Annotated in this window: 56 protein-coding genes, 1 tRNA gene, 1 pseudogene and 1 riboswitch (2 of these 59 only partly in view); of the genes and pseudogenes, 28 read left to right on the forward strand and 30 right to left on the reverse strand. The window is 64.8% G+C overall.

The annotated features are described in order from the left end of the window. Positions 1-797, reverse strand: partial view of an EAL domain-containing protein gene (locus tag QJT82_RS09825; RefSeq protein ID WP_035631052.1) — the 5' end (the start) only. The gene continues 1,906 nt to the left of window position 1, outside the view; only the first 797 of its 2,703 coding nucleotides appear in the window; it begins with the start codon at positions 795-797; the stop codon falls past the left edge of the window. 124 nt (positions 798-921) lie between these two features. Then, the gene (locus tag QJT82_RS09830; protein WP_028339217.1) at positions 922-1,416 is read right to left on the reverse strand and encodes an ArsI/CadI family heavy metal resistance metalloenzyme; all 495 of its coding nucleotides are present in this window, start codon (positions 1,414-1,416) and stop codon (positions 922-924) included. A 94-nt stretch (positions 1,417-1,510) separates the two neighbouring features. Between QJT82_RS09830 and QJT82_RS09835 the strand changes: the two genes are divergently transcribed. The 5 genes from QJT82_RS09835 to QJT82_RS09855 all read left to right on the forward strand — a co-directional run bounded on the left by QJT82_RS09835 (position 1,511) and on the right by QJT82_RS09855 (position 8,717). Further along, the gene (locus tag QJT82_RS09835; RefSeq protein ID WP_028339218.1) at positions 1,511-1,738 is read left to right on the forward strand and encodes a hypothetical protein; all 228 of its coding nucleotides are present in this window, start codon (positions 1,511-1,513) and stop codon (positions 1,736-1,738) included. 74 nt (positions 1,739-1,812) lie between these two features. Then, the gene (locus QJT82_RS09840; RefSeq protein WP_028339219.1) at positions 1,813-2,187 is read left to right on the forward strand and encodes a hypothetical protein; all 375 of its coding nucleotides are present in this window, start codon (positions 1,813-1,815) and stop codon (positions 2,185-2,187) included. 111 nt (positions 2,188-2,298) lie between these two features. Further along, a complete protein-coding gene (locus QJT82_RS09845) occupies positions 2,299-3,519 on the forward strand; it encodes an efflux RND transporter periplasmic adaptor subunit (protein WP_028339220.1) in 1,221 nt (406 codons plus the stop codon). Next, positions 3,512-6,736, forward strand: a complete 3,225-nt coding sequence (locus tag QJT82_RS09850) for a CusA/CzcA family heavy metal efflux RND transporter (protein ID WP_028339221.1) — start codon at positions 3,512-3,514, stop codon at positions 6,734-6,736. Before QJT82_RS09845 ends, QJT82_RS09850 begins: the two co-directional genes overlap by 8 nt. Before the next feature lie 139 nt (positions 6,737-6,875). After that, the gene (locus QJT82_RS09855) at positions 6,876-8,717 is read left to right on the forward strand and encodes an alkaline phosphatase family protein (protein ID WP_028339222.1); all 1,842 of its coding nucleotides are present in this window, start codon (positions 6,876-6,878) and stop codon (positions 8,715-8,717) included. Positions 8,718-8,760: 43 nt separating this feature from the next. On the opposite strand, the gene QJT82_RS09860 is transcribed toward QJT82_RS09855, so the two are convergent. Further along, positions 8,761-9,342 (reverse strand): hypothetical protein, encoded by a 582-nt coding sequence (locus tag QJT82_RS09860; protein ID WP_026192875.1) that lies wholly within the window; start codon positions 9,340-9,342, stop codon positions 8,761-8,763. A gap of 388 nt (positions 9,343-9,730) precedes the next feature. Between QJT82_RS09860 and QJT82_RS09865 the strand changes: the two genes are divergently transcribed. Together QJT82_RS09865 and QJT82_RS09870 are read left to right on the forward strand one after the other, a co-directional pair. After that, entirely contained in the window at positions 9,731-10,390 is a 660-nt protein-coding gene (locus tag QJT82_RS09865; protein ID WP_028339223.1) for a peroxiredoxin, read from the forward strand. 21 nt (positions 10,391-10,411) lie between these two features. Next, positions 10,412-11,875 (forward strand): deoxyribodipyrimidine photo-lyase, encoded by a 1,464-nt coding sequence (locus tag QJT82_RS09870; RefSeq protein WP_028339224.1) that lies wholly within the window; start codon positions 10,412-10,414, stop codon positions 11,873-11,875. Here QJT82_RS09870 and QJT82_RS09875 read toward each other — a convergent pair. Next, the gene (locus tag QJT82_RS09875) at positions 11,872-12,744 is read right to left on the reverse strand and encodes a DMT family transporter (RefSeq protein WP_028339225.1); all 873 of its coding nucleotides are present in this window, start codon (positions 12,742-12,744) and stop codon (positions 11,872-11,874) included. The two genes, QJT82_RS09870 and QJT82_RS09875, sit on opposite strands and share 4 nt — an antisense overlap. 541 nt (positions 12,745-13,285) lie before the next feature. Between QJT82_RS09875 and QJT82_RS09880 the strand changes: the two are divergent. Beyond that, positions 13,286-14,112, forward strand: a pseudogene (locus QJT82_RS09880) (YkgJ family cysteine cluster protein). Positions 14,113-14,142: 30 nt separating this feature from the next. Here QJT82_RS09880 and QJT82_RS09885 read toward each other — a convergent pair. Both QJT82_RS09885 and QJT82_RS09890 read right to left on the reverse strand, forming a co-directional pair. After that, positions 14,143-14,727 (reverse strand): hypothetical protein, encoded by a 585-nt coding sequence (locus QJT82_RS09885; protein ID WP_245288651.1) that lies wholly within the window; start codon positions 14,725-14,727, stop codon positions 14,143-14,145. Then, positions 14,658-15,842, reverse strand: a complete 1,185-nt coding sequence (locus tag QJT82_RS09890; RefSeq protein WP_051447744.1) for an MFS transporter — start codon at positions 15,840-15,842, stop codon at positions 14,658-14,660. The genes QJT82_RS09885 and QJT82_RS09890 overlap by 70 nt, the downstream gene beginning before the upstream one ends. 114 nt (positions 15,843-15,956) lie before the next feature. Between QJT82_RS09890 and QJT82_RS09895 the strand changes: the two genes are divergently transcribed. The 5 genes from QJT82_RS09895 (at position 15,957) to QJT82_RS09915 (ending at position 20,650) form a co-directional block, all read left to right on the forward strand. Beyond that, the gene (locus QJT82_RS09895) at positions 15,957-16,775 is read left to right on the forward strand and encodes a helix-turn-helix transcriptional regulator (RefSeq protein ID WP_028339228.1); all 819 of its coding nucleotides are present in this window, start codon (positions 15,957-15,959) and stop codon (positions 16,773-16,775) included. A 90-nt stretch (positions 16,776-16,865) separates the two neighbouring features. Then, positions 16,866-17,093, forward strand: coding sequence for a hypothetical protein (locus QJT82_RS09900; RefSeq protein WP_028339229.1), 228 nt, complete (start codon positions 16,866-16,868; stop codon positions 17,091-17,093). A gap of 74 nt (positions 17,094-17,167) precedes the next feature. Further along, positions 17,168-17,386 carry a hypothetical protein gene (locus tag QJT82_RS09905; protein ID WP_028339230.1) on the forward strand — a complete coding sequence of 73 codons (219 nt, stop codon included), beginning with the start codon at positions 17,168-17,170 and terminating at the stop codon, positions 17,384-17,386. Between the two features lie 13 nt (positions 17,387-17,399). Then, positions 17,400-17,702 carry a hypothetical protein gene (locus QJT82_RS09910; protein ID WP_028339231.1) on the forward strand — a complete coding sequence of 101 codons (303 nt, stop codon included), beginning with the start codon at positions 17,400-17,402 and terminating at the stop codon, positions 17,700-17,702. A gap of 665 nt (positions 17,703-18,367) precedes the next feature. Next, the gene (locus QJT82_RS09915) at positions 18,368-20,650 is read left to right on the forward strand and encodes a cation:proton antiporter (RefSeq protein WP_196238127.1); all 2,283 of its coding nucleotides are present in this window, start codon (positions 18,368-18,370) and stop codon (positions 20,648-20,650) included. Between the two features lie 46 nt (positions 20,651-20,696). Here the strand turns inward: QJT82_RS09915 and QJT82_RS09920 are convergent, their stop codons facing one another. Further along, positions 20,697-21,143 (reverse strand): hypothetical protein, encoded by a 447-nt coding sequence (locus tag QJT82_RS09920; protein ID WP_028339233.1) that lies wholly within the window; start codon positions 21,141-21,143, stop codon positions 20,697-20,699. A 212-nt stretch (positions 21,144-21,355) separates the two neighbouring features. On the opposite strand from QJT82_RS09920, the gene QJT82_RS09925 reads away from it, so the two are divergent. The 3 genes from QJT82_RS09925 (at position 21,356) to QJT82_RS09935 (ending at position 23,097) form a co-directional block, all read left to right on the forward strand. Beyond that, positions 21,356-21,628, forward strand: a complete 273-nt coding sequence (locus QJT82_RS09925; RefSeq protein ID WP_028339234.1) for a hypothetical protein — start codon at positions 21,356-21,358, stop codon at positions 21,626-21,628. A gap of 101 nt (positions 21,629-21,729) precedes the next feature. After that, positions 21,730-21,806 (forward strand) — tRNA-Arg (locus QJT82_RS09930). A gap of 1,108 nt (positions 21,807-22,914) precedes the next feature. Continuing rightward, the gene (locus QJT82_RS09935) at positions 22,915-23,097 is read left to right on the forward strand and encodes a hypothetical protein (RefSeq protein WP_155258362.1); all 183 of its coding nucleotides are present in this window, start codon (positions 22,915-22,917) and stop codon (positions 23,095-23,097) included. 19 nt (positions 23,098-23,116) lie between these two features. Here the strand turns inward: QJT82_RS09935 and QJT82_RS09940 are convergent, their stop codons facing one another. Beyond that, on the reverse strand, positions 23,117-23,497 hold the full coding sequence (locus QJT82_RS09940) for a hypothetical protein (RefSeq protein WP_155258363.1): 381 nt from the start codon (positions 23,495-23,497) through the stop codon (positions 23,117-23,119). Positions 23,498-23,500: 3 nt separating this feature from the next. After that, the gene (locus tag QJT82_RS09945; protein ID WP_028339237.1) at positions 23,501-23,701 is read right to left on the reverse strand and encodes a hypothetical protein; all 201 of its coding nucleotides are present in this window, start codon (positions 23,699-23,701) and stop codon (positions 23,501-23,503) included. A gap of 288 nt (positions 23,702-23,989) precedes the next feature. Between QJT82_RS09945 and QJT82_RS09950 the strand changes: the two genes are divergently transcribed. The 3 genes from QJT82_RS09950 to QJT82_RS09960 all read left to right on the forward strand — a co-directional run bounded on the left by QJT82_RS09950 (position 23,990) and on the right by QJT82_RS09960 (position 25,354). After that, positions 23,990-24,511, forward strand: coding sequence for a hypothetical protein (locus tag QJT82_RS09950; protein ID WP_028339238.1), 522 nt, complete (start codon positions 23,990-23,992; stop codon positions 24,509-24,511). A 90-nt stretch (positions 24,512-24,601) separates the two neighbouring features. Then, the gene (locus tag QJT82_RS09955; protein ID WP_155258364.1) at positions 24,602-24,760 is read left to right on the forward strand and encodes a hypothetical protein; all 159 of its coding nucleotides are present in this window, start codon (positions 24,602-24,604) and stop codon (positions 24,758-24,760) included. 465 nt (positions 24,761-25,225) lie between these two features. Continuing rightward, on the forward strand, positions 25,226-25,354 hold the full coding sequence (locus QJT82_RS09960) for a hypothetical protein (protein WP_259242698.1): 129 nt from the start codon (positions 25,226-25,228) through the stop codon (positions 25,352-25,354). Between the two features lie 72 nt (positions 25,355-25,426). Here the strand turns inward: QJT82_RS09960 and QJT82_RS09965 are convergent, their stop codons facing one another. Next, entirely contained in the window at positions 25,427-26,440 is a 1,014-nt protein-coding gene (locus QJT82_RS09965; RefSeq protein WP_155258365.1) for an AraC family transcriptional regulator, read from the reverse strand. Between the two features lie 161 nt (positions 26,441-26,601). Here QJT82_RS09965 and QJT82_RS09970 point away from each other — a divergent pair, with 161 nt between their 5' ends. Next, positions 26,602-27,747 (forward strand): alkane 1-monooxygenase, encoded by a 1,146-nt coding sequence (locus tag QJT82_RS09970; protein WP_028339241.1) that lies wholly within the window; start codon positions 26,602-26,604, stop codon positions 27,745-27,747. A 43-nt stretch (positions 27,748-27,790) separates the two neighbouring features. Here the strand turns inward: QJT82_RS09970 and QJT82_RS09975 are convergent, their stop codons facing one another. Then, positions 27,791-28,687: a LysR family transcriptional regulator gene (locus QJT82_RS09975; RefSeq protein WP_028339242.1), complete on the reverse strand. Its 897-nt coding sequence runs from the start codon at positions 28,685-28,687 to the stop codon at positions 27,791-27,793. A gap of 162 nt (positions 28,688-28,849) precedes the next feature. Between QJT82_RS09975 and QJT82_RS09980 the strand changes: the two genes are divergently transcribed. The 5 genes from QJT82_RS09980 to QJT82_RS10000 all read left to right on the forward strand — a co-directional run bounded on the left by QJT82_RS09980 (position 28,850) and on the right by QJT82_RS10000 (position 33,049). Continuing rightward, positions 28,850-30,040: an MFS transporter gene (locus QJT82_RS09980; protein ID WP_028339243.1), complete on the forward strand. Its 1,191-nt coding sequence runs from the start codon at positions 28,850-28,852 to the stop codon at positions 30,038-30,040. Then, positions 30,037-30,507: a cyclophilin-like fold protein gene (locus tag QJT82_RS09985; protein WP_063607055.1), complete on the forward strand. Its 471-nt coding sequence runs from the start codon at positions 30,037-30,039 to the stop codon at positions 30,505-30,507. The genes QJT82_RS09980 and QJT82_RS09985 overlap by 4 nt, the downstream gene beginning before the upstream one ends. Before the next feature lie 33 nt (positions 30,508-30,540). Continuing rightward, on the forward strand, positions 30,541-30,999 hold the full coding sequence (locus QJT82_RS09990) for a cupin domain-containing protein (RefSeq protein WP_028339245.1): 459 nt from the start codon (positions 30,541-30,543) through the stop codon (positions 30,997-30,999). 64 nt (positions 31,000-31,063) lie between these two features. Further along, a complete protein-coding gene (locus tag QJT82_RS09995) occupies positions 31,064-31,804 on the forward strand; it encodes a carboxymuconolactone decarboxylase family protein (protein ID WP_245288662.1) in 741 nt (246 codons plus the stop codon). A 48-nt stretch (positions 31,805-31,852) separates the two neighbouring features. Then, positions 31,853-33,049, forward strand: coding sequence for an arabinose transporter (locus tag QJT82_RS10000; RefSeq protein WP_028339247.1), 1,197 nt, complete (start codon positions 31,853-31,855; stop codon positions 33,047-33,049). Between the two features lie 88 nt (positions 33,050-33,137). Here the strand turns inward: QJT82_RS10000 and QJT82_RS10005 are convergent, their stop codons facing one another. The 6 genes from QJT82_RS10005 to QJT82_RS10030 form a co-directional block, all read right to left on the reverse strand. Next, complete coding sequence (locus QJT82_RS10005; protein ID WP_028339248.1) at positions 33,138-33,908, reverse strand: hypothetical protein; 771 nt, start codon at positions 33,906-33,908, stop codon at positions 33,138-33,140. Positions 33,909-34,090: 182 nt separating this feature from the next. After that, the gene (locus tag QJT82_RS10010) at positions 34,091-34,462 is read right to left on the reverse strand and encodes a hypothetical protein (protein WP_016846479.1); all 372 of its coding nucleotides are present in this window, start codon (positions 34,460-34,462) and stop codon (positions 34,091-34,093) included. A 243-nt stretch (positions 34,463-34,705) separates the two neighbouring features. Beyond that, positions 34,706-34,999, reverse strand: a complete 294-nt coding sequence (locus QJT82_RS10015) for a hypothetical protein (RefSeq protein WP_016846480.1) — start codon at positions 34,997-34,999, stop codon at positions 34,706-34,708. 223 nt (positions 35,000-35,222) lie between these two features. Further along, the gene (locus QJT82_RS10020; RefSeq protein ID WP_210199777.1) at positions 35,223-35,708 is read right to left on the reverse strand and encodes a zinc-ribbon domain containing protein; all 486 of its coding nucleotides are present in this window, start codon (positions 35,706-35,708) and stop codon (positions 35,223-35,225) included. 161 nt (positions 35,709-35,869) lie between these two features. Further along, a complete protein-coding gene (locus tag QJT82_RS10025) occupies positions 35,870-36,322 on the reverse strand; it encodes a MaoC/PaaZ C-terminal domain-containing protein (protein WP_028339249.1) in 453 nt (150 codons plus the stop codon). Between the two features lie 129 nt (positions 36,323-36,451). Beyond that, entirely contained in the window at positions 36,452-37,315 is an 864-nt protein-coding gene (locus QJT82_RS10030) for a tetrahydrofolate dehydrogenase/cyclohydrolase catalytic domain-containing protein (protein ID WP_028339250.1), read from the reverse strand. A gap of 15 nt (positions 37,316-37,330) precedes the next feature. Further along, a riboswitch (ZMP/ZTP riboswitch) is annotated at positions 37,331-37,410 on the reverse strand. Positions 37,411-37,627: 217 nt separating this feature from the next. Between QJT82_RS10030 and QJT82_RS10035 the strand changes: the two genes are divergently transcribed. Further along, the gene (locus tag QJT82_RS10035; protein ID WP_028339251.1) at positions 37,628-38,038 is read left to right on the forward strand and encodes a hypothetical protein; all 411 of its coding nucleotides are present in this window, start codon (positions 37,628-37,630) and stop codon (positions 38,036-38,038) included. A gap of 121 nt (positions 38,039-38,159) precedes the next feature. Here the strand turns inward: QJT82_RS10035 and QJT82_RS10040 are convergent, their stop codons facing one another. Together QJT82_RS10040 and QJT82_RS10045 are read right to left on the reverse strand one after the other, a co-directional pair. Then, entirely contained in the window at positions 38,160-38,684 is a 525-nt protein-coding gene (locus QJT82_RS10040; RefSeq protein WP_028339252.1) for a hypothetical protein, read from the reverse strand. Between the two features lie 214 nt (positions 38,685-38,898). Next, positions 38,899-39,597 carry a hypothetical protein gene (locus QJT82_RS10045; protein WP_281446633.1) on the reverse strand — a complete coding sequence of 233 codons (699 nt, stop codon included), beginning with the start codon at positions 39,595-39,597 and terminating at the stop codon, positions 38,899-38,901. A gap of 201 nt (positions 39,598-39,798) precedes the next feature. Here QJT82_RS10045 and QJT82_RS10050 point away from each other — a divergent pair, with 201 nt between their 5' ends. Continuing rightward, positions 39,799-40,182, forward strand: a complete 384-nt coding sequence (locus tag QJT82_RS10050; protein WP_028339253.1) for a VOC family protein — start codon at positions 39,799-39,801, stop codon at positions 40,180-40,182. Positions 40,183-40,197: 15 nt separating this feature from the next. Here QJT82_RS10050 and QJT82_RS10055 read toward each other — a convergent pair whose 3' ends face one another. Beyond that, positions 40,198-40,629 carry a hypothetical protein gene (locus QJT82_RS10055; protein ID WP_240537240.1) on the reverse strand — a complete coding sequence of 144 codons (432 nt, stop codon included), beginning with the start codon at positions 40,627-40,629 and terminating at the stop codon, positions 40,198-40,200. 237 nt (positions 40,630-40,866) lie between these two features. Here QJT82_RS10055 and QJT82_RS10060 point away from each other — a divergent pair, with 237 nt between their 5' ends. Next, positions 40,867-41,217, forward strand: coding sequence for a GrlR family regulatory protein (locus QJT82_RS10060; RefSeq protein ID WP_026192881.1), 351 nt, complete (start codon positions 40,867-40,869; stop codon positions 41,215-41,217). A gap of 103 nt (positions 41,218-41,320) precedes the next feature. Here the strand turns inward: QJT82_RS10060 and QJT82_RS10065 are convergent, their stop codons facing one another. From QJT82_RS10065 to QJT82_RS10110, 10 genes are all read right to left on the reverse strand, one after another. Continuing rightward, on the reverse strand, positions 41,321-44,002 hold the full coding sequence (locus QJT82_RS10065) for a PAS domain S-box protein (RefSeq protein WP_028339254.1): 2,682 nt from the start codon (positions 44,000-44,002) through the stop codon (positions 41,321-41,323). A gap of 148 nt (positions 44,003-44,150) precedes the next feature. Further along, positions 44,151-45,122: a tripartite tricarboxylate transporter substrate-binding protein gene (locus QJT82_RS10070; protein WP_028339255.1), complete on the reverse strand. Its 972-nt coding sequence runs from the start codon at positions 45,120-45,122 to the stop codon at positions 44,151-44,153. Between the two features lie 187 nt (positions 45,123-45,309). Next, on the reverse strand, positions 45,310-46,221 hold the full coding sequence (locus QJT82_RS10075) for an EamA family transporter (RefSeq protein ID WP_051447748.1): 912 nt from the start codon (positions 46,219-46,221) through the stop codon (positions 45,310-45,312). A gap of 301 nt (positions 46,222-46,522) precedes the next feature. Further along, positions 46,523-47,323, reverse strand: a complete 801-nt coding sequence (locus QJT82_RS10080; protein WP_028339257.1) for an NUDIX hydrolase — start codon at positions 47,321-47,323, stop codon at positions 46,523-46,525. A gap of 2 nt (positions 47,324-47,325) precedes the next feature. Then, a complete protein-coding gene (locus QJT82_RS10085) occupies positions 47,326-48,279 on the reverse strand; it encodes a dihydrodipicolinate synthase family protein (protein WP_028339258.1) in 954 nt (317 codons plus the stop codon). A 127-nt stretch (positions 48,280-48,406) separates the two neighbouring features. Further along, positions 48,407-49,285, reverse strand: a complete 879-nt coding sequence (locus tag QJT82_RS10090; protein WP_028339259.1) for an SDR family oxidoreductase — start codon at positions 49,283-49,285, stop codon at positions 48,407-48,409. A 190-nt stretch (positions 49,286-49,475) separates the two neighbouring features. After that, complete coding sequence (locus QJT82_RS10095) at positions 49,476-50,336, reverse strand: MaoC/PaaZ C-terminal domain-containing protein (protein ID WP_028339260.1); 861 nt, start codon at positions 50,334-50,336, stop codon at positions 49,476-49,478. Between the two features lie 207 nt (positions 50,337-50,543). Continuing rightward, the gene (locus QJT82_RS10100) at positions 50,544-50,933 is read right to left on the reverse strand and encodes a Zn-ribbon domain-containing OB-fold protein (RefSeq protein ID WP_028339261.1); all 390 of its coding nucleotides are present in this window, start codon (positions 50,931-50,933) and stop codon (positions 50,544-50,546) included. Further along, a complete protein-coding gene (locus tag QJT82_RS10105; protein WP_028339262.1) occupies positions 50,933-52,090 on the reverse strand; it encodes a thiolase domain-containing protein in 1,158 nt (385 codons plus the stop codon). Before QJT82_RS10105 ends, QJT82_RS10100 begins: the two co-directional genes overlap by 1 nt. A 243-nt stretch (positions 52,091-52,333) precedes the next feature. After that, positions 52,334-55,353, reverse strand: partial view of an indolepyruvate ferredoxin oxidoreductase family protein gene (locus tag QJT82_RS10110; protein ID WP_028339263.1) — the 3' portion only. Its footprint extends 475 nt past the window's final position; the window shows 3,020 of its 3,495 coding nt (coding positions 476-3,495); its start codon lies beyond the right edge, outside the window; its stop codon occupies positions 52,334-52,336.

Raw genomic sequence — 55,353 nt, forward strand, 5'->3', positions numbered from 1 at the left:
CCAAAGCTGATGACCTTTTGGAACACCGGCAGGTTGATGATGTTGCGGCCGATCACGCCGGCATCCTGCGGATAGCGCGCGATGATGGTGCCGTCGCGGTGGATCATCGAAATCACGGTGTCGCCGCTCAGCGCCAGCGAGGCCACGAAATCCTCGAAATGGCTCGGCTCGACGCCGCGGCTCGCGAAGCCGATGATCTCGCCGTTGCGCCCGGTGATCTTGCGCGCAAAGATCGTGGTCCAGTTGCCGCTCACCTTGCTCATTGCGGGCTCGACGATCACCGGCGAGGTCGGGCGTCCCGAGGTGAACTCCTGGAAATAGCGCCGATCCGCAACGCTGATGTCGGGCACCGGCCACATCTCGGATGAGTTGATCAGCCATCCCTTGGCGTTGAACAGATTGAGCCCGCCGACATGCGGCAGCGCCGCCAGCCGCGTGCGCAGCATCTCGTGCGCGCTCAAGAGCGACATGTTCTTTTCGAACTGATCGGCGGTCTCGACCTGCTCGGCCCGCAGATAATTCACGATGTCGTCGTGGACATGCTGGAGGTCGGTAAGCTGCTGGTCGAAATGCCGCGACAGCAGCAGCGCGGTGTTGTTCAGCTCGCGCTCGGACATCTCCAGCGCGCGCTCGCGAAACTGCAACGCGAGATAGCCGGTGCCAAGCGTGATGGCGAGCACCAGCAGCGCGGCACTCAGGACGAGCCACTGGATGGCGCCCATCCTGCTGGCGCGCAACACACCTTTGATCGACAGCCGCCGGTATTCCGGCACGCTGCTCGTTGAGACAACCGACATTTTCCTGCCCCTGTGGATGCCCTTGTACGGGAACACAACCCAAGGGGTGGTTAGGAAAATCAGTTATCGGACGGTTAAGGCCAGCGTGGACTCGCGCGCCACCAGCCCCTCGGCCGCTCCATGCTCACGAGCTGCAGCAAGCCGAGGCCCCGGGCGGCGCGGCCTGGGGCTGTGGAGCACAACACGCGCTCTGTTTGTCTTCCTGCTTCTCGTGCGCGACACGCGCGGTCCGCTCGCCGGTGCCGTCGCCATAGACGATGCTCTCACCGGTCGTATGGAACGTCTCCCACGCGATCCCCGCGGGATCGTCGATCCACGACTTCTCCGACTTGGCATAGCAGCACATCGTCTGGCCCTGCTCGATGACCTCGCCGCCGGCCTTGCGCAGCCGTCCATACACCTCGCCGAGTTCCTCCGCGCTCTCGACCTGAATGCCGAGATGGTCGAGGCCCGGTTCGCGGCCGCGGGTCGAGATCGCGAAGTTGACGCGGGGATCGTCGAGCATCCATTTGGCATAATCGGATTTCACGACCGTCGGCTCGGCCCCGAACAGCGCCGAGTAGAAGCCGACCGATTGCGGGATGTCCTTGACGGCGACGTGAACATGCATGCACTTCATGGTGCAGTCCCTTCAGGGCGGCGACGCTGGATGATTATTCCATCCCAAGCATGCTCAGATATCAACAGCGTTACAACAGGAGTTCTGCTGCGGAATGGATGCGCTGACGCTGTTCGGGTTATTCGCCGTGACCATGATGCTCGTCTGCTATGCGGCCGAAGATCGCAGCCCCTGGTTCATCCTGGCCTTCGCTGTCTCCTGCGCGCTCGGCTCGGCCTACGGTTTCCTGCAGGGCGCCTGGCCGTTCGGCCTCGTCGAAGCGATCTGGGCGGTCGTCGCGGCGCGCCGATGGTCGATGCGCCGCACCGCAGACCGCGCGTAACGTTATAGTATCCACGGCCAATCTGTCGCGGACCCGAACTTGAATGCGCGCGGGCACGGCGCTAAGTAGGCCCCATGGACGCTTCGCGCACCATGATTCAGTCTTCTCCTCACGCAACGGGATCGCGCCGCTGGCGCAGCCTGCTTGCGGGACTGATTTCGCTCGCGCTGGTGCTGTCGTTCTTCCACGGCTGGACCTCCGACGGCGATGCCGACGCGGCTGCCGGCTTCTCGATCGCACAGTCGATCAACGACGCCAGCGCCGGCGGCAAGGCTCCGGCGCATCCGGCCTCGCCTCACGGCGACCATTGCCTGACGCACGTCGCGTCCGTGGCTCCGCAGGAGACCGCGTTCCCGATCGCCTATGCGCCGCATAGCTATGGCCACAGCAGCACTGAGCTGCCCGCTTCGGCCGACCGCCTCTCTCCCTTCAAGCCACCCCGCGCCTGATCCGGTCGGCATGACCGGCCGTGCGCTGCTGCCATGAGCCAGCGCACGCTTCCGCACAGATCGATGTCGCGACAGCGCAGGGCCATAGGCCTGCGCTGCGGAGAGGCGCATATGAAACGGGTTGTTCTATTTTTCGCCGGCGTGGCCGCCGGCATTGCACTGGTCGTTGTGGCGGCCGGATGGATCGGCTGGCCGGTCAGGTTCCCGGCCGCGACGCAGGAGACTGCGACGACAGGCACAAAGACCGAGGCCCGGCACGAGGCCCCCGGACATATCGAGCTGAGTGAAGACCAGGTTCGCGAAGCCGGCATCACGTTCGCGCAAGCCAGCGGCGGCATGCTGAAGCGGCATTTCCTCGCGCCGGGATCGCTGATCCCCGATGCGGATCACATCGGCCGGGTCTCGGTGCGCGTGCTTGCGACGGTCACGGAGCTGCGCAAGCGCCTCGGCGATGTCGTCGAGAAGGGCGAGATCGTCGCCGCGATCGAAAGCCGCGAGGTAGCCGACGCCAAGAGCGAATACCTCGCCGCGCGGCTCACCAACGATCTGCAGCAGACCCTCTACGCGCGGCAGAAGACGCTGGTCGAGACCCGCATCGTGTCGGAGAACGAGTTCCTGCGGACGCGGCTGACCGCGAACGATGCCCAGATCAAGCTCGACGGCGCCCGGCAGAAGCTGTTTGCGCTGGGCCTCTCGGAGAGCGAGATTGCCGATCTGCCGAACCAGCCCCCAGAGAGCCTGCGGACGCAGTTTTTGCGCGCGCCGATCAGCGGCCGGGTGTCCGAACGGCGCGTCGATCTCGGCGGATTGATCGGGCGCGAGGGTCAGGAGAGCGAGCTCTATGTCATCGTCAATCTCGATGACATCTGGGTCGACCTCGCGGTCTCCCCCGAAGATATCGGCGCGGTTCGCGAAGGCGTTTCGGTGAAAATCCGCGCCATCGGCACCGAGGATGAAGCCAATGCCGGCGTGATCTTCGTCAGCCCCCTGCTCGACCGCGAGACCCGCAACGCGCGCGTGATCGCGACCATGCCCAACAAGGACCACCGCTGGAAGCCGGGCACCTTCGTCACCGCGGAGGTCCCGCTGTCGGGCGCGCCGTCGACCGTGATCGTTTCGAAGAAGGCGCTTCAAACCATCAAGGGAACGCCGACCGTGTTCGTGCGCGATGCCGACGGCTTCGAGGCGAGATCGGTGCGCACCGGCCGCGAGGACGACGACGATATCGAGATCGTTGCCGGCCTGTCAGCCGGCGAGACCATCGCGGTGCAGAACAACTTCACGCTGAAGGCGGAGTTCGAGAAGGACGAGGCGGAGCACGACCATGATTGAGCGCATCATTGGTCTTGCGATCCAGCGGCGCTGGGTGGTCGTCACATTGGCGGCGATCCTGATGTTCCTCGGCGGCCTTGCGCTGTCCAGGCTGCCGATCGACGCAGTGCCCGACATCACCAACAAGCAGGTCCAGATCAACACCGTGGCCCCGGCGCTGTCGCCGGCGGAAATCGAGAAGCAGATCACCTTCCCGATCGAGACGGCCCTGGCCGGCGCGCCGGGACTCGAGAGCACGCGCTCGCTCTCCCGCAACGGCTTCTCGCAGATCACGGCGGTGTTCAGCGAGGCCACCGACATCTATTTCGCCCGCCAGCAGGTCGGCGAGCGCCTGACCGAAGTCCGCGCGCGCCTGCCGCAAGGCATCGAGCCGCGGATCGGCCCGACCTCGACCGGCCTTGGCGAAATCTACATGTGGACCGTCCATTATTCCGGGCAGAAGGTGCAGGCCGACGGCGCGCCGGGCCTGCAAAGCGACGGCCGCTTCCTGACGGCGGACGGCCAGATGCTGCAGAGCGAGGTCGAGAAGGACGCCTATCTGCGCACCGTACAGGACTGGATCATCAAGCCGCAGATCAAGATGGTGCCTGGCGTCGCCGGCGTCGATACGATCGGCGGATACCTCAAGCAGTATCAAGTCCATCCCGATGCGGCGAAGCTGATCGCGCTCGGGCTCACCTTTGCCGACGTTGCCAAGGCGATCGAGACCAACAATGTCAGCCGCGGTGCGCGCTACATCGAGCGCAACGGCGAAGGCTTCGTCGTGCGCTCCGGCGGCCGGCTCGAGAACATCGACGAGCTCGGCGCCGTCGTTGTCACCACCCGCGGCGGCGTCCCGGTCCGGATCCGCGACCTCGCGACGCTTTCGATCGGCGGCGAGACGCGCACCGGCAGCGCCAGCGAGAACGGCCGCGAGGTCGTGGTCGGCACGGCGCTGATGCTGATCGGCGCCAACAGCCGCACCGTGTCGGCCGCGGTCGACGCCAAACTGCGGACAATCATGCCGTCCTTGCCGGCCGGCATCGAGGTCAAGACGGTCCTGGATCGCACCCAGCTGGTCGATGCGACGATCGGCACCGTGGCGCGCAACCTCAGTGAAGGCGCACTGCTCGTGATCGCCGTGCTGTTCGTGCTGCTCGGCAATTTCCGCGCGGCATTGATCACGGCGCTGGTGATCCCGGTCGCGATGCTGATGACGGCGATCGGCATGTGGCAGGGCCGGATCAGCGCCAATCTGATGAGCCTCGGCGCGCTGGATTTCGGCCTGATCGTCGACGGCGCCGTGATCATCACCGAGAACAGTCTGCGTCACCTCGCCGAGAAGCAGCATGCGCTTGGCCGCGTGCTGACGCGCGACGAACGGCTGGCAACGGTGCGGGCGTCCGCCGTGGAAATGGTCCAGCCGAGCCTCTATGGCCAGGCCATCATTCTCCTGGTCTATGTGCCGCTGCTGACCTTCACCGGCGTCGAAGGCAAGATGTTCGAGCCGATGGCGCTGACCGTGATCCTTGCGCTCGCGGCCGCCTTCGTGCTGTCGCTGACGCTGGTTCCGGCGCTGATCGCGATCGGCATCACCGGCCGCGTGCAGGAGCAGGAAAACCGGCTCGTCGCGGCGCTGAAGCGCTGCTACAGCCCGCTGCTCCGGCGCGCGGTTGCAACGCCTATCCCGGTCATCGCGGTAGCGGTCGTGCTGTTCGCGGCCGCCCTGTTCGGGTTCTTCCGCCTCGGCCAGGAGTTCATCCCCTCGCTCGACGAGAAGAACATCGCCATGCACGCGCTCAGGATTCCGAGCACGGCGCTGTCACAGTCGCAGGCGATGCAGCTGTCGGTCGAGAAGGCCGTCAGCCGCTTTCCGCAGGTGTCGTTCGTCTTCTCCAAGACCGGCACCGCGGAGGTGGCGAGCGATCCGATGCCGCCGAACGCGTCCGACACCTTCATCATCCTGAAGCCGCGCGAGCAGTGGCCGGATCCATCGCTGACCAAGGAGCAACTGATCGAGGACATCTCGAAGGCGGTCGGCCGGCTGCCCGGCAACGTCTATGAGTTCACCCAGCCGATCCAGATGCGCTTCAACGAACTGCTCGCCGGCGTTCGCGGCGACATCGCGGTCAAGGTGTTCGGTGACGAGTTCGGGCCGATGCAGAAAGCCGCCAACCAGATCGCCTCGGCGCTACGCCGCGTGCGCGGCGCGACCGACGTCAAGGTCGAACAGGCTGGCGGCCTGCCCGTGCTCGAGATCAAGGTCGACAAGGCCGCGATCGCCCGGCGCGGCCTCAGCGTCTCGGCCGTGCAGGACGTGATCGGTGCCGCGGTCGGCGGCCAGGATGCCGGCGTCGTCTACGAGGGCGATCGCAGCTTCGACATCGTGGTGCGATTGCCGGAGAGCGTGCGCTCCGATCTGGAGGCGCTGAGCAATTTGCCGGTCGCGTTGCCGAAGGCGACGCCGAGTTCGCCGGTGCAGAGCCTGCCGCTCAACCGCGTCGCCCAGTTCTCCTTCACCGAGGGGCCGAACCAGATCAGCCGCGAGAACGGCAAGCGCCGCATCGTGGTGACAGCCAATGTTCGCGGCCGCGATCTCGGCTCGGTGGTCGAGGAAGCCCAGGCAAAAGTCACGCAACCGGTGCAGCTTCCGCCGGGCTATTGGATGACCTGGGGCGGCCAGTCGGAAAATCTCGCGGCGGCGCGCCAGCGCCTGGCCGTCGTGGTGCCGGCCTGTTTTGCGATGATCTTCCTGCTGTTGCTGGCGGCGATGGGCTCGGCCCGCGATGCCCTGCTGGTGTTCAGCGCGGTGCCGCTGGCACTCACCGGCGGCATCGCCGCACTTTGGCTGCGCGGCATGCCGTTCTCGATCTCGGCGGCGGTCGGCTTCATCGCACTGTCGGGCGTTGCCGTGCTGAACGGGCTCGTGATGCTGAGCTTCGTCAAGCAATTGCGCGAGCGCGGCGTGCCGATGCGGGAGGCCATCGAGCAAGGCGCCCTCACCCGCTTCCGGCCGGTGGTGATGACCGCGCTGGTGGCCTCGCTCGGCTTCGTGCCGATGGCATTTGCCACCGGCACCGGTGCCGAGGTGCAGAAGCCGCTCGCGACCGTCGTGATCGGCGGCCTGATCAGCGCGACCCTGCTCACGCTTGCCGTGCTGCCTGCGCTCTATGCACGGTACGGGCATGCCGGCAGCGCCGCGCGCAATGAGAGCGCCGCAGTTCAGCCTGCGGAATGACGGCCTGCTGACCGGCCGTCGTCAAGAAAAATCGGGCAGTTACAGCGCCCGGCTGGCGCTGTAACATTTCTGTCATATGGCAAAACTAAACGAGGGCTGCGGCGGGCTGCCGCGGGGCTTCATCAGGGGGAACAACACTATGCGTCGTGCCATTACCTTACTGTCCGCGAGCATGATCGCGCTTTCGGCGGGCGCCGCCTCGGCGCAGAACGCCAAGCCCCGCAACCTCATTCTGTTCGTCCCCGACGGCTTGCGCGGCGGCATCGTGACGCCGCAGACGGCGCCTGCGATGGCTGAGATCCGCGACAAGGGCGTCAACTTCAAAAATTCGCACTCGCTGTTCCCGACCTTCACGATGGCGAACAGCTCGGCGCTGTCGACCGGCCATTATCTCGGCGACACCGGCACCTTCTCCAACACGATCTATACCGGCTACATCTCGGTGCCCGCCGGCGACACCGTGGTCCCCTTCATCGAGAACGACGCGGTGCTCGCCGATGTCGACGATCACTTCAACGGCGACTACCTAAACGAGGAGACGCTTCTGAAGATGGCCCGCGGCCAGGGTTTCAGCACCGCCGCCATCGGCAAGGTCGGCCCGACCCTGCTGTTCGACCACACCGATCGCGGCAAGAACACGATCGTGGTCGACGATTCCACCGGCGGCAAGACCGGCGTGCCACTCTCCGACGAGATGAAGGACGCCCTGACCAAGGCCGGCCTGCCGCTCGCGACCCCGAGCCGCGGCGACAACGCCAAGGCGGGCGACGCCAAGACACCCGGCACGACGGTCGCCAACGTGGCGCAGCAGGCTTACATGGCCGACGTCGCGACCAAGGTCGTGCTGCCGATGTTCAAGGCACGCAACAAGCCGTTCGTGCTGGTATTCTGGTCGCGCGATCCGGACGGCAGCCAGCACAACACTGGCGACAGCCTCAACGCCATCACCCCCGGCATCAACGGCCCGACCTCGATGGCCGGCATCAGGAACGCCGACAACAATCTCGCGCAGCTGCGCAAGGCGCTCGACGAGCTCGGGCTTTCCGCCGACACCAACATCATGATCTCCTCCGACCACGGCTTCTCGACGATCTCGAAGGAGAGCAAGACCAGCCCCTCGGCCAAGATCGCCTATAGCGACACGCCGAAGGATTTCCTGCCGATGGGCTTTCTGGCGATCGACCTCGCCAGGGCGCTGGACCTGCCGCTGTTCGACCCCAACGACAAGAACGCCAAGGTCGCCGACAACGCCCACCCGAAGGCCGGCAACGGCGTGCTCGGCCAGGATCCGGCCAAGCCTGACGTCGTGATCGCGACCAATGGGGGCTCGGATCTGATCTATCTGCCGAACCGCGACAAGAAGCTCGCCGACCGCGTCATCAAGGCGCTGCTCGAGCAGGACTATGTCAGCGGCCTGTTTGTCGACGACAAGCTCGGCACCTTCCCCGGCACGCTGCCGATGTCGAACCTCAATCTGAAGGGCAAGGCGGTGACGCCGAACCCGTCGATCGTTGTCAATTTCCGCTCCTGGTCGAGCGGCTGCGAGATCCCGACCAACTGCTCGGTGCAGATCGCCGACACCGTGCTGCGCCAGGGCCAGGGCATGCATGGCAGCTTCAGCCGTGGCGACACCTTCAACTTCACCGCGGCGATCGGCCCCGACTTCAAGGCGGGCTATGTCGATCCGCTGCCGGTCAGCAACGCCGATGTCGGCATCACCGCGGCCCAGCTGCTCGGCCTGCGCGCGCCGAACAATGGCGGCCTGATCGGCCGGGTGATGTCGGAGGCGCTGCCGAACGGCATCGTGCCGAAGATGGCCGAGGGCACCATCATGTCGAAGAAGGCGTCGGCCAACGGCCTGCGCACCATGCTGAAATTCCAGCGCGTGCTCTCGACCCGCTATTTCGACGTCGCCGGGTTTCCGGGGCGGACGCTCGGGCTCGAGGAAACCAGCGGCAAACAGAAAACGGCGGGGAAGTGATCCCCGCCGCTCTGCTCGAATTCCAGTCACGCGGGATGATGGCTTACATCATCCCGATGTCGAACACGTTGGGGAGCTGCGCCGCGAGCGGCAGCGCAGTCGCGCCGACCAGCGTCGCCACCATCGCCGCCAGCGCGCGGCCGGTACGGCGCTGACCGCGCATCTGGCCCGCGATCCACTCCAGGACCTTGGTGTCCATCTTGGCGCCCTGCCTCGGCGCCCAGCGATCGATCTCGGTGTCAGGCGACAGCGCCACCGTGCGCGGCGGCACCGGCAGGCCGGACTCGGAGGCGGCATGGTGGGCGATCGCCTTGGCGAGCAGATCGTCGAACCGGCCGCCATCGCTGCGCTCGGCAGCGGCCTCGTTGATCGCGAACAGCGCCTCGATCTCGGCCCGGCTGACCGGCTGATGCTCGACCGCGGCCGCCGTCAGGATGCGCGCGCACCAGGCAGCGTCGTCGGCATCGAGTGACCGGGAGAAATGGATGCGGCCCTTGGTGGTCGGGCCTTCGCCGGTGATCACGCCGTCGCGCACGATGGTGAGCGCATGGGCGGCAGTCTTGCGGCAGGACGGATGCAACGCACCGCTGAGAGGCTCAGCGGTCTTGGTACTTGGGGTAGACATTGTGGGAGCTTTCAATTCCTATCTCAGGCCAGCTTTTCCATGCGGGCGTAAACGAGTGGTTAATGATTCGGAACTTGCGTTCCGAGATTTTTAGATGGTTGCTATTTGGTCGCTTTAAACGTCGTCACGGTTCAGTCCTATAGCAGCCAGGGCCGGCGTGATGACGGCGATAAGCGGCATTATCTGGGCATTTCCAAGCCTTTGTGCCGCAGCTGATATTTCGCCGCAGGGATCCGGATCAAAACAAGTTGCTTGGAATTCCACCCTCAAGGAGAAATGTTTCACCTTTTTTCAGAACCCGTTCACTTAAGCCTTATCCCGTCCTATACTGGAACGGACAGCCTCAAATACAAATTCAACTGTGACTTCAAAGAGATGAGGTAAAATCATGACACTTCCGATTGGCGCGACCGCACCGGACTTCGAAGCCCAGACCACTGAGGGCAAGATCAAGTTCCACGACTGGATCGGCGACAGCTGGACCCTGCTGTTCTCCCATCCGAAGGACTTCACCCCGGTCTGCACGACCGAGCTCGGCGCGCTCGCCAAGCTGAAACCGGAATTCGACAAGCGCGGCATCAAGCTGATCGGCCTTTCGGTCGATCCCGCCGATCGCCACGCCAAATGGGCCGAGGATATCCTGGAGACGCAGGGGGCGGCCCCGAACTATCCGCTGATCGCCGACACCGACTTCAACGTCTCCAAGCTCTATGAGATGCTGCCTGCCTCGACGTCCGGCGACCCCCTCACCCGCACGCCGGCGGACAACCAAACGGTCCGCAACGTCTTCATCATCGGCCCCGACAAGAAGATTAAGCTGGTGCTGGTCTATCCGATGACCACGGGTCGGAACTTCCAGGAGATCCTGCGCGTCATCGACTCGCTGCAACTCACCGCCAAGCACCGCGTCGCCACCCCTGCCGACTGGAAGCAGGGCGAGGACGTGATCATCGCGGGCTCGGTCAGCAACGACGAGGCCAAGACGATCTATCCGCAGGGCTGGAAAGAACCGAAGCCCTACATCCGCATCGTGCCGCAGCCGAAGTAACGGCCGGCACGCAGCGTCCGGGTGGCCCGCGCACAGCCTGTTATCGTCTGGTTTCGTGACGATCTGCGGCTGTCGGATCACCCGGCCCTCTACGAAGCAGCCAGCCGCGGCGCACCCGTGGTTGGTCTCTATGTCCGCGACGACGAAAGCCGTGCCCTGAAACCTCCAGCCGCACGCTCCCTTGGGGGCGCGACGCGCTGGTGGCTGGCGCAATCGCTGCGTGCACTCGGCAAGAGCCTCAAGGCGATCGGCGGCACGCTGGTGCTGCGCACCGGACCGGCCGCCTCCGTGATCGCCACACTGGCGCGCGAAATCAACGCGGGCGCCGTGTTCTGGAACGACATCGCGCAGGCACCGCATCAGGCGATTGCCGCAGACCTCGAATCCGCGCTCGCAACTGACGGCATCGCTTGGCAGATTTTTCCCGGCGACCTGCTCGTCGATCCCAAGGCGATCCGCAACAAGGACAACCGGGCCTTGCGCGTGTTCACGCCGTTCTGGCGGCGCGTACAAGGCCTCGGCGATCCGCCAAAGCCGTTGCCGGCGCCGAAGAAGCTTACATCCATCCGCGGCATCGCGAGCGACCCCCTCGGCGATTGGAAGCTCGAGCCTGACCGGCCGGATTGGGCCGGCGGCCTGCGCGAGACCTGGACACCCGGTGAAGTCGCGGCGCAGGCGCGGCTGAAGCGATTCCTCGATGAGCGGATCAGCGGCTACGCCGGCGACCGCGACCGGCCCGACCGCGACGGCACCTCGCGCCTGTCGCCGCATCTGCGCTTCGGCGAGATCAGCCCGCGGCAGGTCTGGCATGCGGCACGCTTCGCCGCCGCCGAAGACTCGCGCCTTGCCGGCGACATCGACAAGTTCCTCAGCGAGCTCGGCTGGCGCGAATTCTGCCGCCATCTGCTGTTCGACATCCCCGACCTGGCGCAGCGCAACCTGCAGGAGCACTTCAATGCCTTCCCGTGGAAGCGCGACGCCCGCGCGCTGAAGGCCTGGCAGCGCGGACTCACCGGCTATCCGATCGTCGATGCCGGTATGCGCGAGCTCTGGCACAGCGGCGTGATGCACAACCGGGTGCGGATGGTGGCGGCCTCGTTCCTGGTCAAGCACCTCCTGATCGACTGGCGCGCCGGCGAACATTGGTTCTGGGATACGCTGGTCGATGCCGATGCCGGCTCCAATCCGGCGAACTGGCAATGGGTCGCGGGCTGCGGCGCCGACGCCGCGCCCTATTTCCGTGTCTTCAATCCGGTCCTGCAGGGCGAGAAATTCGATCCCGACGGCGGCTATGTCAGGCGCTGGGTGCCGGAGCTCTCGCAGCTCTCCAACGACCTGATCCACCAGCCCTGGACAGCAACACCGATCGAGCTGGCGAGCGCCGGCATCGAACTCGGCAAGACCTACCCGCCGCCGATCGTCGATCACAAAAAGGGCCGCGAACGCGCGCTTGCAGCTTACGCGAAGATCCGTCGCAGCGATTAAGCGCGGCGATTGACCAGCAGCACCGCCGCGGCGCAGGCGGCCATGCCGGCGATGGCGACATGATCCAGCCGCTCGTCGAACAGGATGTAGGCCATCAGCGCGGTCACCGCCGGCACCAGATAGAACAGGCTCGCGACCGAGGTCGCGGCATGGTGACGGATCAGCCAGTACAACAGCCCGATCGAACCGATCGACAGCGCGAACACCAGCCAGGCCAGCGCCAGCACGAACTCGCCGGTCCAATGCACGACATTGGTCTCGAACACGAAGGCGCCGATGCCGAAGAAGATCGTCACCGCGATGTACTGCACCAGATTGCCGGCGCGCCAGTCGATCCGGTTGCAATAGCGCCGTTGATAGAGCGTGCCCAAGGTGATGCTGATCAGCGAGACGCCGGAGGCGAGCCAGCCCCACCCCGCCTCGCCCGTCATCGGCCGGTTGTGCAGGATCAAGACGACGCCGGCGAGGCCGAGCACCAGCCCGCCCCATTGCAGCGGCGTGACGCGCTCGCCCAGCCAGCGGTTGGCAATGGTCGAGGTCAGGATCGGCTGCAGGCCCGGGATCAAGGCCGACAGCCCGGCCGGAACCGAATGCGCGATCGCAATCGCGGTGCCGCCGAGATAGAAGCCGTGCACCAGGACGCCGGCGACCGCGCTGTGGAAGATGCCTGTCCGGTCCGGCCAGTTCGGCCGCGCGATCGCGGCGATGACCGCCATCACCACCACCACGAACGCCATCCGGATCGCCAGATAGGTCAGCGGCTCCGCATTGTTGATGACGTATTTGGTGCCGATGAATCCGGTGCTCCACAGCACGACAAAGATCGCCGACGCCAGACGAGCGGCAGTTTCCTCGAAGCTCTTGTTCATTGCAGGCCGTCATTGCCTGAAGATGAGGCAGCCAGCAATCGCGAATTTAACGAGGGTGGTGGGCGAGCCCGCGGCTGTAAGCAGGTGGCGCCTCACCCACAGTGTCGTCCCTGCGAAAGCAGGGACCCATACTCCGCGGCGGATGTTGTGAAAGGGACTCGTCGTTCCAGCGGCCTTCAACGATAACCATCGGTGGTTAGGGGTCCCTGCTTTCGCAGGGACGACACTGAATGTGTTGCACGGTCTGCTAGCCACACATTCGCATTCTCGCGACATTGCCGATGACACGAGACCACTCTGACCTTGCAGACGCTCGCGGACCCAACGCCTGTCGCTGCAATCACGACCATTTGTCCTCGGGGATGCCATGCGCGTTTGTCGGATGCGGCATCCCGTCCTCGCGGATACGCTCTCCGAACAATGTCGCAGCCATCCGTCGCGGCGCGTTCCGGACAACACAAGGATTTGCCGTCGCCGAATACCGGCGGCCAAAAACACTGCACAAGAAGAGCCGGCCACGAGCCGGACAAGAAGAAAAACAATGGATCAAGTGGCGTTGGTCGTCGTTCGGGCGGTCGAGAGCGGCGCAACGACGACGAAAGATATTATCGGCGTGACCAGATTGTCGCGCCTCAAGGTCGAGCGTGCACTGAGCACGTTGGAGAAGCAGAAGCTGCTCCTCCGCGAACGAGAAGGCTCGTGGGCCCTCGGCTTTCCCGTGGCTCCGACGGTCAGGCAGTGTGGATCATGCACCCTCTGCTGCAAGGTGCTTGAGGTGACCGATCTCCGCAAGCCGATGAATACGGTCTGCAACCACATCCTCGCGGGCGGCGGGTGCGGGATCTACCACGAGCGTCCCCGGCAGTGCCGGTCATTCAGCTGTGCCTGGCTGCAAGGCCACCTCGATGACGATTGGTTTCCCGAGACCGCGGGCATGGTGCTGCATTTTGGCTCGACGCGCTGAATGTGCAGGTTGACCTCGATGATCCCGACCGCTGGCGCGAGGAACCCTATTTCAGCAAGCTGTGCGAACTTTCGTTGAAGGGCCTCAGGGTAAGTGAAGGGCGGCCGTATGCCACCCTCGTCATCGTCGGTCAGGATCGCTACCTGCTGCTCGGGCGGACCATCGTGCCCGATCCAACGCTGTTCGGCACCGCCTTCGTGCCGATTACGTTCGATACCTTCCGCTATTGGAAGGCAACATCGCTTGAACATCTGCAGCGGTTGAACGATCGCGTCATGGAGATCCAGCGCATCCAGCAGGAGTTCGGCCATTGCGCCATCCCTGACGACGACGATCCCTCCCCGCCTTACCGGCCGGCTCTGCTCCAACGGTCGAAGGAACTGGGCGTGATACGCACGACGTGACGACAGCCGGACACAGCGCAGGTCAGTTCGTCATCTGAGGTGATACTTCCTGCCGTTGGTGTTCGGGTCGGTATTGTCGCTGGTCGAGAACATCAAGGCCGGGCCGAAGTAATTCCAGGTGTCCCGGTAACATGCGAATCGGCCGGCGCCCTTGTCGATGATCTCTTGCTGGGCGGTGTTCGCGGGGCCGAGCAGCCGGTCGTCTTCATACAATCGGGCGGTCTCGAGCGTGCCGTCCACGTATTTGACGGGGATGAGATACGCATATCCCTTGTAAAGACGGAAGGCACCACGCAACAGGTTCCTGTCGATCGGACTCGGAGGAACCAGAAAAAGGAATGCACTCGACGCCAAGGCAAAAAGCGTCGATCCGATCGCGATGCGCGTGCTGGCAGATGTCCTCAACGACACTTTTCCCTTGGCTCTTGCTTGCGAGGCTTCCCGCCTTCTGTAGCGCGGGCCTGCAGCGCAGACAACCGACCGGCCGCCGCCACGCCTCGTCGCGAGCCGAATCTGGCTCGCGATATTTCCGCCACGAACGATAATCAGATTGTCGCCGCGCGGCCGGCTGATCCGCCCAGGACTGCCATCAGCACCGTCGCGACGGCGCAGCATGCGAGCGCGACCTCCCAGCCTCCGGTCGCATCATGGGCCAGTCCGGCAAGCGGCGGGCCCGCAGCGGCGAGCGAGTAGCCGAGGCACTGCGCCATGCCCGACAGCGCGGCCGCCTGATGGCTGTGCGAGGTTCGCAAGCTGACGAATGTCAATCCGAGGATGAAGGCTGCGCCCGCCCCGAAGCCGAACAGCGCGACCCACAGCATTGCGAGCGACGGAAGCTGCCACAATCCCAGCAGCGAGATGCAGGTCGCAAGCGACACGGCGATCGCGATGCCGCGCTGGTCCTTCATGCGCCGGACCATCGGCCCGAGGATCAAGCCGGGGACCGCGGTCGCCAATTGCAGCACACCGTGCAGCGTACCCGCCGTCGCCGCCGGGTAACCTGCCTGCACGAGGATGGCGGGCAACCATCCGACGATGATGTAGAACACCAGCGAGGTCAGGCCGAGGAAGCCGGTCACCTGCCAGGCAAGCAGCGAGTGCCAGATGCGCCCGCGATGCGGCGGCGAGGCCGGCTCGACCGTCGGGGCCGCGTGCGCCCCAAGCTGGGGTGCCCAGGCCATCAGCGCCACCAACGGAAAGATCAGCGTGCTCGCAAGCGAGAGATGCCAGTTCGATCCCGGCAATTGGGCGAGCGGGATGGCCACGACCGATGCGAGCGCCTGGGCCAATGCGGACGTGATCGCGTAAGCGCCGGTCAGGCTGGCGATGCGGGTCGGAAAGTCCCGCTTGAGCAGGCTCGGAAGCAGCACGTTTCCAACGGCGATTCCGGCACCAATGGTGGCGGTGCCGGCGAACAGAGCCCAGACCGGACCGGACGAGCGCAGCGCGATCCCGGCCGCGATGACAAGCAACGCACCGAACAGCGACCGCTCGATGCCCCATTTGCGCCCGAGCACAGCTGCAACCGGTGAGATCGCCGCGAATGCCAGCAAGGGCAGCGTCGTCAGGATCCCGGCCTCCGCCGCGCTGATCCCGCTGGTCTCACCGATCATGCCGAGCATCGGCGCCACGCCGGTAATGGGTGCGCGAAGCGTCGAGGCGATCAGCAGGATCCCCGTCAACAACGGCCCCTGCCCGCCCAGCGTGCGCATCGGCGCAATCATCGTCATCGCATGCTCCTGGCCATTTGCATCGCCAGGCTATCGACTTGGCTGCCGGAAGAATTTACATATCTGCTCTATCGATCGCTAAATTCGGTCATTCAACGGGTTTCCTGCTCCGTTATGGGCTTTCAGCTTCGCTATCCCTGGCCGGACCTTGATCCGGATGACGTCGCGGCGGCGGCCATCGCCGTGCGCCTCGACGTCACCGAAAACAAGGTCGAGGCGGCCGAGCACGCGCACCGGAAGGGACAGCTCGTCTTTGCGCTCGGCGGCGGCGTGATGTGCCGCGTTCCGAACGGGTTGTGGATGGTGCCCCCGCATTGCGGCGTCTGGCTTCCCGGCGGCACGCGCCACACCAATATCGCAACCGCCAATGCGCGGATCTTCGTCTTCATCGAGCCCGGTGCCGCCGACCTGCCCGACCGCTGCTGCACATTGTCGATCTCGCCGTTGCTGCGCGAGCTGATCATCGAGCTTTCCGACCGCATGCAGCACGACGGCGGCAGCGAGACGCTCCTTGCGCAATTGCTGCTGAGCGAATTGCCGCGCATGCCGCTGCAGCAGCTGCATCTACCGATCTCGCCCGAGCCACGCTTGCGACGGATCGCGGCAGCGCTCGCCGATGATCCGGGCGATCGCCGCACGATGGCCGAGTGGGCCGAACGCGTAGCGCTGAGCGAGAGCAGTCTGGCGCGTCTCATCCTGAGAGAAACCGGCCTGACATTCGGGCGCTGGCGCCAGCAACTGCATTTGATCGTCGCATTGCGCGAGCTCTCCGCCGGCGCGAGCGTACAGCAGGTCTCGTCCGCACTCGGCTATGAGTCCGTCACAGCCTTCATCACCATGTTCAAGAAGGCGCTCGGCAAGCCACCGGCGAAATATCTCAGCAATATCATGCAAGGCAGCGGCCCGGCCTTTGCGGCTGGCGCGCGAATTTAGGAACACCAGTCAGCAACGGACGTTTTCGACATATCGGGCGAACGACAGGCGAGCCGCCTGCGCCAGGCCGCCAATGCTCGAGGATGCCAGATGCCCTACGCACTGTTCGATCGCGACAAACAAATCGACAAGGCTTTTCCGACGGAGAAGCAGGCGTGGGAACATGCACTGGTCTCCGGGCTGGTCTTCGATGTTCCGGTCGCGGATGAGGCTCCGGGCCAGGTGCTGCCAGCCGGCTATCACATGAAGCAAATTCCCGGCGACAGCGAAGTCTGCGAGCCGGCGCCCGAATGGAAATTGCCGAACGAAATTTCGTGATCGGCACACCGATTGCGATCGCGACGTTGCGCGATAATTAACGCCGAACCAGACCAACAATTCAGGATGAGCGCATGGCCGAAACCGGCAAGATTTTTCACGTTCGCTGCGTCGACAACACGTTGCAGCGGGACACGCTCTCGCTCGGGCGCGTCTACGAGGTGACAAGGGATATCGAACGTGACGGCTATTACGAGCTCAGCGGATTGGGCCGCTTCAGCCGGTCCAGATTCGAGGTCGTCGAGCCGGACGACGACACGGCCGAAGTCCGGCAGACGTCTCGATCAAAATAGACAGGAGAGCGCGATGCCCAGAGGCGACAAGTCGAGCTATACCGACAAGCAGAAGCGGCAGGCCGAGCACATCGAGGAAGGCTACGAGCAGCGCGGCATTTCGAGCAGCGAGGCCGAGCGGCGCGCATGGGCGACCGTCAACAAGGAGACCCACGGCGGCAAGAAGAGCGGCTCCGGCCGCGGCACGCGCGAGGATCACTCGCCGTCGCGCAAGGGCGGCAAGCTCGGCGGCAAGGCGGCCGCGAGCCGCCCCGCGGCCGAGCGGTCGCGCTCGGCCAAGAAGGCCGCGCGGACCCGCAAGCGCCGGGCAGCCTGATCCGCACCGGCATCATTTCGCCGGCAGGAAGACAATACCGGGCGCTTTGAGGCGGCGCCTCGCAAATGCGTGATCGGGCGCCACCCTTGGTTGCCTTCATTTGGGCACCTATCGGGAACAGGCTGTCGGGCCAGGAAGCAAGGCGGCCACCGCAGGGGGTGCCTGCAATTGACGTATCGGTCCCATAGCAGCTGGCAGGACGTGGATCTGCGCAATCTCGTCCGGGTCATATCGGCCTGCACCCTCGGGCTTTGGGCTTTCGCGGCCGGCCTCCTGATCGGGACCTTCCTGCTTTGATGAATCGGCGCGGCACGCGCCGCCTGCCTACCCGCCGCTCAGGTGATGCGCGGCAACGAACAGGACGAGCGCACTAAGCACCAATGCCGATGTAGCGCCGGCAACGCTACGCGCGAGTTCAGCCTTCGAAAGATTGGATCTGGTTGCCATTGCAGCCTCCCGTTCGCGCGAGCTGAGCCACAGTCGCTCCGGCGGTCAGGCTCGCTCATGGAGACATTCGCATCACCAGGATGAACGCATCATGAGCGAAACGAACCGCCGGTGCCTCCGTTCCAAAATCTGACCCAGTGGATCACTTTCGGAACCCGGGCGTTGACCGCATGCGGCAAGCGGGCCGGGCGGCGCTGGAATTGGAAATCGGAGATGCCATGGTGATCCGCTGGGGGCGGCTTCAACCAGCGATTTGGGCGACCGTCATCCTGCTCGTGAGTATCACGGCAGCTGACGCCGAGGGCGACAAGGCGAGCAAGCCATCCGAGTTCATTCTGCTCGCCCAGATCGCGCTCCTGATCGCGGTCGGGCGCGGCCTCGGCGAATTGATGCAGCGGATCGGCCAGCCCTCCGTGATCGGCGAACTGCTCGGCGGCCTGCTGCTCGGACCATCACTGTTCGGCTGGCTGTGGCCGTCGGCGCATAGCGTGATCTTTCCGACATCCGGCGAGCAGAAGGCGCTGATCGACGGCATAGCGCAGTTCGGCATCCTGCTCCTGTTGCTGCTGACGGGCATGGACACCGACCTCAAGCTGGTGCGCAAGGTCGGCCGCGCCGCGACCACGATCTCGGTGGCGGGCATCGCGGTGCCGTTTGTCTGCGGCTTCGTGCTCGGCGAATTCCTCCCCGACGGCCTGCTGCCGCATCCAGAAGCGCGGCTGATCGCATCGCTGTTTCTCGGCACGGCGCTGTCGATCTCCTCGGTGAAGATCGTGGCCGTCGTGGTGCGCGAAATGAACTTCATGCGCCGCAATGTCGGCCAGATCATCGTCGCCAGCGCGATCATCGACGACACCCTCGGCTGGATCATCATCGCCGTCATCTTCAGCCTCGCCTCGCGCGGCAGCCTCGACCTGCTCTCGGTCGCGCAGGCGCTGTTCGGCACACTGGCCTTCCTCGCGGTCAGCTTCACGATCGGCCGGCGGCTGGTGTTCCGGCTGATCCGCTGGGCCAACGACCATCTGGTCTCTTCGGCGGCGGTGATCACCGTGATCCTGATGTTGATGTGCGGGATGGCGATGATCACGCACCTGATCGGCGTGCACACCGTGCTCGGCGCCTTCATCGCCGGCGTGCTGGTCGGGGAATCCCCGATCCTGACCCGGCGGATCGACGAGCGGCTGCGCGGGCTGATCTCGAGCCTGTTCATGCCGGTGTTCTTCGGGCTCGCCGGCCTCAGCGCTGACCTCACGGTGCTGAAAGATCCGTCGGTGCTGGGGCTGACCGCGGCGCTGGTCCTGATCGCGAGCATCGGCAAGTTCGGCGGCGCCTTTGTCGGCGGCGCGCTGGGCGGGCTGACTCGGCCGGAATCCTATGCGCTGGCGAGCGGCATGAATGCACGCGGCTCGACCGAGGTGATCATCGCCACCATCGGCCTGTCGATGGGGATGTTGAGCCAGACCATGTACTCGATGATCGTGACCATGGCGATCCTGACCACGATGGCGATGCCGCCGATGCTGCGCAGCGCGCTGGCGCGGCTGCCGCTCGGCAAGGACGAAAAGGAGCGGCTGGAGCGCGAGGAATATGAGCAGCGCGGCTTCGTCGCCAATCTCGAGCGGCTGCTGCTCGCGGTCGACGAGAGCAGCAATGCGACATTCGCCGCGCATCTCGCCGGCCAACTCGCCGGCGGACGCGGTCTGCCGATCACGGTGCTGCATGTCGGCGCCAACGCCAAGCTGCAGGAGCAGAACCGCGCCGATGCAGAGAGCCCCGAGGCGGCGGTCATCAACGCGGCCAAGGCGAGCGCCGAAGCCGATGCCGACGGCGGCGGCGGCAATGTCGACGTCATCAGCCGCGCCCGCGAGGAGACGGTGGCGGAGGCGATCGCCGAGGAAGCCAGAAAGGGCTTCGACCTGCTGGTGGTCGGCATGGACGCGGTCGCCGGCCCCGATGGCGGCTTCGACCGGCGGATCGACGACCTCACCTCCGGCTTCGACGGCCCGCTGGCGATCGCGGCCGCCAAGGGCGTGCACGAGAAGGAGCCGACGGCGAATGCTCGGAAGATCCTGGTGCCGGTCTCGGGCAGCAACGTCTCGCGGCGCGGCGCCGAGGTCGCGATCGCGCTGGCGCGCCTCTCGAGCGAGCCGCTGCAGGTGGTCTACGTCTCGACCACGCGCGACAAGGGCGCCCGCCGCACCAGCCCCAGCATGTCGCTGGCGCATGAGGAAGCGATCCTGAAGGACATCGCGGCGACCGCAGCGCGCTACGACATCAACGTGACGACGCGGCTGCGCGCCAATACCGCACCTGAGGTCGCGATCCTGCAGGAGATCGCGTCAAGCCGGGCCGACCTCGTCGTGATCGGCGTCGACCGCATCCAGGGCGACAGCCTGAATTTCGGCAGCATCGCCGCGGCCGTGCTCGGCAAGTCGAAGGCGTCCGTGCTGCTGGTGTCGGATGGCGACGTCAGGCCCAAGACCTGGGACCCCAAGACTTGAAACTAACACCTGAGCAAGGAGGTTCGGGGCGCGAGAGCGTCCGCGCCTACCACTCTTCCGGACAGGGATCGACGATCTTCCAGAGATCGATCCCGTTCTTGATCTTCTTCATCTCGGTGGTGAGCCCGCCATTGCGGCGGATCCAGTCCTTCACCGTATCGGGGTAGTAGGACATCAGGTCGGAGGTACCCTCGAGGCTGGTGACCTTGATGCCGAAGGTGAAGGCCTTGTCGTAATAGGCCTGGTGGAAGCCGATGCTGGCCCGCGGTGTGACGCAGATCTTGTTCAGCGGCACGATGCCGAACACCAGCGTGCAGGCCGAGTTGCAGATGCCGTCGATCACGACGCGCTCGCGGCGCTCACGGATCTGCTTGTACTTGGCCTTGTACTCCTCGACATAGCCGCCATGGTCGCGCGTGATGTGCAGCACCGCCCGCGCGGGTGTCGCGGCCAGAACCGAGAGCAGCAAGGCGACAAGGGGCGTGATGCGCATGGATCGTTCGAAACCGCGGGAAAGGCCGGGCCCGGGCGGACCTGACCGCAAGACTCTGGCCGGACTGTGTTGGCAATCCGTTAAGCATCCGCAAAAAGGCAAAATTTGGCGCGCTGTGGCTGATTTCCCGCAGCTTTTGGCCCCGATTCCGGGTTAAATGGGCCTTGGGGCGGCTCAGAATGCCGATTCCCGTAAATGCCCGGAGGCCGTCCATGACCATAACCAAGCTTTTCGCCGCCCTCGCTCTGGCCGTGATGGCCCTGACCCCGGCAGCCGCGGCCGACCTCACGGCCCATCCGCGCCACCACCGGCATCACCACCACGCGCATTGGGGCCTGCCCTACCACATCAGCTATCTGCACAATTACGGACCCGGCCCGACTGCCGGCAGCTTCGCCTATTACGACGGCCCCGCGCACAACAAGTGCTATCAGAGCGCGGCCGCCTATATCGGCCAGGACCACCGCCGGCATCCCTGCTTCTGACAGCTTCAAGGAGAGGGCCGGCGGGACGCGCGAACACCGCCGGCTGCCGTGCTCCGTAGCTGCTGGCCCTCCCCGCCCAAGTCTGATAATCGACCCGCAACGCGCTCGTAGCTCAGCTGGATAGAGCATCGGATTTCGATTCCGAGGGTCGGGAGTTCGAATCTCTCCGAGCGCGCCAACGATTTTACCGATAGATCAATAATTTAAGCCGCGCTCATTTCGTTCTGAATGATCGTTTTCGTGTTGCGAGCCAGCTCAACTAGCTCTGAACAAAATCAACGCGTTACCAACCACTGCAAATCATTCCGCGCAACACGGCGGTTCATCCTCCGTTCGCGTTTTGCCTAGGCGCCGGGCGCAACTGAACCGACCTCGTTCTGGTTAGGACCGAAACGCAAAAAACGATTCCGAAATCTTTAATAAATTCGGACCAGCCTCCCTCCGCGACAGGGAGGTGTATCATGCGTAATCATGACTTCGTGTCCGGCGGGCTCCTCGCGCTAATCGCAACCTGCCTTGTGCTGCTGTGCTCGGGCCTGCTCGTCATCGCATTTAGCTAAACCCGGACGGCTCGCCAATGCGGCCCTGCCCGCAGCCCTCTCTCCCTTATTCCCGAGATCGTGGCCGCCGGGACAAACCATCACGGACCCGGCGGGCGCATTTTCGGGGGTTTGCCTAATGGCGTCGCCAACACCGCCTACAGACAAAAAGTATCTGTGCCCGATTTGCGGTGAGTCTCGCGGATCCTTTCTGCAGCGACGGCTCCCTTCGCGTCTCGTGCGATATCCGATCTAACCTGCCCTAATGGGCACAGGCTCAGAACCACGCCGGATGGCAAGGTCGTAACTGCCTCAACACCTCGGCGTGAACGAAACATCATTCGCGACACCTAGAAGCGAGCGTGAAACAAAGCGCGCCCACCATCCCGTGCGTGAAAGTTTCCGGGGTAAAGCAATGCAGGAAGAGACAGGCATTCAATTCCAGGACATCGACCAGGTTTTGCGGCATGCCCATCTGCGCCGATCCGCCGATCTGGCCCACTGGATACGACAGTATATCCACGATCGTAGGCTTGCCCGCCAGCAGCGGAATTCTGAGAATCAGAGAGTGACGTCGACGCCAACCGGCATGACCCATGCGGTCTAAGTGACACTGGGGATTTCAGCGTCCCAGTTCAGGAAGAAAACGCCGCCGAGCGTGTATTTGTGAGTGCGGCGGATTCTGATTAATGGAACAGCAAGGTCGCTTGCCTAAGATGCAGTCTACTCGCTGTAGGACGCTCGAAAATGACCGAGTACGTCATCAGGGAAGTTGGCCTTCGCCAGTGGCTCGTGTTTGCCGATCGGCGAAGCATCGCTTTTTGCGCCGACGAAGATGAGGCGGTGAAAGCCATGGCCGAACATAGCGCGCGCCGCGGCCGACCACCCGAAAAAAGGGAAATTGCGCCAAGGGAAAACCCGCCGGTCTAAACCGGCGGGCTCCGAGCGATCAGTGTTGCGTGTGGTCCGGCGGCGGGTTGTCCGGGCTGTAGCCCATGCGCTCGACCACAAGGAAGCACCGGGTTAGGGCCACGTCGCAGATTTCGGCCAGCGCGAGAAGATGATCCCTCGTAGTGGTCAGACCTTCCAACATCTCAGGTCCGTAGCCCTCGGCCGCCATCGCCCCGAATCTCTCTTGAAGATCGATGTGATCTTGGCTCAGCAGAATGGTAGCAAGGCGTACATGCGGCAGATGGGCTAGCGCCCACTTGTCGTTGCTCCAGTTGAACTTGACGTCGATTGGATCGAACGTCATGGCGTCCCGCTGCTCCTGGGTGGCAGAAGGGTTGGAAGAAACAATCCGCAGATGTGATGGTGGAACGTGTTTCATGGCTCACGCCTCCACCAGCACGCGCCGGCCCGTCGCCGGGATCGTTTCTGAGGCGCCACCCTCCAGGCGACGCGGCCGGTCGATCTCGACCAGCTCACCGGTCAGACCATCGTCCTCGGCGCGGCGGAAGGCGGCGCGCAGGACGGGGTCGCGGAAGAGCGAAGAAAGCGGCTTTGTGGTAGACGGTTTGATAGCTCGGGCCATGGGGTCACTCCTTGGCTTGGGTTAGAGCCGAGCGGGTGTTCCAGCACTTGCTCGGCTTGTCTTTTTATGACATTATAAATTCATGCCGTCAAAAATAAATGACATTAAAAAATCGAAGCGTGGACGCCCACCCGTCGAGAGTGAGGCTGTTACCGTGCGCATGACCCATGATGCGCTGCAGAATCTCGATAATTGGCGCCGTGGCCAATCCGACCTTCCCGGCCGCCCCGAGGCCATCCGCCGGTTGGTCGAGATCGGGTTGAAGGCTAAGAATAAATAAGAGGAATCATGAAGGCTTTTCCATTCGTTGTCCTTGCTACGGCGCTCGCTTCGGCGTCCGCACTTGCTCAGAATGCGGGCACCAAGTTTCGCGGCGTTTATATAAACATGCCGAAGGCAGAGGCGAGCCGCCTATCCGATAACTTCGATCTGAAGTGGGAAAAGAACCTATTCGCTATCACCAAAGAAGAAGAGACGATCCCAGTGCTGGCGATCTATTCGAAGGCAGGCAAGCATTGCGGAAACGTGAAGTTCGATCAAACCAACACTGCCAAGAGCGCAGACTTCTATCGATGCTTCTTCGATGCAGATTCGCTGCCTCCGCAGCAATTTGCTGAGGCTCTAGTCAACAATTACAAGCTACCGAAATTGAGCTGCGCAATGGAAAAGAACTTAGCCGGCGAGCCACTGCGAACCTGCGATGGTCTGATGTCAACAGGTGAACAAGTGAGGATCACATTCCCCGCCGGCGCCTCTGACGAACCAGCCATTCACCTTAAGCGTAGCTCCGAAACGCCAAAATTTAATTAGCGCTGACCACCAGGAGAGGACGATAACGCCATGCGTTCGATGGAAAACTAGCGCCTTGTTCCCATCCTTGGCGGCTCGTCAACCGATCGAATGTTCGAGCCGCGCTTGCCGCAATCCGAAGCGGATCCAGGCGCTCATGGGCACGCCACCATCCAGATGACGTTCGACACCTACGGGCACCTGTTCAAGGACACTGATGCCGATCAGCGGGCCGCCGAGGACATTCAGGCAAGGCTGTTGGGCTCCTAAATGGGGGACCTGCAGGTCGTCGAGGTACGGTTGCTGGAGGATAGGCTTGTGAGAACCAAACAGCTGCCACCGCTTGGTACGAAGCTTCGCACAGTATACGACCTAACCATTCGTCCGGGCGGCGCCACGCGGGCCGAGTTAAATCGCGCAACTGAGCAAGACGCTTGGAGTTACAAGACCAACACGGAAGATCTGGCCAGGCGAGTCGGTGGCACCGCACACCGCGATCCTCCCGGGCGCGGTGATAGCAGAAGGTTCTGGATCACAATCCCATAGCTACCTGCAACGCCAGCGCAACACGGTGCAGCTAAGCCATTGACCTAACTGATAGTAAATCGGATTTCGATTCCGAGGGTCGGGAGTTCGAATCTCTCCGAGCGCGCCATCATTTGGACGCCCCCGCGCCAGCGTGCGACGGCAGCCACGAAACCATTTTCATCAGCGGACGAAACCGGGCGGAAACAATTGACCGCTACCACTTCTCGCAAACAACAATGGGGAAGTGTCATGATGGAAGCGACCATTGTCGCGCTGCTGCTCCTCAGCGCCGCTGTGTTTTTTGCCCACGCCTACGACGCCCTGCATACGCATTGACGGGATCGGCATCGTTCAGTCTGCGTACCGTCCACCAGGATCTGTGGGCTCGCGGGAGCCATCAACCGCGCCCTAATCTCGCCCGCCCGCCTTCTCTCCGAACCACCGCCGGCACGCCCGGCTGAAGCTCGTCGCATCGGTATAGCCGAGCGCGGCCGCCATTTCGTCGCGCGATTGGGTGCCTGCCGCGAGCATGATCCTCGCCCGCTCGCGCAGCACGCCGTCGAGCAGCGGGCGGAAGGCGCTGCCGGTCTCGGCGAGCCGCCGCACCAGGGTTCGCCGCGAGGTGCCGACGAGGCGCGCGGCCTCCTCCTCAGCCAGACGCTGCGGCAGGCGCGCCGCGATCAGGCGCTCGACGATCCCCGCCAGCGCCACGGTGTCGGGCTGCGGATTTTCGATCGCCTCGAGCGCTTCGATCGCCTTGGCGTGCAATTGCGGATCGGCAAACGGCGACGGCCGCGCGCCAAGCGCTTTCGGCACCTCGAAGACGAACGCGGCGGCATTGAATTTCACCGCGCAGGAATAATGCTCGAGCAGCCGCTCCGCGCCCTCAGGCGGCGGCCAGGGAAATTGCAGCGTCGCCTCACCGATCGCATCCTCGAGCAGCTGGACGTACACCGCATGCACGTTGAGGCTGACCGCCAGCGCCACGGCGTGCCACAGCGCGACGTCCATCGCGACGGCGGGCGAGATTTCAATCTGGATCGCGCGCGCGGTCTTGCGCAGCCGGTTGCGGACGAAGGGCGCGCGGGTCGACCCGAAGCGCGCGCCGGTCGCCAACGCATCCGCGATGGTCGGCGCCGTCCTGGTCGCGACGTCGAGCGCGCCTTGCAGCGATGTCGACCACACCGCCGCGGCCGACAATGGCCACAGCTCGCCATGCCGGCGGGTGATGTTGGCCGCCAGCACCACCAGCGAGGATACCGGCATGTGAGCGCCGGGCTGGTCGAGCGCCTCGAGCCGAATTCCGGTGCCCTTCAGCAGCTCGTCACGCTCGCTTCGCGTCTGGCCAAATGCCCGCACCAGCGCCCGCGCATAGGCCGCGGACACCGGCATGCGAAGGGTATCGGATTCCGATCCGTGCATGGCGTCGGCGACCTCCCCTTCGCGAACGTCCGGCCGAACAGGCTTGGCGCAAAATGCCACAAAATTGGCCTGTTGTGAACTGGCGGCGCAGGCCCGCCTCGCGGCATGCTCAGCCCAACAACGGCGAACGCCGCCTCGCAAGAGACGCTGGAGGGAATGCGATGATCTTCACGGGCACCAATGCTGCTGGCGAAACCATCACCTACCAGGACGGCAAGCGCTATCTCTGGATGCTCTCGTTCATTCCGCCGCTGATCCCGCTGTTGTCCTACTGGCTGTTCCTGCAGACGCACAATCCGCTGGTGACGCTGATCCCCTTCATCTTCATCTTCATCCTGATCCCGCTGCTCGATGCCGTGATCGGCGAAGACACCCACAATCCGCCGGCGGAAGTGGTCGCCGCGATGGAGGCCGATCCCTATTACCTGCGGCTCGCGCGCATCACCGTGGTGTTTCCCTGGATCAACTACGTCGCGCTGATCGCCTTCTTCGGCACCCAGGATCTGCCGTGGTGGTCCTATGTCGCCTTGCTGCTCGGCGTCGGCACCATCAATGGCGGCGCGCTGTTGATCGGGCACGAGCTCGGCCACAAGGCTGACAGGCTCAACATCCTGTTCGGCATGCTCGCCAACTGCGCGGTCGGCTACGCGCATTTCCGCGTCGAGCACAATCGCGGCCATCACACCTGGGTCGCAACCCCCGAGGACCCCGCCAGCGCGCGCTTCGGTGAATCGATCTATGCGTTCGCAACGCGCGAACTGCCGGGTGCGTTCAAGCGCGGCTGGCGCAACGAGGCCGAACGGCTGACCCGCCGCGGCGAGCCGGTCTGGTCGGTCAACAACGAGATCCTGCAGGGCTTTGCGCTGACGCTCGTCGTCGCGGCCGTCCTGGTCGCGCTGTTCGGCTGGAAGGTCGCGCCGTTCATCGTCGCGCACCATTTCCTCGGCTGGTACGCGCTGACCCAGGCCAATTATGTCGAGCATTACGGGCTGCTGCGCGAGAAGCTGCCGAACGGCCGCTACCAGGCCGTCGAGCCGCGCCACTCATGGAATACCAACCACATCGTCTCGAACCTGATGACGTTCCACCTGCAACGTCACTCCGACCACCACGCCAACCCGATGCGCCCCTATCAGTCATTGCGCGATTTCGACGACATCCCGCGCTTGCCGAACGGTTACACCGGCATGTTCGGGCTGGCGGCGATCCCGCCGCTCTGGTTCCGCGTGATGGATCCGAAGACCCTGGCCTGGGCCGGCGGCGACAGGAGCAAGCTGAATCTGGGAGATCGACCCGCGAGCTCGTGATCGCAGCGATCACCCGCCGTCGCCATGCGATCGTTGGTCGTCGTCACTTGCCGTGATGCCGCAGCGCGTCGACGATGACCTTGAACGCCGGTGAGTTCTGACGACCACTCGGGTAGTAGAGGTAGTACCCGGAGAACTTCGGCGACCAATCGTCGAGCACCAGTTGAAGAAGGCCCGATGCAACGGCGTCAGTCACTGTCTCCTCCGGCACGTAGGCGATGCCGTAGCCCGCTATCGCAGCCTTGACCATCGGCTGGGTCGAGTTGAAAGCAAGCTGACCGTCAACGCGAACCCGCATATTCCGACCGGCCTTCCCGAATTCCCAGGCGTAGAAACCGCCGCGCGTTGTCAAGCGCAGATTGATGCAGATGTGGCCGACGAGATCCTGAGGCGTCTTCGGCACGCCATGCCTGGCGAAGTAATCGGGCGAGCCGGCGGCGACCAGGCGCCAGTCGGGTCCGATCCGCACCGCGATCATGTCCTTTTCGACGCTTTCCCCGAGCCTGACGCCGGCGTCGAAACCATCCTCGACGATGTTGCGCAGGCCGTTGTCGCGACTGAGCTCGAGGTTGATGTCGGGATAATCGGCCAGCACCGGTTCGAGCTTCGGCCAGATCAGGTTGTCGAGCGCGTGATCCGATACGGTGATGCGTACGGTGCCGGACGGCTTGTCGCGGTATGCGGTCAGCGCTGCAATATCGGTTTCGATCTCGGCGATACGTGGTGCGAGCGATTGCCGCAGCCGCTCGCCGGCCTCCGTGGTCGAGACGCTCCGTGTCGTCCGGGCAAGAAGCCGGATCCCGAGCCGCGCCTCGAGCCGCTTGATGGTGTGGCTGAGCGTCGACTGCGTGACGCCGATCTTCGCGGCCGCCCTCGTGAAGCTGCGCTCCTCGGATACGACCAGGAACCACAACAGATCGTTGAAGTTTTCGCGCATGATCGGTCTCCGTAGCAGCGCCGCTATCGGACTATTTATGGCCCCAGTCGATAAGTTCAAACACATTTCCACGTCTAATCAGGACAATCGCCGGGTGCTATCTCACGCGCAGACGAGCCGCCAGCACACGGCCGGACGGCGCCTTTTCCTGCGCGGTGACTGCGAATGGATGCGACCTACAACGACAAATTGGTGAGGCCACAGGCGGCCTGGGGCGCGGTATTTTCGATGGCGCTGTGCGTCGCCGTCCTGATCGCCTCCGAATTCATGCCGGTCAGCCTGCTGACGCCGATCGCCGACGGTCTTGGCATCAGCGAAGGCCGGGCCGGTCAGGCGATCTCGGTCTCCGGAATCTTCGCAGTCGTCACCAGCCTGTTCATCGCCGATCTCGCCAAGCGTATCGACCGCAAGCTGGTGCTGACCTCGTTCTCACTGCTGCTTGTCGTCTCCGGCCTCGTCGTCACCTTCGCTCCCGATTACGCGGTGCTGATGATCGGCCGCGCACTGCTCGGGGTCGCCATCGGCGGCTTCTGGTCGATGTCCACCGCCATCGTCATGCGCCTGGTACCGCAAAACGCCGTACCGAAGGGTCTCGCGATGATCAACGCCGGCAACGCCATCGCGGCGACCGTTTCCGCACCGCTCGGAAGCCTGCTCGGCGATCACGTCGGCTGGCGCGGTGCGTTCTTCCTCGTGGTACCCTTGGCACTGCTTGCGCTCATCTGGCAGTGGATTGGTCTGCCCGCGCTGCCGCCGCGACGGCGCGAGGGGTCGGGCAACGTGTTCAAGCTGCTCCTGCGCCGTCAGGTGGCGCTCGGCATGGCCGCGATCTTCCTGCTCTTCATGGGCCAGTTCGCGCTGTTCACCTATCTGCGCCCGTTCCTCGAAACCGTCACCGGTGTCGGCGTCTCCACTCTCTCGGCGATCCTGCTGCTGATGGGGCTCGCCGGCGTCGCCGGCACCTGGACGATCGGTCAGTTGCTGCAAGAAAGGCTCTACAGCATCCTCATTGGCATTCCGCTTGTCATGGCGTTGCTCGCCTCGGCGCTGATCGCGCTGGGCTCGGTGCCGGCAGCGGTGACAACCCTGCTGGTCGGCTGGGGCTTCTTCGGCACGGCTGCCCCGGTCGGCTGGGGCACATGGCTGAGCCGCACACTGCCTGATGACGCCGAAGCCGGCGGTGGTTTGCAGGTCGCCGTCATCCAGTTCGCCATCACGCTCGGCGCGGCAACCGGCGGCGTTCTGTTCGACGCGCTCGGATGGTGGAGCCCGTTCGCGCTCGGCGCGGCTCTGCTGCTCGGTTCGGCGCTCGCCGCAACCGCCGCCGCCATCGAGCACGGAAGGGCCGCGCAATGAAGCGGGTCATCGCTCGCCGTGTCGTGCTCCGGGGTATCCTCGTCACGGCATCGGCTGCACCGCTCGGCGGCCTCATCGGTCCGACGCAAGGATGCGCACAGGGATTCCCGTCGATGAAGATTCAAATCTCATTCAGCGAACGGAACATGACGGCGACGCTGGAGGACAATCCGTCCACACGCGATCTCGCCTCGATGCTCCCGCTCGGTGGCCTCACGATCGACAATTACGCGAACAACGAGAAGATCAGCTATCTGCCGCGCAAGCTTACCGAGGACGGCAGCGGCCCCTTCGGCAACGAACGGCCCGGCGACGTCTGCTACTACGCGCCCTGGGGCAACCTCGCATTCTTCTACGCGGGCTACCGCTGGTCGCCGGGGTTGATCCGGCTCGGCCGCATCGACGGCAACTTCGATGCGCTGCTGATGCGCGGCAAGCTTCCTCTCCGCATCGAATCCCTGTCCTGATCCCCCTCACGAAAGAACCGGAGGAAAGCGCAGATGAAGAAAGTTCTCACCGCGGCGGCCATCGGCGCGACCGGCATCCTGCCCGCGCAAGCGGACGGCATCGAAATCCGTGTCAACGGCAGCGCCCCCGCGATGTTCGGCGCCGCGGACAATTTCAGCGGGCGGGCAGTCATCAGCCCGCTTTATCCGGCGACGGAATTCACGCGCGCGAGCACCGGCCTCGTCAACTTCGCGCCCGGAGCGCGCACCGTCTGGCATACGCATCCGGCCGGCCAGTTGCTCATCGTCACCACCGGCCAAGGCTGGGTGCAGGAAGACGGCAAAGACAAGCGCACGATCAATCCGGGCGATGTCGTCTGGATTCCTGCCGGCATCAAGCATTGGCACGGCGCGACCGCCACCAGTCCGATGGCGCATATCGCCGTCAGCTACATCCAGGACGGAAAGAATGTGGACTGGCTCGAGCCGGTTTCCGACGAGCAGTACCGGTAAGCGGGAGCAAGCCTTGAAAGGGTTCGCCATGAAGACTTCGACCATTTTGGCACTCGCACTATCCATGGGCGCCGCCGATGCAGAGACGAAAGCAGGCTCGCAGACCGGAAGCCTGTCTCGCGACGACTTGCGAGCGGTGTCGGCGGCGCTCGAACGCTACGCCACGGACAAGCTCGCCAACGATCTCTGGAAGCGGCCCGATCTGACGCCGCGCGATCGCAGCATTGTCACTGTCGCCGCGGTCATCTCCCGCAACCAGGGTATCCTTCTGTCCGAGCAGTTGAACCTCGCGCTCGACAACGGCGTGAGGCCCGGCGAGATTTCCGAGATCATCACACATCTGGCCTTCTATGCCGGCTGGGGCAATGCGATGGCAGCGACCGCGATCACCAAGGAAGTGTTTCGCGCGCGCGGAATTGGCCCGGAGCAGCTTCCCGACGCTTCGGTCGCTTTGCTGCCGCTCGACGAGGCGTCCGAAGCCGATCGGGCGGCCCGGGTGGCTCAAGGCACAGGACCAGCTTCGCCGGGCCTGGTGCGCGATACCGCGGAGGTCTTGTTCCGCGACCTCTGGCTTCGGCCCGACCTTGCGCCGCGCGACCGCAGTCTGGTGACGGTCAGTGCATTGATCGCCGCCGGCAAGGTGGAGCAAATTCCCTATCATCTCAACAGGGCGATGGATAACGGGCTGACACGCGCGGAAGCGTCGGAAGTGATCAGCCATCTCGCCTACTATGCCGGATGGCCGAACGCATTTTCGGCCGCTCCCGTCGCCCGCACCGTGTTCGAGAAGCGCTCTGCCAACTGATCACGTCCAAATGCGCCGCGTGCATCTGTGAAGGCGGCCGGTCACAACATGTCGCGTTCGGCCTCGCCATCCAGTGCGGCACGCTCCGCCGCCATCACCTTGCTGCCGGTCATGGCGGCCGTACTGGCAGGCTTTCTCGTCGTCGGCGCCGCATTGCCGGTGCTTCCCCTGCATGTGAGCCGGGATCTCGGCTTCGGAAGCGTCGTTGTTGGGATGGTGGCCGGCACGCAATTCGCGGCGTCTTTGCTCTCCCGGGTGTGGTCCGGCTCCTATTCCGATACGAAGGGAGGAAAACGCGCCGTCGTGACAGGTCTCGTCACCGCGGCGGTTGCCGGCCTGCTGTATCTTCTGTCGTCGGTCTTCGAGGGTACGCCGACGCTTTCGATAACGGTCCTTCTCGTCGGACGCGCGGCGCTCGGCGGCGCCGAGAGCTTCATCGTCACCGGTGGCGTGAGCTGGGGCTTTGCCCTCGTCGATTCCGCGCACGCCGGCAAGGTCATCGCCTGGGTCGGGACGGCGATGTTCGCGGCGCTGGCCTGTGGCGGACCGCTCGGTGCGCTGCTGTTCGCGTCGCATGGCTTTGTGACGATCGGCGCTTTCAGCACCGTGCTGCCGCTGTTCGTCCTCGTGCTGCTGGTGCGGGCGAACGGGCCCCTGCCGCAGCCGCGGCCGGCGAAATCCGACTTCGGATACGTCATCGGCGCGGTGTGGCTGCCGGGCGTCGCCGCGGCGCTCAGCAGCATCGGCTATGGAGCGATCCTCGCTTTCAGTTCCCTCCTCTACGCGGTCAGGCACTGGGAACCGATCTGGCTGGGCTTTACGGCCTTCGGCATCGCGCTGATCGGCGTGCGCGTCGTGTGCGGTCATCTGCCGGACAAATTCGGCGGTGCCAGGATCGCCTTCTGGTTCGTGCTGGTGCAATCAGCCGGGCTGATCGTCATGGGGCTCGCGCGAGATGGCGCGACCGCATCCGTCGGCGCCGCGCTTGCCGGGCTGGGCTATTCTCTCGTCTTTCCGGGGCTGGGCGTCGAGGCCGTTCGGGGCACCTCACCCGAACATCGGGGGCTGGCAATGGGCCTCTACACGGCGTTTCTCGATGTCGCCATGGCGATCGGAAGTCCGCTGCTGGGCTGGATCGCCGATCGGGACGGCTTGAGCGCGGTATTCATCGTCAGCGGCGGCGTCACGCTTTGCACGGCGGCTATTGCCGCGCGCCTCGTCGGCAGCGAGCGCGCGACGCGCTAGAACGTGATGAGATTGGCCTGGATCGTCTTCGCGCCCCGGCTCGTTGCTTGAACATGCGCTTGCAAAGTGTCATGCCGCCTTGTCCGCGTCAGCGCCGTTTCATGGCGCCGATGCCGAGGAATGAGCCATTGACCGACGGATACTGGCTGGTGAATTCGAACGTATCGAAGCTCGGCGCCTCGAACTGCTTCAGCGCCTTCCAGAGCAGCGTGGTATCGGGACAGGCCTGGGAATGGATGTCATGATGCACGATAATGCGGGCGTGCGAACGCACCAGCAGATGATCCTGTAGCGCACCGCGCAGGCTGTGATCGCCGTCGATAAAGACGAAGTCCGGCTTCAGCCGGTCGACGTGCGCACCGACCAGCGGCGAGGTTGAAAAATCCTGCATGTAGATCGGCTCGATAGCGGCCTGCTGCTGCAGCAGATCGAAATAGGCCGAGATAAACGGCGTCGGCGCGATCGGATCGAGTGCAATCACGGTCTTGAGGTCGGCGCCGCTGTTCCTCAACCACTCCGTCACCAGGATGAACATGCCGCCCCAGCGGCAGCCGATTTCCATGTACGAGGAGACGCCGGACGCATTGCGCGCGAGCCAGGCGAGGTACGGCGCAAGCTGGTTCGGATATTGCCAGAGGTGGAGGCCCTTGCCGAAGTTCGGCGCCAGCTCCGGCGGCTGCTCGTGAAGCAGTTCGTCATTGAGCCCCAGCGCCGGGATAAATTCGCGTTCGAGGAAATCCACGTCGGTACGCTGGGCCGAGGTCAATGCCCCGATGGTATCGATCGCCTCGCGGACGAAAGGCGCAAGATCGGCGAAACGCTGGTATCGGTCGGCTTGGGCGTGCTGGGCGTTGAGCATCGGGGCAATCAGATCGGAGGGCGGACGGGAGACCGCTGGTCGTCGCGCCTCCAATCATTGAACGGACCAGGCAGCCGTCTCGGGCGCAAAATCTTGCGTTCGGTGTCGAATAGCCGCCCGTTCGCACGGCGCCGCGCGAGCCGCTTCGGCACAGTGCTTCGAACGCGCAGCCTGCTCCGCTCTCACCCGCTCGGAATCTTCCGCCGCACGGCCTCCACGCCGGCATCGGTCACGTTGTATCTGCGCCCCATCTCCGGGACGATCCAGCCCTTCTCGATCATTCCGGCAATGGTGCTCGGGCCGACGCCCGCGGGAAACGGACGGCGGTTGCGGATCGCGTCGATCGCGACCCGCTCAAGATGGGTGGCGACATGCGAGGGGCGCGCGCGAAATGCCTTTGCCATGATCAGAACCGACAGGACCTCGGCGCGCCGGCGCACGGCCGAAGCGCTGCGGGTCAGTTCGTTGCTGATCTCGAGAGCGTTCTTGCCGGCCCTGGCGAGTTCCCTGAGCTTCTCGTCCTCGTCAGGGCTCCAGCGCCGCACGATCCCCATCTGCCCCTCACCGCCTGGATACCCATCTCGAACCGATGCATACGCAGGCGGCGCTGATTTGCCATGTGACTTTCGGCACCTCTTGATGCGACGTCGGGGCTGTCGCCATCAGGACGGCCGATCGCGGGTGTCGCACGATGCAGCACAAAGAGCATGATCCGATTGAATCGGATCATGCTCTCAACCCCTTGCTTGGTGGCGTTTTGCTTGCGCGAACCGGTATCCACTTCGCGCTGGAACGCTTCAGTGCTTGCTGGGTTCAAGCGCGATGAGCACGCCGGTCGGCTCGGGCTCGTGCGGCCGAAGCGACGTCAGCTCCGGATCGCTCCATTCGGCGAGACTGACGACCTCGCCCGTCTGCCCCGGCATGTCGGAGGTCTGGGCCGGTTCGAGCACCTTGAGCCCGCTGGTGTCGACGAAGAATGTGTGCTCACCGAACACGCTGTTCAGTTGCGCCACGGCCGGGTGATCGTCCGGAAGCACCTGGGCATTCAGTTGCGTCATGGTCTGCTTGACTTGCGTGGAATTGAGTTTCATCCGCTGCTCCTTCTCGTTGGTTCCGGCCGCGATGGTTTCCTTGACAGGTTTCCTTGACAAGTTTCCTTGGCTGGTTCCTCCCCGCCCGCACCCCACATCGGGGGCTTCAAGGTCTCGAACCAATCAGGCAACGAAACGTTCCGCACGCGCGACGCATTGACCGCCTGCGCACTGGTTCCCCGCGTATCAGATGTGAAGTGCGGCTCTGAAGTCACGCCCATCGCTACGAGACGGGAGGCTTCTTCCTTGCGAGTCCTTCCAGATGCACGCGGCGTGCGGCGGATTTGCGCGCGCGCTCCCTGGTGCGGCAGGCCCGGCAGCGCACCGCCGCGGTAAATACATCGCCCTTGGCGGTCTCGTACCACCATTTCTGCTGCAAAGGCGTCCAGACCTCGGCAACGCCGCAGTCCTTGCAGACGAAGGGCTCCGGTCGATAGGTTCCGCGCAGCACGAAATCGGGAGTCGAATAGCTGTTCGATGGCGCGAGCCGCGTCGTATCCACGGCAACCTCGTCGCGCGCCAGGGCAATCTTGTAGTCGCGAAGCCGTTGCCGTTCAGCGGCGCGTTGCATCTGTATGCGGCGCCATTCCTCCGCCTTGCGCCGCCTGGCTTCGATCTCTCCGTTCGTCTGCTTGCTGCGTTTCACGTCGGCACATCCGTCTGGGTCGAATGCTTTCGGCGCATCGACGAAGTAAACACCGGGCAGCATGGCTCGTCGATGATGACGTCATTGATACGCTGCTGTTCTGCCGCCGGCTTGTCATAATTGTATTGTCGCAACATTGCGCGACGACAAGTCGCGTGCAGGAAACTCCTAGCGGCGTTGGCCGCCGCCCGAGGCGGATGACTTCGGCATCCCCGTCAGCCGAGCTACGCCCGCCCCTGCTCCACCGGCCGCATGTGGATCAGCGCGTCGAGCACGAGGACAAGAACGGGGCGCTGCTCGTCGTTGACCAGCTCCGTCTTGAAGATCACGACGGCGTCGCGCCGCTCCGGCCTGATGGTGATCTTCTGGATCCGGGATTGGCCGGTGAGCGTGGCACCGGGCCGAACCGGGCTCGGCAGGCGAATCTCGAAGCTCCGCCCGACGATCCCCGCCACCTTGGTCCAGATCGCCTCCACGACGAGCCGCTGATAGATCGCAATGGTGTTGAAGCCGCTTGCGATCAGGCCGCCGAACGGGCCCACTGCCGCCGCGACGGGATCGGTATGGATCGGCACCGGATCATATTTCCCGGCGAACTCCAGGATCTCGGCCTCACCGATGGTGTAGCTGCCAAGCTTGAACGTCTGGCCCTCGGTAAGATCTTCCGCATACAACATCGCGCGCCTCCATCTGTCGCGCGATGCTAGACCAATGGTGCGGGCTTTCCATTACCCCGGACGTCATGAACTTCGCGCGCGATATGCGAGCGACACCCGCCGCGCGCGTATCGCCGCAGGCATCCCGCGCTATTGCAACCGGGCCGCCCTCGCCTTTGCGGCCTTCACCGTGTTCTCCATCAGGCAGGCGATCGTCATCGGGCCGACGCCGCGCGGCACCGGCGTGATCGCACCGGCGACCAGCACCGCTTCGTCGAACGAGACGTCGCCGCACACCGCATAGCCGCCGTCCGGCTTCTCGACGCGCGTGGTGCCGACGTCGATGACGATGGCCTGCGGCTTGATCCAGTCGCCGCGCACGAGGCCGGCCTTGCCCACCGCGCTCACCAGGATGTCGGCCTCGCGGCAGATCCTGCTGATGCCGCGGGTGTGGATATGGGTCTGCGTCACGGTCGCGTGCTCCTGCAGCAGCAGCGCGGCCATCGGCTTGCCGACGATGTTGGAGCTGCCGATCACCACGGCATGGGCGCCGGTGAGGTCTGGCAGGGTCGATTTGATCAGCCGGAGACAGCCGAGCGGCGTGCACGGCACCAGCGCATCGTCGCCGTGAAACAGCCGGCCGGCGTTCAGGGCGTGCAGGCCGTCGACGTCCCTGGCGGGATCGACCGCCGCCATCACGCGCAAGGCGTCGATATGCGCGGGCAGCGGCAGCTGCACGAGGATGCCGTCGATATCGTCGCGTGCATTGAGCGCCTCTACTCTGGCAAGCAGATCGGCCTCGCTGGCATCATCCGGCAGGCGTGCGACCTCGCCGCGCAGGCCGAGCCGTTCGGCCATCCTGACCTTGCTCTGCACATAGATCTGGCTCGCCGGGTCACAGCCGACCAGCACGACCGCAAGCCCCGGCGCGCGGGGCAGCCGGTCGAGTTCGCCAGCAATCTTGTCGATGACAATTTGGGCATGTGCATGCCCATCGAGAATGTTCGCCGTCATGGCACCTCCGTTTCGAAGCGGTGCCCAGGCGCGCGGCGTTCAGTCTCTGCGCTCCCCGATGGTGGTCCATCCAAGCGCCAGTCGCGCAGATGGCGTCGTCATAGCCGCCCCGTCGGGCAAAGGCAATTCACGCTCTCCCGCGGGTCAAACGGCGACGAATTGCCCTCACTTTTGCCAGTGGATCGGTGCCGGGCGGGTCACCTCTGGGGGTAGGATTCGGGCAAGACTTGCGTTAAGTCTCGGCGCTTGCCGGGCTTTTCCGATCCCCGGCGCCATCCTTCCGGTCATCACGCCATTTCGGACATTTTCGACATGAGACATATCATCCTCGCGCTGGCGCTCTTCTGCCCGGCTGCCGCGCTTGCCCAAGGAACCACGCCGGCCCCGGCCGACGCAGACAAGCCGGCGGCGGCGACCTCGCAGCCGATGGTCGGCGACAAGCCGCTGGTCCAGGTCGGCAAGAAGTCGGCCGCCAAGAAGGGCGAGAAGCCTGCCGCGCCCGGCAAGCCTCAATCGGTCGCCCAGAAGCTTCAGGCCTGTCAGGACATCGACGACGCCACCAAGGAGCGGCTGATCTGCTACGACGAGATTTTCAAGCCGCAGCCGAAGCCGAAGGCCGCCCCGGCCAAGGGCGTCAACGATTGCCGCTTCGTGAAGGAAGAGGACGAGCGGCTGACCTGCTACAACGGCTTCGCGGACAAGATTCCGCGCCTGCCGCGCTAAAGGTAGCGAGCGGCGCTCGGACGCCGTCCCGGATCCGGCCACCCGCCTGATCGCGGACATGAAAAAGCCGCCGCAAGTGTTTGCGGCGGCGCATTGATTGCCGGCTGCGGGCGGCCCTTTCTTACCAGGTGCCGAAGCCGCCGAAGAAGCCCATGCGCTGCTGCTGCGCGACGCGGTAGGGCTGATACATGCCGGGCTGCGCCAGCCGCATCGGCTGCTGGGGATGGGCATGGTAGCGCGCGACCTTGCGCTTCTTCGGCGCCTGAGGCTGGGCCTGCGCCGGCTGCTCGGCCGGCTTTGCCTCGGCCGCGACCTTCTGCGCGTCAGCCTTCTCCGGCGGAATGAACTGGGCGAACGTATTGCGGACACGGGCTTGCGCCGACGCGTCACCCGAAGCCGACGGGACGGCCGCGGCGACCGCGTTGACCTGCGCCGGAACAATGGTCGGCAAATTGGTGTCGTAGACCACCCGCTCGGGCAATTTCTGGGTCGACTTGATGCGCACCATGGTCTTGTCGACGCCCGGCGACGACAGGCCCTGGTTCTGACCGGCGACCACGGCCTCCTGCGGCACGATGGAATTGACGACGAAGAGCAGCGCGAGCAGCACTCCACCAACGAACAGGAAATAACGCGCCACAGGCATTTTGGTAGCTCCCCCCGCGCAGCGGGCGCGGTTCATCTCGGCGCGACGACATCAGTCATCGCGCGGGCGATCTCATCGTCTGCGCATGATCACCCGGACGCGGTCCGCGCTCCCGGGTCGTTCGCTAACGGCTGGTTTATTAGTTAGTTCCTGTCCGGCCGTTACGGTTCACCCGGCAAGTCAATTCGCGGTCACTTTTTCGGGATGCCGGGAATTAAAGGCGGCTCGCCGTCACGACCGAACATTTCGCCTTGTTTGCGTTAACATTGACGAACCCGACCAACATCCGCGAATAGGTCTTGCGGCTTTTCATGGCGATCGTGTCGGAGATCAGCCGCTTGCGCTCGGTCAGCGGCCGACCGTCCCGGCGGATGAAGGCGCAGGCGATCTCGATATCCTTGACGGCGAAATCATTGGCATTGCGCAGCGTCAGGGTGACGAGCGCCTTCGAACCCAGCCCGCCGCGCCGCCACGATTGCGAGGCGATCCGCAGCTTGTCCAGCGGAGACCTTTCAGCGCCAGGCCCGGACGACCTGGCCTCCTCTACCCCCTGTGGGGCGGTGGCCACGCCGACGGTGGTCGGCTCGTCCGCCGGTGCGGCCAGCGCGTCCCTCGCGGCCTGATTTGTGATTTGGGCGGGTTGCGCGTCGGTCGAGGCGTTCTGCGCGGTGCGGACGATGCTGGACGACACCGGCCAGACATCCTGGTCTCCGGCGTCGCTCGGTTCGGGGAGCATGAACCAGGCGGCGATCCCGGCGAGCGCAATCAGCGGCAGCAGCAGGCTGGCGTAGAAGCCGCCCTCACCGAGACGTCCGGCGGCCAACCTCCGAAACGACGCCAAGCCGATCCGCATCGTCGTGCCCTCACCCTGGCGACCTGATCGGGCCGCCCCCACACAGAGAGGAAGCCGCACCGCGCGGCTTCCGGGGCGGCCGCAAGTCGAGCGGCCACGCGAAGACAATCGCTGACGGCCGCAATGGTTTCATTCCGGGACGACAATCTTGCGGCCCGCAGCACGGAGGGATGGCCTCACGGCCGGGCGCTCGCTAAGTTCGCGCCGCCCGAGAGCGAGTGCCGCGCACCCGAGCGGCGCGAGAACAACAAGGAGATCGCAATGCCTGTCGTCACCTGGGACCACGTCCACCTGCGCAGTCCCGATCCCGAGGCCACCGCGACCTGGCTGCGCGACATTCTCGGCGGCGAGATCATCCGCGGCCCCGGCCGCATCGACGTCCAGCTCGGCGGCGCCAAGGTGTTCATTGCGGAGGTGGCCCAGGGCGACGGCGTCAACGCCGCGCCGGTGACGCCCTATCAGGGACTCGATCACTTCGGGCTCACGGTGAAGGACATCGACGCGGTCGCGGCCGAGATCAAGGCCAAGGGCGTCGAATTCACCAAGGAGCCGACCACGATCCGTCCCGGCGTGCGGATCTGCTTCATCCGCGGCCCGCAGGGCATCTCGATCGAATTGCTCGAGCGCGACCAGAAATACGTGTGAGCCACGCGTGCGGCGCTAAGTCATGCTGCCTGGCATGAAGCAGCGGATCGTCACGCCCATGTAGCTCGGAATCGGCCAGACCATGGCGCGACCGACCCGGTTGGGCTCGGTGACCACGGCCTCGTCGGGGACATCGATCCACGCCCCGTCGAGGCGGACACGATAGTGCCCGTCCTTGGATTCCCAGTCGACATCGCTGACCGCTGTGCCGTCGGCATCCGAACAGCACGGCCCCTTGCCGCTGCGCAGGCCGTCGAACCATTCCTTCAGCGGCGAATTGGCGTAGCGGCCGTCGGGATCGCGCGCCTGCGCGATTCGCACGGCCGCGACCAACACCAGCGTTATCAACCCGAGGAATACGATGACGTGGCCCGCATGACGGGCCGAAGTTCCATTGAGCCTGCGAGGGCGTGCCCAATGGCCACCGGATTCAATCCAGTCAGACATGTGTTTGCTCCAGCACTCACCGGCCAGTGCAACCAGAGCTATGCATTTCGCGGGCCACTTTGATTCGCGCGTACGGTCCGCTGTCATCGCGCCGTCACACTGCCTGGCAGGAACCGAGGGTGTCACCCGAACGCGGGACACCCGGGAATCAACCTGCCGCATTGCACGAGGTTGCTCGCTTTGGCATAAAAAACCAACTGGCTTGCCGTGGGCGCGGCGGCCAGCAATCGGGACGTCATGAAGAACGGACTTTACTCAATTCACGTCACCCTGCTGGACGGTCGCGTCGGTAAGGGCAGCGGCGTCATTCTCTTCCGCGACGGCCAGATTCTGGGCGGCGACGCCTATCTCTACTACACCGGCAGCTACACGGTGAAGGGCGATGCCTTCAAGGGCGAAGTCCTTGTGCAACGCCACACGACGCCGCGCGACACCGACAACCCGCTGTTCGGCGGGCCTGCGCCCGTCGGCATCGGCGTCTCCGGCACCTTCACCGACACCCGCGGCACCATGAGTGGGACCGCACTGGTCGGCAAGGCGAGCCTGATCTTCGGCGCCACGCTGCACAAGCTCGCGGATATCAATTAGCGGTGTGAAACCATCAGACCCGTCATCCCCGCGCAAAGGCTTCGCCTTTGCGCGGGGATGACGGATCGAGAGCGAACACGTGGTTGGCCACTACGCTTCGTGCCTACTCCGCGGCCTGCTCCAGCGGCGCGACGCGCGGCAGGATCATCTGGATGCGGGTGCCGTTGCCCGGCGCGGAATCCAGCGAGAGCCGGCCGCCGAGCCGCGTGGTAACGATGCTGTAGACGATATGCAGGCCGAGCCCGGTGCCGCCCTGATCGCGCCGCGTCGTGAAGAACGGATCGAAGGCGCGGCGGCGCACGTCGAGGCTCATGCCGCAGCCATTGTCGGCGAAGATCACCTCGACATTGTCGCCTCCGGCGGCGTGGACCTGGATCTCGACCTCGCCGGCCTTACCGTCCGGGAACGCATGCGCGACCGCGTTGAGGAACAGATTGGTCAGCACCTGGCCATACGGTCCCGGATAGGAGTTCATGATCAGGTTCGGCTCGCAATCGATGTTGAGCGTCAGGTTGTGCTTGCGCAGGCCGGGCCGCAAGCTCATCACCACCTGCTCGGTGAGATCGCCGAGATCGAAGGTGCGCTGGTCGGAATAGTTGCGGTCGGCGGCGACCTGCTTGAACGACTGGATCAGCTCCGCGGCGCGGTTGAGATTGGCAACGAGTTGCGAGGAGGCATCGCGCGCCGTGTTCAGGAAGTCGTTCAGGCTGGAGCGGCGCAGGTCGCCGCGCTCGACCTGGGTGGCGAAATTCGCGGTCTTGCGCTCCAGCGCGGACGCCACCGTCAGGCTGATCCCGACGGGATTGTTGACCTCATGGGCGACGCCGGCCACCAGGCGGCCGAGCGCGGCGAGTTTCTCGGCCTCGATCAGCGAATTCTGGGTTTCCCGCAGATTGCGCAGCGCGGCCTCTGCGGAATCCCGCGCCTTGCGCATCTCCTGCTCGGAGCGCTTGCGCTCGCCGATGTCGAGCGCGACCGTGACGATGTTCTCGATGTCGCCCTGCGCATCGAGGATCGGCAGCTTGTTGACCAGCCACTGCCGCATGTTGCCGGCGACGTCCTTGTACTCCTCTTCATAGAAGCCGAGCTCGCGGCGGGCCGACAGGACGCGCTTGTCGTTCTCATCGGTCTTGGCCGCGCCGTAGCGCGACATCAAATCGCCGGTGGTCTGGCCGATCGCGTCCTGCGGCTCGATGCCGAAGATCCCCGCCATGTAGCGGTTCATCAGCACGTAGCGCAGGTCGCGGTCCTTGACATTAATGACGGCGGGCACCGTGTCGATGACCATCTGCAGCAGCCGCCGGCCCTCGGCGATCGCGTCTTCGGCGCGCTTCTGGTCGGTGATGTCGCGCACCGTGCCCTCGTAGCGGACCACCTCGCCCTCGTCGTTGCGGACGACGGTCGCCGAATCGGACAGCCACAGCACCGTGCCGTCGCTCGCGCGCACTTGATACTCGTAGTCGCGCACCATGCCATCGCGCTGCATCAGCTGCTGGTACTGCTCGCGCGCCGCCGGATCGACATAGACGGTGGTTGCGATGTCGTCGATGCCCTTGATCAGGTCTTGCGGCGTGCCATAGCCCATCATCCGCGCCAGCGCCGGATTGGCGTTGAGCAGCGCGCCGCCCGGCGTCGTGACGTAGATGCCCTCGACCGACGCCTCGAACAGCTTGTGGTAGCTCTCCTCGGCGAGCCGCTGCTCGGCGAGCGCGCGCAGCGCAGCCTCGCGCGCGCTGTCGGCGTCGACCAGGGTCTGGCGGAACACTTCGGCAGCGCGTGCGATGTCGCCGATCTCGTTGTCGAGGTCGGCGCCGGGAATGAACGCGCTCTTCTCGCCGCCCGCGACCTTGCGGATCGAGCCCGCGATCCTGGCGAGCGGACGGACGGTGCGGCGAACCACCAGCACCGACGCGAACAGGCCGATCAGCACACCCGCCGTGCCGAGCACGATGCTCTGCCATTTCGCTTCAGCCAGCGTCCGGGCAAAATCGCGCGACAGCACGTGCCCGCGGCGAGAGCTGAGCTCGCGGAGCAGCTCGGTGACCTTCTGGATCAACCGGCCTTCGGCGCCGAGCACCTCCTTGTCGATGTCGGCGATCTGGCCCTCGCGCACCGAGACCGCGATGATCGCCTCGGCATAATTGTCGACGGCGCCGCGCAGCGTGGGATCGGAGATGGTCATCGCCCGCATGCTCTGCGCGGCCTGCTCGGCGGCGGACGTGTTGTGCGCCAGCAGCGCGGTGGCAATCCGACTCTGGGATTGCGACAGCGCATTGGCCAGCGCCGCATCGTTGCTCGCGGCGACCGCCTTGTCGAAGGCGTCGCGCAGCGGCGGCAGCCCGGCGACCAGCTCGGCTCGGCGACTGAGCAGCGCCGAGATGCGCTCGATGCCGTTGCGATAGGTCGCCAGACGCTGGGTGACGCCGTCGATCATGTCCTGCTGCTCGGGCGCCAGCTTGATGCGGGTCTTTTTCAGGATCTCGCTCAGCGACTGGGCCGCCTCCGCCACCTGGACCGACTGGCTGCCCGGCTCGGTGACGAAGTCGCGCGCCGCCAGCCGCAGCTCGTTCATGCGGCGATCGATATCCTCGGCGATGTCGCCGACGCTCTGCAGCCGCTGCAGCTCGGCGAAGGTCGTATCGATGTGGCGGATCGCGATCACGCTGGCGGTGGATGTGATGATGATCACAGCCAGGACCAGCAGGAAACTGCCGAACGTGAGCTGGCCAATGGAGAGGGAGAACGCACGCGGCGCTTGCGAATTCGGCGGCAATACAGCGGTCATGTCATCAAGGCCGGGGTCCAATGGGCCCCAATATACGGGAAATTACGGGCTTTGGGGAAACATGCTGAAGGGCCCAACCCGCCGGCGGTGTGACCGGTGTCACCCCGGGCGGGTGCCGGTGGCCGATTCCGGCACAGGCAGTGTCGGGCTAGTCCGGCGGAATGCCGGCCTCCTTGACCACCCGGGCCCAGAGGGCGACGTCCGCCTTGATGATATCGGCGAACTGCTTCAGCGGCGCGCTCCGGGCGTCGCAACCCGCGACATCCAGCTTCTTCCGCACCTCGGTGGAGGCCAGCGCCGTTTCGAGCGCCGCGCTGATGCGTTCGACCACCGGCTGCGGCGTGCCCACCGGCACCACGAAGCCGAACCACGGCGTCACCTGCGCCTCGGCAAAGCCCTGCTCGGCCATGGTCGGCACGTCGGGAAAGTATTTCGAGCGACCGTCGCTGATCGCGCCGATGATCCTGATGCTGCCGGACTGCACCTGGGCCAGCGCCTGGTTGGCCGACAGGAAGCTCGAGGTGATCAGGCCGCTCGCGATATCGGGCACCATCTGCGGATAGCCGCGATAGCCGATCGCGGTGACGTCGATCCCGGCGAGCCGCTTGAACAGCTCGAAGCCGAGATGGCCGGTCGAGCCCTTGCCGGGATGGCTGTAGTTCAGCGTGCCCGGCTTGGCCTTGGCCAGCGCGACATAGTCGGCGACGGTCTTCACCGGCAACGAGGTCGGCACGATGAAGAAGTTCGGGGCGAGACAGATCTGCCCGACCGGCGCGAAATCCCTGACCGGATCCCAGCGCAGCTGCGCGTTCAGCGCCGGGCTTGCGGTAAAGAAGGTCGTCACCAATAGCCATGTGTAGCCGTCGGGGGTGGCGCGCGCGACCTCCTCGGCCGCGATCGAGCCGTTGGCGCCGGATTTGGCCTCGACGACGATTGTCCCCTTCCACTGCTCCTGCATGTCCTGCGCCATGATGCGCGCGAACACGTCGGCGACGCTGCCCGGCGCATAGGGAATGACGATGCGGATCGGCCGGCTCGGGAAGTCCTGCGCGCGCACCGTGCCGGCCATCGCCAGCAACGCCATACACGCACCGGCAATCAGGCTGACCCGCCACAACATCGTCCCGTTTCCCGCCCTGTGGTCTCGTTGCGGGCAGCATGCAGGGATTGCCTGACGGCAGCAAGGCGCCGGTTTCAGCGCGCGAAACTTCAGGCGGTGGCGATCTCGCGCGCAGGAATCGTCATCGCGGCGATGACGTCAGGCTGCGGCGATCCTTCGTGCAGGAATCGTCATCGCGGCGATGACGTCAGGCTGTGGCGATCCTTCGTGCAGGAATCGTCATCGCGGCGACGCCGATCACGACGCAGGCGAGGCCGATCCACGCCGTCGGGCTCAGCCGTTCGCCCAGCACCATGACGCTGAGCGCCACCCCGATCGGCACCCGCAAGTAAGCCTGTGCGGTGGTGCCGACCGAGCCGAGGGTCTGGATCAGACGGAAGTAGATCACGAACGCGATCGCGGTCGAGAACACCGCAAGCGCCAGCAGGGCAAGCAACGAACTGGCCGATGGCGAGAGCGTCCAGGGCCGCTCGACGACAAGGCTGAGCGGAGCGAGGATCGCGGCGCCCGCGAGCAGCGAACCCGCCGCCGGCGCCATCGGATCGAGCCCCTTGAAGCCGCGGCTGAAGATCGCGGCACAGGCGTAGCAGATGGTGGCGGCGACGATCGCGACCTCGGCCACGATCCCCTGCCCGAGATCGCGGAACGCATCGACGCCGACGATCAGGCAGATGCCGGCCATGCCTGATATCACCCCGAACAGCTTGCGCGGGCTCGCGGCCTCGTGGCGGGTGACCGCGGCGGTGAACAGGAAGGTGAAGATTGGCGAGGCCGAATTGAGGATGGTGGCGAGCCCGGCATCGACGAAGCGTTCACCCCAGGCGATCAGCGTCCACGGGATCACGCTGTTGAGGCAGGCCTGGAAGATGAAGCGGCGCCAGGTCGCGCGATCGGTCGGCATCGTCACACCGCGCATCCGCATGATGACGAGCAGCAAGAGCCCCGCGATCGCGGTGCGCGCCGCGATCAGCGTGATCGGCGGGATGGTCGCGACACCAAGCTTGATGAAGGTATAGGAGCCGCCCCACAGGGTGGCGAGCGCGAGCAGCAAGGCGAGCTCGAAGCCCATCTTGGGCTGGCGGGGGATCGTGGTCGTCATGGACTGGGGATTCCGTCTCGATGGTTGAGAGGAATCTACATCGGCGGCGGCGATGATATTTCGATATAAGCCGAAATGTGGAGAAGCGACTTTCCTTCCCACCGTCGTCCCGGCGAAAGCCGGGACCCATTACCACAGGGTTGTGTTGTTAGAAAAAGCTGTGGTCCCAGCGTCGCGCAACAATGCAGTTCGGTGGTTATGGGTCCCGGCTCCCGTGCGCAATTGCGCACTAGGCCGGGACGACGCCGAGCGGGTTGCGCCGCCTGTGAGTCACGCACACGCCACCGCTCAGGATAACGCCCTACCCCAGCGCCCCGACGTCGAACACCTCGCCGTCGTAGCCCGCTTCCTTGGGGATGCGGAGCTGGCGGCCGGTGGCGGTCTTGGTCATCACGGGCATCACGGCGACGATCGGCTTGCCCTTGCTGTCGGCAAGCGCGGCGCCGACATTCGGCTGCTTGCCGAGCCGGATCAGGTTGCGCGTGGTTGGGAACGGCAGCTTGAAGCGGCCGGTCTCGCCGCCCTCCAGCGCCTCGCGGGTCGACACCCAGATCGAGTCGGTCGATTCCTTGCCGTCATGGGCGCCGAGCTGCTCGGGCGGCGCGGCGGCCAGGAAGAACCAGGTGTCGAAGCGTTTCGGCATGCCCTCCGGCGTGATCCAGTGCGCATACGGCACGAGCGCGTCGAGCGCGAGCACCATGCCGTTGTCGGTCAGCACCTTGAGGAAGCTGATCTTGCCTTCGTTCAGCGATGCGCGATGCGCGGTCGCGATCTCGTTCGCACGCTTCGCATCGACCAAATCCTTCGACCCCTGCGGCCGCGCCAGCAGGATGCCGCTCTCCTCGAAGGTCTCGCGGATCGCCGCGATCCGGAAGCCGAGCGCGTCGCCGTCGAGCCCTTCCCCGCCGGAATAGAGCGCGGGATCGGCCGCGATCTCCTTGTCGTTCTTGTCGACGCTGCCGCCCGGAAACACCAGCGCACCCGAGTTGAACTCGATCTGGTGATGGCGGACCATCATGAAGACTTCGATTTCACGTGACGCCGTGCCGTCACGCAGCAGCAGCACGGTCGAAGCAAGACGCGGGGCAACGATCTCGGTCATGATTAGCCTGCTGCACTGGATTGCGGTTGCAGATTGGCGCGGCGGTCGACGCGCGCCACACGGGAAAGCAGATAGTCGACCTCCGCCCTTGCCTGCGGCGTGATGACAGCTCCGGGCTTGCGCTGCGCGCTGGAGGAGATGATGCCGCGCTTCTGCAGCACGTATTTGCGCACGGTGAGGCCGACGCCGGGCTGCTGCTCGTAGCGAATCAGCGGCAGATGCGCGTCAAACAAATCATGCGCCGCATCGCGTTTTCCCGCCTTGGACAGATTGACGACGTCGATCAGCAGCTCGGGGAAGGCATAGCCCGTCATCGCGCCGTCGGCGCCGCGCTCCATCTCGAAATCGAGGAACAGGCCGCCATTGCCGACCAGGATCGACAGCGGCCGCAGCGAGCCGTCCTTCTGGAAGTTGCGCAAGGTCGAGATCTTCTCCAGGCCCGGCCAGTCCTCGTGCTTGAGCATCACGCAGGACGGCGAATCCATCACGATCTTGCGGATCACCGCCGGCGTGAACACGACGGTCAGCGTCAGCGGATAGTCCTGCAGCACCCAGGGAATATCGTCGCCGATCGCTTCCTGCGCCTGCTTGAAGTAGCCGATGATCTGGTCGTCGGTGCGTAAGTGCGGCGGCGGCGCGATCATGACGCCGGCGGCGCCCGCATCCATCGACTTCTTCGCCAGCGAGCGCATCGTGGCAAAGCCCGGCGCCGAGACGCCGACAATGACCTGCAGCTTCTTGGCACGCTTGACGAAGCGCAGCGCGACCTGCTCCGCCTCCGCGGCATCGAGCTTCGGCGCCTCGCCCAGGATGCCGAGCACCGTGACGCCGTCGCAGCCGACATCGGTGTAGAAATCGGTCAGCCGGTCGATCGACGCCTCATCGATGCGGCCGTCATCGTGGAACGGGGTCGGCGCGATCGCAAAGGTTCCTGCGGCCTGGGCGGTGAGTTTCATGGATGCCTCAATTTTTGATCGTCATTCCCGGGCACGCGAAGCGTGAACCCGGAATCTCGAGGTTCTCGGTGCGCAACTGCGCACCTGAGGGTTCGTCCTTCGGACGCCCCGGAACGACGTTTATCATCTAAAACCGCCGCGCGCCCATCTTGATCTGCTCCTCGGAGAAGAAGATGTCCTTGGCGTGGGCGACGATGTCCTCGGCCTTCCAGCCGGTAAATGGCGGCTTCCAGCCCTCCATTTCCATCATCCGCATCTCGCGGACCCCGCGCGGGCCCGAGACGCCGAGGACCTTGCCGGTCTGGTCACCCGACAGGTCGCTGACCATGTAGAGCACGGCCGGCGCGATGCCGTCCGGCCCGAGCGCCGCACCCGGGTTCTCCTTGTAGCGCGGCAGGTCCGCGGTCATGCGGGTCAGCGCGCCCGGCGCCAGGGTCCAGATCCGGATGTTATACTTGCGGCCCTCGATCGCCAGCACGTTGGACAGGCCCCAGATGCCGCCCTTGGCGGCGCCGTAATTGGTCTGGCCGAAATTGCCGATCAGGCCCGAGGTCGAGGACGTGTTGACGATGACGCCGCCGCCATTGTCGCGCATCCATTTGAACACCGGCTGGGTGCAGCAGAAGGTGCCCTTCAGGTGCACCTTCATCACCTTGTCCCAGCTCGCTTCCTTGGCCTTGTGGAAGGTCTCGTCGAGCAGGATGCCGGCGTTGTTGACCAGGATGTCGGCGCGGCCGAAATGCTTGATGGCGTCGTCGAACACCGACTGGCCGCCGGCCAAGGTCGAGATGTCGGCGCCGTTGGCGACTGCACGGCCGCCCTCGGCCTTGATCGCGTCGACCACCTTGTCGGCCATCGACTTGTCCGAACCCGAGCCGTCGCGCGGGCCGCCGAGATCGTTGACCACCACGGCCGCGCCCTCGCGCGCGAACAGCTTCGCATAGGCTTCACCAAGTCCGCCGCCGGCGCCCGTGATCAGCGCCACCTTGCCGTCGAGTAATCCCATGGTTGTTTCTCCCTTTCTTGTTGCTCTTTCTTACCTCGCCCCGCCTGCGGGGAGAGGTCGGATCGCATCGCGAGATGCGATCCGGGTGAGGGGGTACAGGTCTGTCCGCAGACCATCGTTGCGGTGAGAGCCCCTCACCCCAACCCTCTCCCCGCAAGAGCGGGGCGAGGGAGTGCATCACCCTCGCCGCTTAAGCCAGCACCGTCTTGCCGCTCTTGATCACGGTGACGCCGCGCGACTTCACCTTGGCCTCGAACGACACCACATTGCCGTCCTTCCACAGCTCCATGGTCACGGTCTCACCGGGGAACACCGGCGAGGAGAACCGCGCAACGTGCTGCTTGAAGGCTGACGGATCGAAGTCGGCATAGGTCTGCAGCACGCCGCGGCAGGTGATGCCGTAGGTGCACATGCCGTGCAGGATCGGCCGCGGGAAGCCGGCCTTCTTGGCGAACTCCGGATCGGAGTGCAGCGGGTTGCGGTCGCCGCACAGCCGATAGACCAGCGCCTGGTCGGGCCGCGTCGTGATATCGACGATCTTGTCCGGCGCGCGCTCCGGTACCTTGTGCGGCTCGGGTTGGCCGTCGGACGGGCCGCCGAAGCCGCCATCGCCGCGGGCGAAGCGCGAGGCGACCAGCGTGGCGAGCTTCTCGCCCTTCTCGTCCTTCAGCACGGTCTGGTGGCGGATCACCGCGCCCTTGTCCTTGCCCTTGTCGAACACGTCGAGCACGGTCGAGTCGGCCGTGATGTGCGCCGCGGTAGCGAATGGCTTGTGGAAGGTGATGTCGCGCTCGCCGTCGACCACCATCACGCGGTTGAGGTTCATCTCGCCGGGACCGGCGCCCCAGGCCGCGACCGAGGCAAACGTCGGCACCACCTTGAGCGGGCGCGGCGTCAGCACGCCCTCATTGACGAAGGCGAGCTCGTTCTCGTCCATCGGATCGGCACCCAAGCCGATGCCATAGGCGTAGAGCATCACGTCGCGGTCGGTGTAGCTGTATTTCTGGCCGAGATTCTTCAGGGCCATCAGCTGTTCGTACACGATCGGCATTGTTGTTTTCTCCCCGAACTGTTCTTTCTTCGCCGTTGCGCGTTATTGCGCCCTCTCCCCTTGCGGGAGAGGGCTGCACCGGCATCAAACGCAAACTCGTTTGGGAGAGGGGTTGGCTCCTCAAACGCATCTCTCGCGGAGAGAACCCCTCTTCCGGCAGCCTTCGGCTGCCACCTTCCCCCGCAAGGGGGGAAGGTACTTTCTAGGTTAGGCCGGCGTGAAGAACGGCAGCGGGGCGCCGTCGGTCGGCTTCCACACCACCTTGACCTTCTGGCCGATCTTCACGTTCTCAAGATCGCAATCGACGATGTTGGTCTGCAGCGACGGACCTTCCTTCAGCGTCACATAGGCGATCGCATAGGGACCGGTCGGCGACTTCCGCATCAGGCTGTAGGTGTAGACCGTGGCCTCGCCGCTCGACTCTTCCCACACTGTCTTGTCCGAGAAGCAGAACGGGCAGATCGCGCGCGGGAAGTAATGCGCCTCGCCGCAGGTGTTGCAGCGCTTGATCATGAACTTACCCGCCTTCGCCGCTTCCCAGAACGGCGCGGTCTCCGGGTTGGTCACCGGGGCATTGTACTTCTTCGCTTCAGACATCACGCACGCTCCAGAATGCAGGTTGAGGCGGCGTGGCGAACGCCGAGCAGACCGCCGGTGCCGTGGGCGATCGCGAGGTCGCAGTTCTTCACCTGCACCTTCGGATGCGCCTCGCCGCGCAACTGGCGCACAGCCTCGAGGATTTTCGTCATGCCGCCGCGATTGACGGGATGGTTGCTGCACAGGCCGCCGCCGTCGGTGTTGAACGGCAGCTTGCCGACGCCCGAGATCAGATTGCCGTCGGCGACGAACTTGCCGCCCTCGCCCTTCTTGCAGAAGCCGAGATCCTCGAGCTGCATCAGCACCGTGATGGTGAAGCTGTCATAGATCGAGGCGTATTTGATGTCCTTCGGCGTCACGCCCGCCTCCTCGAAGGCGCGCGGACCGGACCACACGCCGGCGGAATAAGTCAGGTCGAGATCCTTGCCGCCACGCGGGCCCTTCATCGCCTCGCCATGGCCGATCAGGCGCACCAGCGGCTTCTTCAGGCTCTTGGCGATCTCGGGCGTCGTGACGATCATCGCGCCGCCGCCGTCGGTGACGACGCAGCAATCCATGCGGTGCAGCGGATCGGAGATCATCGGCGAGCTCAGCACGTCCTCGACGGTGACGACCTCCCTCAGCATCGCATGCGGATTGTATTGCGCGTGATGCGAGGCCGCGACCTTGATCCAGGCGAGCTGTTCGGAGGTGGTGCCGTAGTCGTGCATGTGGCGCATGGCACACATGCCATAGGCATTGTGCGTGGTAGCCCCGTAGGCGGATTCGAAATCGGCCTCGGCGCCCGACGCGCGCGGCGGCATCGGGCCGGTGCGCGGTTTGCCCGCCAGCGTGACTAGCGCGACCGAGCATTTGCCCGCGGCGATCGCCTCGGCGGCGTGGCCGAGATGGATCAGATAGGAACAGCCTCCAGTCTCGGTTGAGTCGACGTGACGCAGCTTCCTGGTGTTGAGGCCGAGATAATCGACCATCGGCCACAGCCCGCCCGGCGCGTCGCCGGCGCAGAAATAGCCGTCGATATCGTCCTTAGTGAGCCCGGCGTCCTCAATCGCGCCCTTGGCGACCTCGGCGTGAAGCTGTGCTGTTGATTTATCGGGTGCGTGCCGGGTGGGATGTTCGTAGATCCCGGCAATGTAGGCCTTGCCCTTGATGGTCAAATCGCTCTCCGCTGGCGTTTCTTCGCTCGAGCGTTTTTCTGAACCGGACGCGCGACCTTGGCAAGCGCGGAAATATTCCGTCAGGCGAGACTGTATCCGCAACTCAATCGTCGTCCCGGCGAAAGCCGGGACCCACAGGATTGTGTGGTGAGAGTGAGCCGTGGCCCCAGCGTCGCGCTACGACGAAGTGCGGTGGCTATGAGTCCCGGCTTTCGCCGGGACGACACCGAATGTGTGGCTACTCTACTCCGCCGCCATCTGCCGCGGCGCCGGCGGCGGGTTGGCGAGGTCGGCGGCGAGTTGCGCGTAGCGAACCTTCGCTTCCTTGATCGCCTTGTCCTTCACCGGACCGTAGCCGCGGATGCGATCGGGCAGCGCCAGCAATTCGACCGCGATGTCGTGGTTGAGGGGCGACAGCAGGTTCAGCACCGTCGCGACATCCTTCTCGTAGCCGGCGATCAGATCGCGCTCCAGCTTGCGGTCGGCGTTGTAGCCGAAGATGTCGAGCGGCGTACCGCGCAGGAAGCGGAATCTTGCCAGCACCCTGAAGGCCGACATCATCCACGACCCGAAGGCGCGCTTTTTCGGCCGGCCCTGCGCGTCGAGCCCGCCGCCGAGGATCGGCGGCGCCAGATTGAAGTTGAACTTGAACTCGCCCTCGAACTGATCGCGCAGCTGCTTCTCGAAACGGCCGTCGGTGAACAGCCGCGCCACCTCATACTCGTCCTTGTAGGCGAGCAGCTTTGCGTAGTTGATCGCGACCGCGCGCGGCAGCGCCTCGCCGTAGCCGCCCTTGGTGGCGGTGTCGCGAACCTGGTCGACCAGCTTGCGGTAGCGTTTTGCCAAACGCGCGCTCTGATAGTCCGTCAGAAGCGCCATGCGGTGGGTGATGATCTCGTCGAGCGACATCGCATCCAGCGCCTTGACCGGGGCTGCGTCGTCATCCTGCCCCTTCATCATCGCGGCCAGCCGCGCCGGATCGGCCGCGGCCAGACGCCCGAGCTGGAACGCCTGCGTGTTCATCTTGATCGAGACGCCGTTGACTTCGATCGCCTGCAGAATCGCCTCCGCCGACAGCGGCAGCAACCCGCGCTGATAGGCAAAGCCCATCATCATGATGTTGGTGGCGATGGAGTCGCCGAGCAGCGCCTCGGCCGGCTTGGTGAAGTCGAAGAAGGCGGAGTCCTTGCGCAGCTCGGTCTCCAGCACGCTGTTGACCTTGCGGCTCTGGAAGTTGAAGTCGCGGTTCAGGATGAAGTCCGCGGTCGGGATCACGTGGCTGTTGATGATGCCGACGGTGCGGCTCGCATCGCACAGCGTGATGGTGTCCTTCGACGCCGCCACGACCTCGTCGGCCGCAAGCACCAGATCGGCCGTTCCGGTCACGATGCGCGAGCAGGTCACGTCGGCGGTGTGCTCGGAGAGCCGGACGTGGCTCAGCACCGCGCCGCCCTTTTGCGCGAGACCTGACATGTCGAGGATCATCGAGGCCTTGCCCTCGATATGGGCGGCCATGCCGAGCAGCGCGCCGATCGTCAGCACGCCGGTGCCGCCGACGCCGCCGACCGCGATGTTGTAGGGTCGGTCGAGCGCAGGCTTGGAGGCTGGCTCCGGCAGATTATCGATGCTGCCGAGTTCGGGCGGCGCGCGCCGCCTGAGCTTGCCGCCATCGACCGTGACGAAGGACGGGCAAAAGCCCTTCACGCAGGAATAATCCTTGTTGCACGTCGACTGGTTGATGGTGCGCTTGCGCCCGAGCTCCGTCTCCAGCGGCTCGACCGAGATGCAGTTCGACTGCACCGAGCAGTCGCCGCATCCTTCGCAGACGGCAGGATTGATCAGCACGCGACGCTGCGGATCCTCCATCAGGCCGCGCTTGCGGCGACGGCGTTTTTCGGCGGCGCAGGTCTGCACGAACACGATCGCCGACGTGCCCTTGGTGTCGCGGCACATCTTCTGGACGTTCTCGAGGTCGTCGCGATGGAACAGCTTGACGCCGGGCGCGATCGTATCGGCCGGATAGGCGTCCGGATTTTCCGAGACCAGATAGATCTCGCGGATGCCTTCGGCATGGAGCTGGAAGGTGATCTGCTGCGGCGAGAGATCGCCGTCGTGGCGCTGGCCGCCGGTCATGGCGACCGCGTCGTTGTACAGGATCTTGTAGGTGATGTTGGCCTTGGAAGCGATCGACTGGCGGATCGCGAGAATGCCGGAGTGGAAATAGGTGCCGTCGCCGAGATTGGCGAAGACGTGGTTCTCGTTGGTGAACGGCGCGATGCCGACCCACGGAACGCCCTCGCCGCCCATATGGGTGAAGGTCTCGGTCGAGCGGTTCATCCACAGCGCCATGAAGTGGCAGCCGATGCCTGCCAGCGCGCGGCTGCCTTCCGGCACCTTGGTCGAGGTGTTATGCGGGCAGCCCGAGCAGAAATACGGCGTGCGGCTGACCGGCGCGGTCGCTTGCATCTGCGTCGACTGACGGCCGTTGAACCAGTCCGCCTTGGCGCGCAGCATCTCGGCGATTTCGGGATTGAGATTAAGTCGAAGCAGCCGTTCGGTGAGCGAGCTCGCAAGCGAGGCCACGCTGAGCTCGGCGGCGAAGGTCAGGAAGCGCTTGTCCTGATCGTCCATCTTGCCGACGATGCGCGGGCGCACGTCGTCGCGCCAGTTGAACAGCTCCTGCTTGACCTGGTTCTCGACGATCTCGCGGCGCTCCTCGACGATGAAGATCTCCTCGAGGCCGACGGCGAAGTTGCGCACGCCTTCCGGCTCCAGCGGCCAGGGCATGCCGATCTTGTAGAGGCGGATGCCGATCTTGGCGGCGATCTCGGGCGTGATGCCGAGCTCGCGCAGCGCCTGGCGGATGTCCTCGTAGCTCTTGCCCGAGGCCATGATGCCGTAGCGCGCGTTCGGCGAATCCATCGTGATGCGGTTGACCTTGTTGGCGCGGGCGAAGGCGATCGCGGCAAAGCCCTTGTAGTCCTGCAGCCGGCGGTCCTGCTCGAAGCGGTCGTCGGGCCAGCGGATGTTGAGGCCGCCCGGCGGGAGCTCGAAATCGGTCGGAATGATGAAAGGCGTCATCTCGTCGGTGAGATCGATCTCGGCCGTGGTCTCGACCGTCTCGGTGATCACCTTCATGCCGACCCAGCAGCCCGAGTAGCGCGACATCGCGATACCCAGAAGGCCCATCTCGATCATTTCGTGGATGCTGGAGGGGTAGAGGTAGGGCATCAGCGCGGAGATGAAGGCGTGGTCGGACTGAT

The sequence above is a fragment of the Bradyrhizobium sp. Mp19 genome, from assembly GCF_029952935.1.
In the GTDB taxonomy this organism is placed as follows: Bacteria; Pseudomonadota; Alphaproteobacteria; order Rhizobiales; family Xanthobacteraceae; genus Bradyrhizobium; species Bradyrhizobium elkanii.

Bases quoted from the DNA above. Each gene is read 5' to 3' on its own strand.
- QJT82_RS09830 (WP_028339217.1), bottom strand. From the start codon at position 1,416: ATGAAGTGCATGCATGTTCACGTCGCCGTCAAGGACATCCCGCAATCG.
- QJT82_RS09835 (WP_028339218.1), top strand. From the start codon at position 1,511: ATGGATGCGCTGACGCTGTTCGGGTTATTCGCCGTGACCATGATGCTC.
- QJT82_RS09840 (WP_028339219.1), top strand. From the start codon at position 1,813: ATGGACGCTTCGCGCACCATGATTCAGTCTTCTCCTCACGCAACGGGA.
- QJT82_RS09845 (WP_028339220.1), top strand. From the start codon at position 2,299: ATGAAACGGGTTGTTCTATTTTTCGCCGGCGTGGCCGCCGGCATTGCA.
- QJT82_RS09850 (WP_028339221.1), top strand. From the start codon at position 3,512: ATGATTGAGCGCATCATTGGTCTTGCGATCCAGCGGCGCTGGGTGGTC.
- QJT82_RS09855 (WP_028339222.1), top strand. From the start codon at position 6,876: ATGCGTCGTGCCATTACCTTACTGTCCGCGAGCATGATCGCGCTTTCG.
- QJT82_RS09860 (WP_026192875.1), bottom strand. From the start codon at position 9,342: ATGTCTACCCCAAGTACCAAGACCGCTGAGCCTCTCAGCGGTGCGTTG.
- QJT82_RS09865 (WP_028339223.1), top strand. From the start codon at position 9,731: ATGACACTTCCGATTGGCGCGACCGCACCGGACTTCGAAGCCCAGACC.
- QJT82_RS09875 (WP_028339225.1), bottom strand. From the start codon at position 12,744: ATGAACAAGAGCTTCGAGGAAACTGCCGCTCGTCTGGCGTCGGCGATC.
- QJT82_RS09885 (WP_245288651.1), bottom strand. From the start codon at position 14,727: ATGCTGCGCCGTCGCGACGGTGCTGATGGCAGTCCTGGGCGGATCAGC.
- QJT82_RS09890 (WP_051447744.1), bottom strand. From the start codon at position 15,842: ATGACGATGATTGCGCCGATGCGCACGCTGGGCGGGCAGGGGCCGTTG.
- QJT82_RS09895 (WP_028339228.1), top strand. From the start codon at position 15,957: ATGGGCTTTCAGCTTCGCTATCCCTGGCCGGACCTTGATCCGGATGAC.
- QJT82_RS09900 (WP_028339229.1), top strand. From the start codon at position 16,866: ATGCCCTACGCACTGTTCGATCGCGACAAACAAATCGACAAGGCTTTT.
- QJT82_RS09905 (WP_028339230.1), top strand. From the start codon at position 17,168: ATGGCCGAAACCGGCAAGATTTTTCACGTTCGCTGCGTCGACAACACG.
- QJT82_RS09910 (WP_028339231.1), top strand. From the start codon at position 17,400: ATGCCCAGAGGCGACAAGTCGAGCTATACCGACAAGCAGAAGCGGCAG.
- QJT82_RS09915 (WP_196238127.1), top strand. From the start codon at position 18,368: ATGGTGATCCGCTGGGGGCGGCTTCAACCAGCGATTTGGGCGACCGTC.
- QJT82_RS09920 (WP_028339233.1), bottom strand. From the start codon at position 21,143: ATGCGCATCACGCCCCTTGTCGCCTTGCTGCTCTCGGTTCTGGCCGCG.
- QJT82_RS09925 (WP_028339234.1), top strand. From the start codon at position 21,356: ATGACCATAACCAAGCTTTTCGCCGCCCTCGCTCTGGCCGTGATGGCC.
- QJT82_RS09935 (WP_155258362.1), top strand. From the start codon at position 22,915: ATGACCGAGTACGTCATCAGGGAAGTTGGCCTTCGCCAGTGGCTCGTG.
- QJT82_RS09940 (WP_155258363.1), bottom strand. From the start codon at position 23,497: ATGAAACACGTTCCACCATCACATCTGCGGATTGTTTCTTCCAACCCT.
- QJT82_RS09945 (WP_028339237.1), bottom strand. From the start codon at position 23,701: ATGGCCCGAGCTATCAAACCGTCTACCACAAAGCCGCTTTCTTCGCTC.
- QJT82_RS09950 (WP_028339238.1), top strand. From the start codon at position 23,990: ATGAAGGCTTTTCCATTCGTTGTCCTTGCTACGGCGCTCGCTTCGGCG.
- QJT82_RS09955 (WP_155258364.1), top strand. From the start codon at position 24,602: ATGTTCGAGCCGCGCTTGCCGCAATCCGAAGCGGATCCAGGCGCTCAT.
- QJT82_RS09965 (WP_155258365.1), bottom strand. From the start codon at position 26,440: ATGCACGGATCGGAATCCGATACCCTTCGCATGCCGGTGTCCGCGGCC.
- QJT82_RS09970 (WP_028339241.1), top strand. From the start codon at position 26,602: ATGATCTTCACGGGCACCAATGCTGCTGGCGAAACCATCACCTACCAG.
- QJT82_RS09980 (WP_028339243.1), top strand. From the start codon at position 28,850: ATGGATGCGACCTACAACGACAAATTGGTGAGGCCACAGGCGGCCTGG.
- QJT82_RS09985 (WP_063607055.1), top strand. From the start codon at position 30,037: ATGAAGCGGGTCATCGCTCGCCGTGTCGTGCTCCGGGGTATCCTCGTC.
- QJT82_RS09990 (WP_028339245.1), top strand. From the start codon at position 30,541: ATGAAGAAAGTTCTCACCGCGGCGGCCATCGGCGCGACCGGCATCCTG.
- QJT82_RS09995 (WP_245288662.1), top strand. From the start codon at position 31,064: ATGGGCGCCGCCGATGCAGAGACGAAAGCAGGCTCGCAGACCGGAAGC.
- QJT82_RS10000 (WP_028339247.1), top strand. From the start codon at position 31,853: ATGTCGCGTTCGGCCTCGCCATCCAGTGCGGCACGCTCCGCCGCCATC.
- QJT82_RS10005 (WP_028339248.1), bottom strand. From the start codon at position 33,908: ATGCTCAACGCCCAGCACGCCCAAGCCGACCGATACCAGCGTTTCGCC.
- QJT82_RS10010 (WP_016846479.1), bottom strand. From the start codon at position 34,462: ATGGGGATCGTGCGGCGCTGGAGCCCTGACGAGGACGAGAAGCTCAGG.
- QJT82_RS10015 (WP_016846480.1), bottom strand. From the start codon at position 34,999: ATGAAACTCAATTCCACGCAAGTCAAGCAGACCATGACGCAACTGAAT.
- QJT82_RS10020 (WP_210199777.1), bottom strand. From the start codon at position 35,708: ATGCTGCCCGGTGTTTACTTCGTCGATGCGCCGAAAGCATTCGACCCA.
- QJT82_RS10025 (WP_028339249.1), bottom strand. From the start codon at position 36,322: ATGTTGTATGCGGAAGATCTTACCGAGGGCCAGACGTTCAAGCTTGGC.
- QJT82_RS10030 (WP_028339250.1), bottom strand. From the start codon at position 37,315: ATGACGGCGAACATTCTCGATGGGCATGCACATGCCCAAATTGTCATC.
- QJT82_RS10035 (WP_028339251.1), top strand. From the start codon at position 37,628: ATGAGACATATCATCCTCGCGCTGGCGCTCTTCTGCCCGGCTGCCGCG.
- QJT82_RS10040 (WP_028339252.1), bottom strand. From the start codon at position 38,684: ATGCCTGTGGCGCGTTATTTCCTGTTCGTTGGTGGAGTGCTGCTCGCG.
- QJT82_RS10050 (WP_028339253.1), top strand. From the start codon at position 39,799: ATGCCTGTCGTCACCTGGGACCACGTCCACCTGCGCAGTCCCGATCCC.
- QJT82_RS10055 (WP_240537240.1), bottom strand. From the start codon at position 40,629: ATGTCTGACTGGATTGAATCCGGTGGCCATTGGGCACGCCCTCGCAGG.
- QJT82_RS10060 (WP_026192881.1), top strand. From the start codon at position 40,867: ATGAAGAACGGACTTTACTCAATTCACGTCACCCTGCTGGACGGTCGC.
- QJT82_RS10065 (WP_028339254.1), bottom strand. From the start codon at position 44,002: ATGACCGCTGTATTGCCGCCGAATTCGCAAGCGCCGCGTGCGTTCTCC.
- QJT82_RS10070 (WP_028339255.1), bottom strand. From the start codon at position 45,122: ATGTTGTGGCGGGTCAGCCTGATTGCCGGTGCGTGTATGGCGTTGCTG.
- QJT82_RS10075 (WP_051447748.1), bottom strand. From the start codon at position 46,221: ATGACGACCACGATCCCCCGCCAGCCCAAGATGGGCTTCGAGCTCGCC.
- QJT82_RS10080 (WP_028339257.1), bottom strand. From the start codon at position 47,323: ATGACCGAGATCGTTGCCCCGCGTCTTGCTTCGACCGTGCTGCTGCTG.
- QJT82_RS10085 (WP_028339258.1), bottom strand. From the start codon at position 48,279: ATGAAACTCACCGCCCAGGCCGCAGGAACCTTTGCGATCGCGCCGACC.
- QJT82_RS10090 (WP_028339259.1), bottom strand. From the start codon at position 49,285: ATGGGATTACTCGACGGCAAGGTGGCGCTGATCACGGGCGCCGGCGGC.
- QJT82_RS10095 (WP_028339260.1), bottom strand. From the start codon at position 50,336: ATGCCGATCGTGTACGAACAGCTGATGGCCCTGAAGAATCTCGGCCAG.
- QJT82_RS10100 (WP_028339261.1), bottom strand. From the start codon at position 50,933: ATGTCTGAAGCGAAGAAGTACAATGCCCCGGTGACCAACCCGGAGACC.